Here is a 53,818-nt window from a genome sequence, read left to right on the forward strand (position 1 = left end):
CCGCTACCCTCGAACACGCGCACCCGTCCACTCGGCGATCACTTCCTTCAGCAAGAGCGATCATGCCGAATGGCGGGTGCGTCCTACTTCCCGGAATCACCGGCGCTACGCACAGTCACAACCGGCCGTCGCCGGCAGTCACCGGACAGACACGATCTCCGGCGAACTGGGAAGAGCCGGATTAGCCTGCTAACAAGCGTCTCCCCTGTTCACCGGCCAGATTCGCCGCTAACGGGGCGCTAACAGTTAGCGGGAGAGCCGCTAACTGTTAGCGCGGTTACGCAGGCCCGAGGCCGTACCTGCTGTCACGCTCAGCAACCACATTGGCCGCGTTAGTAGCATTCCGTCTGTCGTTCAACGGCGACGGCTCTGCCTGGGGAAGCTGGCGGACGGTGACGGGTGAGTGTAGGGATCGGATCTACCTGGCCACTCCGAGCTGGCGAATCGCGGTTGTTGGCCAGCGTCAGAACGCTGGATGTGGCCGAGGTTGGCCAGCGTCGTTCAGGACCTGCTGCCGCGCCGCTTCGGGAGAGGGGCGCGGCAGCAGGCCTGCGCCGGTGTCAGGTCAAGCCGGGGCGTCGGCGTCCTGCATCGAGGGCGCGAACTCCTCGGGGCCGTTCTGCGCCGCCGCCGGATCCATCCACATGACCTGCCAGCCGTGGCCGTCGAGGTCGAAGAAGCTGCGTGAGCACATGAAGCCATAGTCCTCCAGGCCATCCGCCTCGACGCCGCCCGCGGCCAGCGCGGCCTCAGCGACCGCGTCGACCTCCTCGCGGGACGACACGCTGAAGCAGTAGAGCGCCAGCGTGTGCGTGGCGGGATCGGCCATCGGCAGCTTCGCGAACTCCGCGAACTTCTTGTGGCTGAGCAGCATGACGCTGGCCTGTTCGCCGACCAGCATGCAGGCGGCGGTCTCGTCGGTGAAGTTCGGGTTGAAGCTGAACCCGAGCTTCGCGAAGAACGCCTTGCTGCGCTGGAGGTCCGCTACGGGGATGTTCACGAACAGCATGCGGCCGGGGTGCGCGGGAGTGGTCACGGCGGGTCTCCAGGTCGGTAGTGGGACGGGTACGTCCTGGTAGACCGGGCGGGCCGGCGGAACTCATCGGTAGAGCCCGGAGCGTCCGCGCGCCAGACCACCGGGCGGCCTCACCATCTCCGTCGCGCCCATGCACGAGACGTCAGGCGAGCCATCACCGGCTCGCCTGGCTGTTGCGCTCTGCGCGGATCTGCCGCCGGCAGACCGCCAAAGCCCGCCTGATACGAGCCACGCCACCCGAGGACTGGCCAACCATCGCGGCCATTGACCATCTACTGGCCAACCATCACAGCGAGTGGCCATCCGTCCCCGATCCCTACAGTGAGGCGGTGTCGGGGCCGCCGGTTCGCTGGTGCTTGCCGCAAGCGGCACAGGTGCTTGCGTAAGCACCCCTGTAAAGCGGGCAAAACCATCTCTGAGCTGCTGGTCTGCGTGTAAGCGCCTTGGTCGCCGGATCGGCGAAAACCGGCGAGAACCGACCTTACGGACGCGGCCGGAGCCGACCGGCTCGGTTGATCTAGAGGCGGCTCTCCTCCTGAGCCTCCCCGTGGGGCGGAAGTCGGGGACACCGGTCTCGACGTCGGCCCGCCCTGTCCGCCCAGTCAGAGGGGCTGAGAGCCGCGGAAAGTCAGCTTCGACGGGATCGGCCAACCGGACTCGTCAACCGGACCGACACACGAGATCCTTACCTTTCCGACGTCGGTCTTGACGATCCCGTCGCGGCCAGGCGCCACGCCGGGGATAGCTAGACCGCTGTAGGTCGCCACCGCGTCGGCCGGTACGCCCGCGGGAGAGTTCGGCGCCTGGACGGCCGCGTCGATGCACGCCTGGCTCATTTCGATGAACCGCTGGCTGGTTGGGTACCCGGACCCATAGTTCGGGATCTTCCAGGCGTCCAGGCGGTCGAGGAGTTTTCCCGCGCCGTCGAAGGCGTAGAACGCGAGGGGCTGGTCTATTGCTGGGAAGTTGGCGCCTTCGACCTTGAACCGGGCGAGGAAGCCACCGTCATCGAGGATCGGGACGACGATACTCTCTCCGGTCGGGAACACGGCCAGCACCATTGCCACGTCCGGCGAGACCCGCCCAGCACCGAACCGGGCGTACAGCCAACCTGAGCCCTGGTAGTTGAACGACTTCAGTGGACCGTTGGGCGGGAGCAGATACTCGTTATAGTAGGGTGCTCCATTTCCTTCCGAGCCTTCGACGCGGTCGACGGCGGGACCGCCGTCCTTACCGGTGGGGATATCGCAGTAGGCCATTTCGGTCTCGGACACGATTATCGCGGCGTAGCCCTGTTTGTCATGGATCGCGCCGAGGACCCGGCCGGTATCACCTGGTATGTTCACGCTCTGAGCACAGGTGCGGATCAGCGTCGCCTTCTCGCTCTCGGTCAGCGGCACGGCGCGGGGAGTGTCCACCAGACGGATCTTGATCGGCGGCTGTCCGGCCGCTCCGGGCACCTCAGGGGGCACCGGCGGTTGCGCCGGCCTCGACGTCGGCGTCGAGGCCGATGTTGGTGTCGCCCCGGCGGGTCCCGCGGCGATCGCGTGGTCAGGCTGGCCCGTGCGCGTTACCGCGAGCAGGCTCACGGGGATCGCGACGCCGACGAGGACGACGGCGAGCGCGGTGGCGAGCCGGCCTCGGGTGCGGCGGCGGCGGGCGCCGGCGCGGATGGTGCTGGGAAAGGTCGGACCGAAGGCCGGCGTGGGCTCGTCGTGAGCGAGGGCGCGCAGCTGGGTCCGCAGGTGTGCGTCGTCGAGGGTCATAGCCGGTCTCCCTCGGGCCTGGTGGTAGCCAGCCGCGGTGCGCGCTGGCGGTGGTCGCGGTCCGTCAGGATGTCGGGTCCCGCGGCGACGGCCGGTGCGCTGATCGCGCGGAGGTGTTCGCTGGCGCGCAGCCGGGCCAGGCCGCGGGAGGCGTGGGAGCGCACCGAGCCGATGGAGCAGCCGAGGGCCGCGGCTACGTCGCCCTCGGGCAGGTCCTCGACATAGCGGAGGACGACGACGGCACGCTGGCGGGGTGACAGGAGGCGCAGTGCCCGGATGAGGCTCTCGCGTTGGGTGATCCGGTCGGCGAGGTCGACGCCCACCGCGGCGACGTCGTGTGACCAGGGCCCGTGGTCGTGCAACGGGACCTCGACGACCCGGGCGCGCAGCCGCCGCCACCGGCTCGTCGCACCGTTGACGATGACCCGTCGGAGATAGGCCTCGTGCCGCCCTTCGTCGATCTTGTCCCAGCGCAGGTAGGCCCGTTCGAACCCGCCCTGGACGAGGTCCTCCGCCGCGGCCCGGTCGCCGCCGGTCAGCAGGATCGCGCTCGAGAGCAGCCGGTTGGCCACTCTGGCCACGAATTCCTCGAAGACCCGTTCGTCATCCGCGTCCACACCTCGCCTCCTCGCGATGTCACCGCTGCTGCTGATGTGACGCGCGCGGGCCGGCCAGCTATGAGGCTGGATGGGGTTCTGTCCGGCGGCCGAGGACCGCGGCGCCCCTGTCGGCCGGCCCGCCCCGGGGCGTAGGCGGTGGAGTCCACATCGCGCGGTGGATGTCACGGGGGGATCGCGTGATGATGAGTGCGTCACGCCGGTGAGCTATCTGTCGGGGGCGGGTTGAGGCGGTCCTGTGGGGCGGCTGGTCCGATCCTGAGCGATCCGTGCCGGCCTCCACGGTGGTTCGAGGGTTACCACCCTGCACGTACTAACCTGCACGTACTAACTTTTGGCCCGTCGTTCGACGGTGACCTGAGAGACCCTGCGGAAACGACTACGCGTCGGCGCTGCCACCGCCCGCCGACTGGTCGCACAGCTGTGCAGTGATGTCCATGTCGCGCTCGACGGCCAGGGCGAGTCGGCGACGTAGAACTCGATAACACCACGCCCTTCTGTGCCGGTCGGGGAGGCGTGCCCGCGGGCTTCCCCGTCATCCGGCCGGATGACGGGACGTCAGGGCTCGTGACTCGGGATTGCGCGAAGACCTCGCTATGGTCCTCGGATGCCGTTCGGAACCGGGCGGTGAGGCTGGTCACGGGTGTGGGTGTGCCTGGCCGTTGTCGGCGGTCTGTGGGCGTCTCTCGGCTGCCTCGAACGCGGGCCCGAGTGGCGCGAGCGCTGCTCGTAGCAGTTCAGGCAGCGAGCCGGACAGTAGGACGAGTCCCCCAGCTGCGGGGGAGGTCGCGGTGGTCAGCCAGCGTGTGAGCGCGATTCGCACTGCGGTGGCGACGCTCGCTGCGAGTACGTGGGCGGTGAGCTGGTCGCTGTCGCCCAGGCGCTCGGCGATCACGGCGGTGAGGGGCTGCTCGATCTCGTTGACGGTGCCGAGGAAGGCATCGCGAAGCGTGGGGCGAGTCGTGATGAGCAGTAGTGCGCTGGGATCGTGGCTGCCCGGGTCGGTGTACTGCGCCACGATCGCCTCGATGATGGCGGTGGCGAGTGGGGTGCTAGCGGCCTGGGCAGCCACTGCCGCCGCGACCCGTGCTTCCCGTTCCGCGGTGACGGCGGCGACGATCGCCTGTTCGCGGCTGGAGAAGTAGTTGTTGTAGGTCCGTGGCGAGACCCCGGCGGCCTCGGCAATGTCGTCGACCCGCACGCCGTCGGGCCCACGCTCCAGGGCCAGCCGCAGGGCGGCCTCCCGTAGAGCCTTCCGGGTGGCTTCCTTCTTCCTCTCCCGTAGGCCAGGCGGTGGCGTCGTCACCAGGCCAGCATCCCACGGCCACATGCGTACGCGCAAATTTGCGTGCGCGCATCTTTCTGCTAGCGTCGGATCGTCTCCCTCGCCAGGAAGGACCAGACGCATGCGCGCCAAGGGCATCACGTACGACACCGGCTTCGTCCACAAGGGCGAGATCTCCCGCCAGCGCTTCCACTCCGACGTGGTCAGGCGGGAGCTGGCCATCATCCGAGACGACCTGCACTGCAATGCTGTCCAGATCACCGGCGGTGACCCGGAGCGGCTGGAACTGGCCGCGAGCCACGCCGCGGAACTCGGGCTGGAGGTCTGGTTCTCGCCCTACCCGCTGGAGCTGACGAGCGACGAGATCCTGACGCTGTTCGCCGACTGCGCCCACCGCGCGGAACGCCTCCGGCAGCAAGGAGCCGCGGTCGTGTTCGTCACCGGCGTGGAGTTGACCCTCATGAACCGGGGATTCACACCCGGCGACACCCTCGCGGAGCGACTCGACCTGCTGCTGGGCGAGCCCAACGGCCGACTCGAACGGCTCGCCGAGATAAGTGCCCGTCTCAACGACTTCCTCAACGACGCAGTCGCCGTGGTCCACCAGCACTTCAACGGGAAGGTCACCTACGCTGCCATACCGTTCGAGCGGGTCGACTGGACGCCCTTCGACATCATGTCGCTCGAACTCATCCGATCCGCCGAGGTCGCCGACCGGTACCGGGAAGGCGTACGCACCCTCGTCGCGCAGGGAAAGCCAGTCGCGATCACCGGATTCGGCACGGCCACCTGGCGCGGCGCCGGCGACAGAGCGCCCCGCAGCATGGAGATCGTCGAGTCCGACCCGGAAACCGGCGCCCCCCTCCGTCTGAACGGGACCTACGTCCGCGACGAGGCCGGCCAGGCCACCTATCTGGCCGAACTACTAGAGATCTTCGACACCGAGGGGGTCGACAGCGCCTTCGTCTTCCTCTTCGCGCTCGAGAGCCATCCGCACCGTCCCGATGGTGATCCCCGCGACGACCTCGACCTGGCCAGCCCTGGCATAGTCAAGATCCTCGAGGACCACCACGGAGACACCTATCCCGACATGGCCTGGGAACCCAAGGCCGCCTTCGCGACCATCGCCGAGCACTACGCCACCTGAGCACCCCGCCACAGCGTCCTCTCAGGTCCAGTTTCCGCATAGCGCTCGATGTCCACACAGGACAAGAACACGGCGACACGGCGATGCAATCGATTGCCGGCAGGGTACTGGCCGGGTGACGCCGGCGCCTCAGATCGATCGAGCCCGAGTTTCGCGAGCCGGGATTCGATCGCGCCCCGGCCACGCTGAGGAGCGTCGATCATTTCCTGCACCGTCCAGTGCGCCTCGTGTTCCTGCCGGAGTTGGTCATCCTCGCTGGGTGACCATGGCTCCCCGTGGCGAGGGTGGTCTCGCCGTTTCCGTTCCAGCACCCGTGCGTACGACGGCGTGGGAGACCAGTCGACCGCGACGAGGTCATCGACCGCATAGGTGGCCAGGACCTCGTCGCCGCAGCGCAGGTAGACGACACCGTCCATCGCCGACAGCCCATCCGCATCGGCGACCTTCTCGACTGTTTCGCCGCCGATACGGACCTCGACCCGTGCCCGCGGCGGCGCCGTGCGCTGCCGAGGACTGTCGAGCCGCTGCTCCAGCAGGGCCGACCAGACGTCCCCCGCCGGTGTGGCGGTCACCAGTCGCCAGCCAGCCTCGCCCAGCGAGTTCAGCGTCTCCGCGAGGCGATCAACGCCCACGGTCACCATTCGGTAGCGAAACTGGCTCATTGGGCAATCGTCGTACATCGGCGCGTACAGGTCTTCAAGATAGGGATCACAGTCCGAAGAACGGGACCCACCTCGCGGCATCACGACGTACCAGATCATTCCGGCCCGGATCGCAGGCGGACGAGGCTAACCCCGTCTCGCCACTACACACCGCGCAGTCGGGCACAGAGTGGCCCCTCATCCCTTCCGCGGATGGGGGGCCGTTCACGTGTCTGGCGTTCCTCCGACCAAAATAGTCACCCAGAACAACAATTTCCGTGGTGGTTAACGGCCTCAATGCCACAGGCAGGCAGGGGCCTGATCCGACGCCGTGACGGAATGCCGGCCTGACGGATTCACCGCCGACGACACGGACCCACCTGGCACGGGGCGGCTTCAGTCGTCGCGCCCGGCACCGCGATCGGGTGCGCTCATGTCCCCCGTCCCGGGCGTGCCCTCGGCGAGCCCGTAGCGCAGGTACACGGTGCCCTTCGGACCGGCTACCGGCGGTTCGAGGAGTGTGACGTTCGTGGGCACCGCGCCCCCGTCGAACACCTTCTTCCCGACGCCGAGCACGATCGGGTGCACCCAGAGGTCGAGACGGTCGAAGAGCTTCTCGCGCAGGAGGGTCTGCACCAGGTTCAGGCTCCCGACGACCTTCACGTGCTCGTGCCGGTCACGGATCTCGCGCACCGCGCCGGCCAGATCCGGGCCGAGCTGCGTGGACCCGGCCCACGAGAGGTCGGGCCTGCCGCGGGAGGCCACGTACTTCGGGACGCTGTTGAAGAGCGTGGCGATCTCGTTGTCCTCGCCGCCCTCCTGGTACGGCCAGTAGGCGGCGAAGATGTCATACGTCCGCCGGCCGAGCAGGAGGGCGTCCGTGCCCTCGTACGCGGCACCGACCTGCGCCCCGGCGACCTCGTCCAGCAGAGGCGCCTGCCAGCCGCCGAACGGGAACCCCACCGGGTCCTCCTCGGGGCCGCCGGGCGACTGCCCGACGAGGTCGAGGGTCGCGAACAGCTCGATGTGGATGAGACCCATGCCTTACTCCCGATGAGTTGGTTGTCTCCGTCGGGAGGTAGACCTGTGGGCACCGGCAGACTCATCGCTGCGACGGCACCCAGCTTCGTACTCGTCGACCGCCTCGCCCGGCGCATCGGTCACCACCGGCGTCCTGCGGTCAGCGTCCTTGCGACGCCCGGCAGGTATGCCGTGCGCCTTGATCCAGGCCCGCGCGTCCGATTCCTCGAACAGCACATGCCGACCGATCTTGAAGCACGCGGCCCGGTGCCCTGCTTACGCCACCAGGCCGGGACGCCGCACCGGCACTCCCGCAGGCCCTGATCCGAATGTGGCCCATCCGGGGTTTCAGGGGCCGCCGGACAAGGCGTAGGAGACGAGGTGGGTGTCGTCCGGGTCAGCCACCCAGATGACGGTCGAGCACAGTGTCTCGCCAGCGACCACGGCCAAGTGCTCGGGACGGAACACGGTTGCGCCCCCGGTGTGCGGCCTACTGCCACGAGAATTCCGCCCTCCGGGTTGGCCCCCGCCCTCGTCACCGGACCGCTTCGGGTGACAGTGTCACACATTCCCTCCCGCCTGGCGGACAGTGACGGGTGAGGCGGTGTCGGGGCCGGTCTGCCGGCGCTTGCCGAAAGCGGCATAGGTACTTGCGTAAGCGCCCCCGTAAAACGGGCAATACCGGCCTTGCAGCCCCCTGTGCCGAGCGGCTGGCCGAGCCAGGGGATCAGATGGTTTCCGCGTGAGCGACCACCGAAGGTAGCAGGCGAAGTCATCACGTGATGAATGCCCACCGCGCCGGCCAAGGAGCCGATGTCCCGAGACACGCTATTCGCATGTCCTGAGCCAGGGCACTACCAGGGGCACCATACCCATGCTGACCTGCGACAGACCCGACTACCAACGATCCAGTGGATTGAGTACAGCGCTGCTGGACCCCGAACGAGGTGTGATGGTCGCACCGCCGCGATCACGGAAGGTCTGCCGGTAGGCAGTTGGTGAGACACCCGTCGCGGCTCGGAAGTGCTGACGCAGCGAGATCCCGGTCGCGAAGCCCGTGTGCCGGGCGACCTGGTCGATCGGCAGGTCGCTGCTCTCGAGCAGATACCTGGCCCGCTCGACCCGTTGCCCGGTCAGCCACTGCCCGGGTGGGAGGCCCACCTCGTCCCGGAACCTGCGGCTGAATGTCCGCACACTCATGCGCGCGTGGGCGGCGAGCTCGGAGAGGCTGGTCGGCTCGCCCAGGCGACGGAGCATCCACTCCCGGGTGCTGGCCGTGCTCGTCCCGGAGGGCGGCGGTACAGGGCGCTCGATGTACTGCGCCTGGCCGCCGTCGCGCCAGGGCGGCACGACACAGCGGCGGGCCGCGCGGTTCGCGACCTCGCTGCCATGATCGCGGCGGACGAGGTGCAGGCACAGATCAATACCGGACGCGGCGCCCGCCGAGGTCAGCACGTCCCCGTCATCGACGAACAGGACGTCGGGGTCGACCGTCACCCGGGGGAACATCCGGGCCAGGCGCTCGGCCTCGAACCAGTGGGTGGTGGCCCGGCGTCCGTCAAGCAGCCCGGTGGCTGCGAGCAGGAACGACGCCGTGCAGATCGAGACGACCCGGGTGCCCGCCGCGACCCTGGCGAGGGCCGAGGCCACCAGGGCGACTGACCGGGGGTCGACCAACCTGCTCCGTTCGTCCGGCTCGTCCGATCCGGGCCAGCGGGACGGGCCGGACGGGCCGGCCTCCTGCGGATGGCCCGGCGCGAGAACCACGGTGTTCGCCGTCCCCAGCATGTCGGCCGTGTGATCGACGGCGACGGTGAACCCGGCGGCCGTGCGTACGGGCTCGCCATCGACGGTGCAGACGACGACGTCGTAGAGCGGATCGCCGGCCGGCCCGACCGCCGCCCCGAAGACACGGGCGGGTATGCCCAGCTCGAACGGGATGACGCCGTCAAGCGCGAGGACGGCGACGCGATGCATGGCCAGATCCTATCGAACAGTGACTATCAAGCCACTCCTGTCCACGCCCCGGCCGGGGCATCCTGACCTCACGACGCGGAGCGCACCAGGAACTGATCTGGGTCTGAGGAACGATGAGGGGACGAGATCGATGAGGGCGATCGTGTACGAACGCACCGGTGATTCGGAGGTGCTCCGGCTGGTGGAGCGTCCCCGTACGGATCCCGGGCCGGGCCAGGTCCGAGTACGGGTCGCGGTGTCGGGAGTGAACCCGACGGACTGGAAGGCCCGCAGTGGCGCGCACGGACCGGTCCCACCGGGCGGGCTGGTCCCGAACCAGGACGGCGCCGGTGTCGTGGACGCCGTCGGTGCCGGAGTCGATCCCGCCCGGGTCGGGGAACGGGTGTGGATCTGGGAGGCGGCCTGGCGACGGCCCGACGGCACCGCGCAGGAGGAGATCGTGCTGCCCGCCCGCCAGGCGGTACCGCTGCCACCCGGTGCATCCTTCGATCTCGGAGCCAGCCTGGGCATCCCGGCGATGACCGCGCACCGGACCCTCACCGTCCATCCGGAGGGCCCGGCCGCGCTCGGACCGTCGGCGCTGGCCGGCCGGACCGTGCTTGTCGCGGGTGGCGCGGGCGCGGTCGGACACGCGGCGATCGAGCTTGCGCGCTGGTCCGGCGCGAACGTCGTGACCACCGTCAGCTCACCCGGGAAAGCGGCGCTGGCCGCCGCCGCAGGCGCCCACCATGTGGTCAACTACCGCGAACCCGACGCCGCGGAGGCGATCGGCAAGGCTGCGCCGGACGGCGTCCACATCGTCGTCGAGGTGAACCCAGGCGCGAACGCCGAGCTCAACCAGCAGGTCCTGGCTACCAACGGAGTAGTGGTGATCTACGCCGACGGCGGCGGGACGCATCTGCCCATCCCGATTTTGCCGTCCATGATGTCGAACACCCGGCTGCAGTTCATCCTCGTCTACACCATGCCGGACACGGCCAAACTCCAAGCTGTCAAGGACATAACAGCAGCGGCAGCAGTCGGCGCGCTGCGCGTCGGCACGGACGCCGGTCTCCCGCTACACCGGTTCCGGCTGGAACAGACCGCCGCAGCGCATGACGCAGTCGAGGCAGGCACCGTCGGAAAGGTCCTCGTCGACGTCACCCATGCCCAGGAAGATCCCGAACAAGTTCACCTTCCGGACGAGGAATAGTTTCTTCTTTTCCGACCGGTTATTCGAGATCAAAAGAGGACGACCACGACGGTCCGTGCTCTCATTCGGCCCGTTCCTGGGCCCGGTAGTCCTGGACGGAACGATCGACGTACGCCAGCAGCTCCGGAGTCAGCCGGTGCAGCGCCCGTCGGTCGTACCAGCGGACGATAAGGGTGCCCACGGCGAGCCAGCAGAGCAGGCCGATCGCGGCCGCCACGACGCCACGGGTCAGACCCGCGTCAGCCTGGGCGCCGAAGTACAGGATCGCCCGGTCGCCGGCGAGGATCTGCCGCAGCGGCTCAGCCTCGCTGAGCAGCCGGAAGAAGCCGGGTAGTGCCTCCACGGGGACGGTCCCGCCGGCCGAGGCCAGGCCGGCGTAGACGAACAGCAGGATGGCGACCAGCTGCCCGGGGGTGCCGAGCACCGCGAAGAGCACAATCGTCCCGGCGGCGACGCTCGCCGCGCACAGCCACGCGTACAGCCACAGCAGCAGCGGATGCGGCGCGTCCATGCCCACCACGCCGGCCGCGACCGCGAGCATCAGGCCGGTCACCACCGCGGTCAGCACCGCCGCCATCGCCCATTTGATCAGCAGGGTCCGCCACCGGCTGATCGCCTTGGGCTGGAGCTGGGTCCATCGGGGGCCGACCTCGGAGGTCCCGTAGCCGAGTGCCGCGTCCACCGTGGAATGCAGGATGGTCCCGGCCAGGAACCCGCACATGAGGGTCAGCAGGGCCAGGTAGAAGGCGCTGAGGCCGAGCGCGCTGCTCGCGGGCGGGGGATGGAACTGGCTGGTCGTGACTGTCACCGGGTTCGCCAGGAACGCCTTCGTCGCGGCGTCGTGGGGCCCCGCGCCGGCCACCGCCGTGAGCTGGCCGCTGACCGTCCGCGAGGCGGCGGCGACAGCGGGCTGCAGGATGCCGGTGGCCAGGCTCACCCCCAGCGTGCCGGCCCGCGGGTTGGTCAGCAGCTGGATCGCCCCGGCACCCGCTGTCCCGGCCGACGACGGACCGGCTGCCGACGAGCCGGCTGGCGGCAGACCGGCCTGTGCCAGGAGCGAGGCGGTGAAGTCGGGCGGGATCACGACGGTCGCGTACGCGCGCCCGCGGTTCATGGCTCGTTCGGCCTCGGACCGGGTCACCGGCTCCAGCCGCAGCCGGCGGGACACCGCGGGGCTCGCCCGCAGGCCGGTCTCGATCCGCCTGCCGATGTCGAGGTGTTCTGTTCCCAGCGTGGCCCCTCGGTCGCTGTTCACCACCTCGACCGGCAGGTCGCGCACATGAGCCAGCGGGTTCACCGCCGACGCGAGGTACAGCGCGGTCATCGACGCGACGACGACCGAGGCCAGGACCAGCGGCAGCACCCACACCGCGCGTTGGCGCAGCAGGTCGCGCACGCGAACCGGAAAGTCGTCCCGCGGTGTCCCGTTCTCCGGACCCAACAGACTGTCTCGTCTCACTCAGGCCCCGTGGGCACACGGTTCACGGGCCGGCCAGAAGGCCGCCGGCCCGCCACGGGACACGCGGACATCGCGTCAAGCGCTCTCGGGGAGGATCGGGCCCGGAGGGAGGCTTCCGGGGCGTGACTCGTCGTCAGGTCAGGCGGTCACCGACTTGACGGCCGTCCTGATCAGGTCCGCCACCACGGTCGGCTGGGAGAACATCACCAGGTGCGACGAGTCCACCTCGACCGTGTCGACGCCCGCGCGCTGGTAGCCGAAGCGCTCGACCTCAGGATTGATGGCGTGATCCGACGTGGCGACGATGCCCCAGGCCGGCCTGGTCCGCCACGCCGCGGCGGGTGCCTTCTCACCGAACGCCGCCGCGGACAACGGCCGCTGCGACACGGCGAGCACCGCGGTGACGGCCGGGTCGACGTCGTGGGCGAAGACCGCCCGAAACTTCTGGACGTCGACCGAGAGATCGACACCGCCCGGGAACGGTGTGGCGACCAGCGCCGCGCCCAGGTCGGAGTCGGGGAACCGCCCCTGGAGCTCGCCCAGGGCCTCGCCCTCCTCGAGGACGAAGCCGGCGAGGTAGACCAATGCCTTCACGTTCTCGGCGACACCGGCCACGGTGGCCACCGCGCAGCCGTACGAGTGGCCGACGAGGACGACGGGACCGTCGATCGCCGCGAGGACCGACCCGAGGTACTCGGCGTCGCCGACGAGCGAGCGGTTCGGGATCGCCGGTGCCACCACCGCGAGGCCGTCGGCGAGCAGCTCGGGAACCACCCTGGCGAAGCTGGACGCGTCGGCGAAGGCGCCGTGGACGAGGACGACAGTGGGCTGCGACATGCTTTTCCATCTCCCCTGGTCGAAGTTGTGCGGCCCGAGTACACCAGGGTGTACTTGACGATTTGTGTAGCGTCTCCGTACCGGGCGACCGTGCCCGTCGACCCCACGCCACGCGCCTTGCCTCCGCCGTTCTCCTGGCCGTGGTCGTGTTTCCTCTCCCCGGCTTCGCCCCGTCGGCGAAGGACTCCCGACGGCCGTGGCGCGTCGGCCGGTCCGGAGTCCTGTGGGCCGGCCGCGAGTGGCACGGACAGTGACGGGAAAGGCGGTGTCAGGACCGGTCCGCTGGTGCTTGCTGCAAGCGGCATGGGTGCTTGTGTAAGCACCTGTGCGCGCCCCTGGCCGAGCTGGAGCGGCTGCTCGACACCATCGGCGCGACGCACCGGCGGGCGAGCCGGCCGGGCCCCTCTCGGGGGCGGTCCGCGAGGGGCGGGACGTCGACGACCACGCCGGCGGGAACGCTTCCGGCGCGGTCGTCGACCTGTCAGATCGGCTCGAAACCCAGCCAAAAGCTGTAAAGGCTGGTGCCGTCGGCCGCGTCGTCGATCCGGAACCCGATCAGGTCGCTGTTGTGCGTCCAGTAGATGGCGTACCTGTCCTGTTCGTGGACGCAGATGAGGTCACCCTGGATGACATTGTTGAACACCCAGGTGGACGCCAAGTCGTCCCCGTTGGCGCACCTGCCGGCGCGGGAGAGCCCCGCTCCGCGCGCTTGGGCGTCGCGCGACCTCGCGGCCTGGTCCGGGAAGGCGAACGCCTGGACCGAATGCTCGTTGCCGGCGCTGCATACCACCGCAGCCGTCACGTCGTCGCCCTCGCCGTCCGGGTATCCCGCGCAGTCTGAGAGCGCGTTGGGGCGGAGCTTGTCGACGGGCGCCTGCTGCGCCGCGGTGAGGCCACCCACCTGGGTGGGCTCCGCCGCGCTCGCGGTCGGCTCAGGGGTCGGCTCCGGCGTAGCGGAGGCCGATGCGCAAATCGCTGGATGATCGCGATGGTGGAGCCTCCGGTCGCGGCCGACGGAAATCGTTGGCCGCCTACGATCAGACCGGGCAGTCTGTGCTCGTGGTCGTCCTCCCGTTCCCCGAGAACCGCACTGTGGGCACGATCGATTGGATTGGCTCCTCCTACGACCACCTGGGGCCGCTGCCGGCACGCGGTGACGTGGAAGTACCGGACGGCGGGGAGGTGACCCTGGAGATCCACCCCGCCGCGGAGCTGGATGGCCACGACGGCAGAACCGTCGAATCGGCCTCGGTCAGCTGGTCTCCGGTCGACGTGCGCTTTCTCGATCAGCTGCCCTCCGACAGCATCACCGGGCTGTCGATCACGTACGCGGTTCAGCCCGGGTCGCTGGCCGCGCTCGCTCACCTGGCCCCGGGCCTGCGCAGGCTGACGCTGGCCTGGACCGATCTGACCGACGAGGCGCTGCCGCACCTGGCCGTGTTGCGGCACCTGGCCTGGTGGCAGAGTTTCGGCAACCATTTCAGCGACGCCGGGGTGCAGCAACTCGTCGCGCTGGAGGAGCTCGACCACCTCTACCTCGAAGAAGCAACCCTCACCCTGGCTGGTTTCGCCTTCGCCCGGCGTCTTGAACGGCTGTGCCGCCTGGGCGTCCAGGACGCGATGCTGTCGAAACGGGACCTGAAGACCCTTCGCCGCCAACTCCCGGGCGTGGACGTCGGGTGACGAGGATCCGTAGCGGCATCACGGCGCGGGCCGTCGAACTCGAACGGCTACACGCCGACGTACACCGACTATGGGCGCGCCGGAGCCTGAGCGCGGACCAGTGGGATGCCTGGGCTCGGGAGGCGGACCGCTTCGACCTGGCGGTCCGAGACTTCTACAGCCGGTTCGACCGCGCCGCCAAAGCGCTACGGAGCGGGGAACCTGAGGAGGTCGAGACCGCCGTCCAGTTCCTCGAAGCCGATCCGTGGTGCTTTCGATCCGGCTACATGAAAGCCGAACTGATGCACCGCCTCGCCAACGGTCCCGATCTGGACGCCCATCACCATCGGCTCCACGACGTCGTGGGTAGACGGCTGACGGAACCGCAACCCCGTCTCCTGCGCCACACCGCCCGCCAGGGCGCATCAGGTTCGATTCTTCCTGCACCTCGTCGAACAGCGGCTGCGGACCGAAGGCAGAACACTCGACGGGTGCCCCGGTCGCGACAGCGGCCACCGACCGCGCTGACCTTGCGGGGTCGGGCAGATCGGCCGCGGTCGCCCCGCACTCGGGGTAGGTCAGTTCCGCCGCCTGGTAGCGAACCAACTCCCGTTCCAACCGCCCGGCGACGACCAGACGCATCCTCGTTCACGAAGGGCCGTGGGGCTGGGCGGGGATGAGTGCTCGGGCGTATGCCAGCGCGGAGGGGGCGTCGGGAAACATCCGTCGCCGGTCACCGGACTCTGCTGTGATGCCATAGGCGCCGAGTGTCTGGTGGTGTTCAGGGCGGACCCCGGACAGCAGGGGCACGACTCCGCGTGCTTCGAGGTCGGTGAGGGCGACGGACAGCGCGGCGGCTCCGGTCGCGTCGACGGCGCTGACCCGTGACATCCGGATGAGGACCACCGAGTCGTCGTGAACGTGTTCCAGCGTGGGCAGCAGACGGTGGGCGGCGGTGAACGACAGCGGCCCGTCGATCCGGAGCACGGTGACCGGAGCGGGGCCGGAGCCGGGTCCGGAGCCGGGTCCGTGGGGACGGCTGTCGTCGTCGAACGGAAGGTGTTCCACCCGCGCGGTGCCGGCGACCTGGCGAAGCGCCAGCGCCCCGGCGAGGGCCAGCCCCACGGCAACGGCCACGACGAGGTCGACCACCAGTGTCACCGCACCCGTCAGTACCATCACGGCCAGTTCACCACGTCCGGCGCGGGCCAGGGCCCGGACGGCGTCGGTCTCCACCATGCGGATCGCGGTCGCCACCAGGACACCGGCGAGTGCGGCCAGGGGGATGTACCTGACCAGTCCCGCCGCCGCGGCCACCACGGCGGCGATCACGACGGCGTGGATGACGGCGGACAGCCGGGAGGCCGCACCCGAACGCACGTTGACCGCCGTCCTGGCGATCGCCGCTGTCGCCGGCATTCCACCGAACAGCGGCACGGCGAGGTTGGCGACGCCCTGGCCGAACAGTTCGCGGTCGGGGTCGTGGCGCCGCCAGCCGCCGGCCCCGTTCGAGCCCCGGCCCGGGTCCGACGATGCGCGCATCTCGTCGGCGACCGTCGCCGACAGTAGCGATTCCAGGCCGGCGAGTGCCGCGATGGCGGCGGCGGCCGGCAGCAACTCCGGGACCATTCCCGGGTCGAGGAATCCCCACGACGGCGCCTGCAGACCCGATGGCAATGCCCCGACCCGGGCGACACCGTCGACGTGGATCAGTTCGACGGCGACCGTGGCGAGGGCAACGGCCGGCAGGGACATCGGCACCGAGGGCCGCAGCCGCGCACCCAGCAGCACCACGACGGCGACCGCGGCGCTTACCGCCACCGACGTCCAGCGCGGTTCGTCAGCGAAGCGGGCGAGGGCGCGGGCGGCCACCGTCACCACCTTCTCACCCTCGGGTGTCGGCACCCCGAGGGCCGCCGGGACCTGCTGCAGGGCGATCACGGCTGCGATTCCGACGGTGAACCCGACGACCACCGGCATCGGCACGAGGCGCGCCAGGCCGCCGACCCGCCCGAGCCCCAACCCGACCAGGATCATCCCTGCCATGAGTCCCGCCATCAGCACGCCGTCAACTCCGCGGGCGTGTACGACCGGTACCAGCACGACGGTCATCGCCCCGGTCGGCCCGGAGACCTGGAAGTCCGAACCACCGAAGACCGCGGCGAGCACGCCGGCGATGATCGCGGTCGCCAGCCCGGCCTCGGTTCCCATTCCCGAGGAGATCCCGAAGCCGAGTGCCAGTGGCAACGCGACGACGGCGACCGTCACCCCGGCCAGCAGGTCCCTGGCGGGAGCCCGGCGGACCGAGCGAACGGTGGCCGAGTCGGGCAGTACCGCCCGGAGCCGTTCCCACAGGGCCGCCGTCGCGTTCCGCGCGAACGGCCGCCGCGACGGCGGGCCCGACGGCGCTTCGCCGGCGGCGTTCACTCGGACCTCGCGTCCGCGTCGCGCAGTTCGGCCAGGAGTTCCTCCTGGCCAAGGAGGAGATCGGTGAGAATGCGCCGCGCGGTACGCATCAGGTCCGCGACGTCGGTTCCGGCAAGGGCGTAGACGACCGTCGTGCTGTCGCGGGTGGCGGTGACGATGCCTGCGCGGCGCAGTACGGCGAGCTGTTGGGACAGGTTCGAGGGCTCGACGTCAATGGCCGCGAGCAGGTCCCGGACGGGCGTGGGCCCGAGCTGGAGGAGCTCCAGTACCCGGATCCGCACCGGGTGGCCGAGCATGCGGAAGAACTCCGCCTTGGCCTGGTAGAGCGGCACCGACATCATCGTTTCCGGGAGATCCTTTTCGGGTTTGGCGTACCTGGGACGGCCGCACGGGTGCGGCGCCCACCTGTCCGCGGAAGCATAACAACTTGAAGAAGTCTTCAATTCATCATCAACCAGCAGTGCGCAGGGTCACACCGGCCTCAGTGCCAGTACGTGGTGGTCGCGGGATGCCGGACCCTCCCACCGGTGACCGTCAGTCCACCGGGATGCGCGTTTCCGCATCCGCTCGTGCGCAGGGAGACGTACCAGCCAGTGACGCCAGACAACCCCGGCCAACAACGATCCAGCAGGGTCATGCACAGCGTTCCCACACGTGCCGCTGTTCGACTGATCCGTGAACCCCGCAAATAAAAGTTCTGGCGTTTTGCCCGGCAGTGTCCGATCAACGGTGGATGCGGTCCGGCCTCGCCGTTCGCCGCGTTAAGCAAGATTCCCGCCCGTCGTGTTCGACGGCGAGTGACCTTGGATGGGTGTCGTTCCGGTCGAGGCGTTGGGTTCGTGCGGGGGCGCGCCACCGGTTCGCAGACGCTGACCGAACTCGGCGGCACGATCAACACCATCAAGCTGACCAGCAGCAACGCGCTCCCCGCGCCGGCCCCCGTCAGCTTCGCCGATGCGTTCGCCAAGACGGGCAACCTCGAGGCCCAGCCTCTTGAGCCGGGCGCGTACGTGCTCGACTGGCTGGAGGTCCACGAGGGCATGCGGGTCACCGTCGCCCAGGACACCCGCCTCATCAGCCCGGTCGACACCGAGTTCGGCGAGCTCTGGGTCACCCTGAAGCCGGCCCAGAACCCGACCCCGCGTGGCGGTTCGGCGTACGTCTCCTACGACGACCCCAACAGCGGCCGTCTGATGCTCCAGGCCCTCAACGGCGCCCCCGGAGGCAACATCCGCCAGGTGTTCCTGTTCAACCCGGCCCGGACGGCCTTCGTCGACCGTCCCGGCGGCGACGCCAACACGGCCGTGACCGTGCTCAAGGCGCGCCCGACCAGCAACCAGATCATGCTGTCGGCCTCCCCCGGCCGCATCAACCCGACCAGCTCCGTCTGGAACGCCAGCCGCAAGCCCCTGGTCGGCGAGTTCCTGTACGACGGCAACAAGCAGCTGTTCGTCATCGCCAACCACTTCAACAGCAAGGGCGGTGACTACCCCCTCACCGCCGCGGTGCAGCCGCCGAACCGGACCTCCGAGGTCCAGCGCATCGGCCAGGCGACGGAGGTGCGCGACTTCGTCGCCGACCTGGCTGCCAAGAGCGGCAACACCGCTCGCGTGGTCGTGCTGGGTGACATCAACGACTACCAGTTCAGCCCGACCCTGGCGACGCTGACCGACAACGGTGCACTACTGAAGACGCTGATCAGCGAGCTGCCCGTGAACGAGCGGTACAGCTACGTTTTCGACGGCAACTCGCAGACGCTGGACCACATCCTGATCAGCCCGACCATCAAGGGCTACTCGTACGGTGTGGTGCACATCAACGCCGAGTTCTCCGACCAGGCCAGCGACCACGACCCGCAGATTCTTCGGATTCTGACGGGGTGCGGGTCCGAGCCGCTGCCCGAGCGCTGCCGCCCTGGTAGCCCCGTGGTGGATGTCAGGTAACACCCTCTCGCGGTAAGAAAGCCCCCGTCCTCTTCCCGGGGGACGGGCGCTTTTTGTTTCACGCGGACTTGCGGCCCACACTCGGGGTAGATCAGCTCCGCCGCTCGCACGGCTCAGAAGTGGGCTCTGAAGTAGGTGGCTTCCGAGCACTTCCGCGCTCGGGCGCTCAGCGAGCTTCCGGTCCGGGGCGGCTGCCGGTCGTGGCGCCGGGCGTCCGGCCCCAGAGCACGCGGGTAGGGTCACTCGTCGACGTCGACAATGGGGTGGACGGGTGGACGAGCAGCAACCGGTAAGCGGCACCGCGCCGACGGATCGCTGGTGGGGGGCGTACGCTGCCCGCGCATCGGGGATGCTGGCGTCCGAGGTACGGGCCCTGTTCGCGGTCGCGAGCCGTCCGGAGATCGTGTCTCTGGCCGGGGGGATGCCGGCTGTGGACGCGCTGCCGTTGGAGGCGGTCGCGTCGACCATGTCGGATCTGGTGACGAAGCGCGGCGCGGTGGCGTTGCAGTACGGCTCCGCCCAGGGTGATCCGGGGCTGCGCGCGCGGATCTGCGACGTGATGGCCATGGAGGGCATCACCGACGCCCACCCGGACAGCGTGATCGTGACAGTCGGTTCCCAGCAGGCGCTCGACCTGCTCACCCGGGTGTTCATCGATCCCGGTGACGTCGTCCTCACCGAGGGGCCCACCTACGTCACGGCCATCAACACGTTCGCCGCCTACCAGGCGCGGGTCGTGCACGTGGCGGTGGACGGCGACGGCCTCTCCCCCGACGCGCTGCGCGAGACCCTGGGCCGGCTCGCGGCCGAAGGCGCCCGGGTGAAGTTGCTCTACACGGTGCCGACATTCCAGAACCCGGGCGGGATCACCCTGACCCAGCCACGGCGGGCCGAGATCCTGGAGGCGTGCCGGCGGGCGGGGGTGCTCGTGGTGGAGGACAACCCGTACGGGCTGCTGTCGTTCACCGGCGAGCCGGTGCGGGCGATGCGCGCGGACGCCCCCGACGACGTCGTCTACCTGGGATCGTTCTCGAAGACGCTGGCGCCGGGGATGCGGGTCGGGTGGGCGCTGGCGCCGCCGCCGGTGACGGCCCGGCTCGTGCTGGCCGCGGAGTCCGCGATCCTGTCGCATTCCATGCTCACGCAGCTCGCGGTGGAGCGGTATCTGGCGACCCAGCCGTGGCCGGAGCAGCTCAAGGAGTTCCGGGAGATGTACCGGGAACGCCGTGACGTCATGCTCGACACCCTCGCCGAGACGATGCCCCCGGGCACGACCTGGACCCGGCCGGATGGCGGGTTCTTCGTGTGGCTGACCGTCCCGGGCGGGGTCGACACCAAGGCGATGCTGCCCCGGGCGATCGCCGCCCGGGTCGCCTACGTTCCCGGCACCGGCTTCTACGCCGACGGGTCGGGCCGCAACGCCATGCGGCTGTCGTACTGCTACCCGCCGCCGGAGCGCATCCGTGACGGCGTCCAGCGCCTCGCCAAGGTGCTCCGCGCCGAGATCGACCTCCGGCAGACCTTCGTACCCCGCCATGGCAGCACCACGGACGAGTGAAGGACACGACGATGACCGATCTTGGCCATGTGCTCGTCCTCGCCGGTGGCCTGTCACCCGAACGTGAGGTGTCCCTGCGCTCCGGGGGCAGGCTGCGGGACGCGCTGGCCCGGATCGACGTCGACGTCGAGCTGCGGGACGTCGACGCCGGGACGCTTCCCGCGCTCGCCGCCGACCCGCCCGCGGTCGTCTTCCCCGTCCTGCACGGAATCTCGGGTGAGGACGGCACCATCCGCGAAGTCCTGGACCTGTACGGCCTGCCCTACGTCGGCGCCGTGCCCGCGGCATGCCGGGCCGCGTTCGACAAGGCGACGGCGAAGGCCACGGTCGCGGCCGCGGGCGTCGTGACGCCGGAGGCCGTGACGTTGCCCCGCGAGGTGTTCCACGACCTCGGCGCCGCCGCACTCATCGACCGGATCGCGGGCAGGCTGGGCCTGCCCGTGATCGTGAAGCCACGCGCCGGGGGCTCCGCGCTCGGTGTCGGGCGCGTCGACGACGCCGGGCAGCTCGCCGAAGCCCTGATGGCCTGCTTCGGCTACCACGACTGGGCACTGATCGAACGCGCCGTGACCGGGGTCGAGATCGCGGTCGGCGTCATCGACACCGGTCACGGCCCGATCGCCCTGCCCGCCGTCGAGGTCGAGCCGGCAGGCGGGGTGTACGACTACGCCGCCCGGTACACCGCCGGCGCGACCACCTTCCACATACCGGCCCGTCTCGACGGCGCGGTGCTGCGCGCCGGCGCGGAAACCGCGGTCACCGCGCACCGGACGCTGGGCCTACGCGACCTCTCCCGCACAGACATGATCGTGGACACGAACGGCACAGCCCAGTTCCTCGAGGTGAACGTGGCCCCGGGCATGACCGACACGAGCACCTGGCCAATGGCCCTGCACGCCGCCGGCCTCGACTTCGCGGTGGTGGCCCGCGACCTCGCCGCCCAGGCCCGGGACCGCGCGGCCCGCCGCTGACGTCCCGAGCAGGGACGGCGGTGGACCGACACGTAACCCGGATTTTCACCGACGGGCCCCGGCCCGAGAGAGTGTCCGCTCTGTCAGTGGCCGGGGTTGCGGGCGGCGATCGCGGCGTTCAGCGCGGTGGCGAAACCGGTCCAGGCGAGGTAGGGCAACAGCGCCGCCCCGGCCGGCCGATCGGCCCGCCAGGCCCTGGCCACGAGGGTCGCGTTGGCCGCGTCCAGCGCGAGGATCTCCGCGAGCGCGAGGCGCGGGCGTCGGGCCTGAAAGAACAGCGGCGTCCAGGCGGCGTTCAGGGCAAGGTTGATCCCGAACGAGCGCCGGAGCCGCTTCCGCTGGTCGTCGTCGGTGCTGCCGTCGAGCGCCCGCGCGCCGGCGAAGGCGATCAACGCGTAGATCGGTGTCCAGACCGCGGGAAACGCCGCCCGGGGCGGCTGCCACCCGGGTTTGTCCAGCGACAGGTACCAGGCCGAGTCGGGCCTGGTTGCCACCGTGCCGACGCCGGCGGCGGCCGCCGTGGCCGCACTCGTCCTCGCCAAGGTCGAAGTACTCATCCCAGCCTGGTACCCGCAGGAGCGAGGCCTGTCCCACGGACCTGCGCCACGCTGCCACGATCGAACAGTCAGCGGCCCAGCTCGGTCCCGGCCACGTTCAGGCTGGCCCTCGCCGCCGCGCGCGGACCGCGTGACCTCGCTGGTGGAACCGAATGCGGCATCGAGGCCGCCGCCCGACCCACCTGTGCCGCCGATGGCTCGCGCCTGCGTCGCATCAGTGACGACGCTCCCGGCCGAGTAACCGGGGGCGACGTACTCAGCAGTTCCGTCAAAGGGGACGATTCCCTTGACGTGCAGATTGCTCTGCGCTGTTCCGGTACCGACAGTCTGGTTGATCCCAACACCGGAGACCACGTCGTCGGTGTCACCATCGGTCCGGCAGTTCGCGTTGCTCACGCTCTCCGAATTGACCGAGCCCGACCCAGCCGTGGCACCGGGGCTACGCACCGTGATAGTGGTTGACGCGTATGCGGTTCCTGGCAGTGTGACGGCCAGCGCGACCCAGGACGAGCGCCGTGAACAAGGGGGCCGTAGGGACTTTTTCGCCATCGCCTTCTTCCTCGCCGGAGAGATGGAATTGCCTACCAACCGCGGCCTGGCGAGAGAGCGAGAGCCGGCCGCTGAATTATTCCGCGCCGAATTTCTTGCACAGCAAAAGCGCGACTTGGACCTTCTTGGAGCCGCATCCAAGCACCGGCCGACTGACCGCTCAGTCGGCTCCCCGCAGCACGAATACGCCCAGCGGCGCCGGAGTCGCACCGCTCGCGCCGTCACGGGCTGGTCGGGTCTGGAACGGAGCCGACATGCGCGATGTACGGATAGTGATTATCGAACGACTTACCGGAGTGACGGTCCGGGATGAGGAGTGACCACCGTGCGATCAGCGCGAGAGCGGTCAGGCGGTCGAGCACATCCCGCCCCTGTGCGGCCCCTCGGCAGGCTTGCCGTCCCCGACCAGCTCTCGACCGTACGCCGGACACCCTCAGCCGGCTGACGCCGAGAGATGACGCTTCCCGGACAAAGTCTTCCTATATGACCAAATCGCCCAAGGGTTAGCGGTCACTACTGTTGACGAAGTCCGCTGCGGAGAGAGTCCCGCCGACGAGTCGGCGCGGAAATCACGCGGCCGGGCCAATCGCCCTCGCGCCTCCACTCCCGCCTCGAAGGCGAGCCCGGCCCGCCCCTCGGAACGCCGAGCGGGGCCGGTCGCTACCATCCTGAGCTGCAACATCGTCTAAATGAGCTAGAGAAATGACCTCACCGACGGCAGGAGAGAAGCTGGTGCACCGCACCGGCGCCCTCCACCGTCCGCGGCTATCCATCGTGGAGGTACGGGTGCACTTAGGTAGAACGACACGGTTACTCGGTGTGGCTGCCGCGGTTCTCGTTGCGGCAGTCACGAGTTGCTCCTCGGCACCGGGGGCGGCAAGCGCCGCGGCGTGCGACAGCCCTGGCGTCACCCCCGGTGAGGTGAACCTCGGCCTGGTGTACTCCGATTCGGGCGTGGGCAGTGCCGCGTTCGCCTCGGCCCGAGCCGGCGCGGACGCCCGGTTCGGCCTGGCCAACGAGGAGGGCGGGGTACACGGCCGGAAGATCGTCTACCAGTGGCGCGACGACGCGAACGACCCCTCCCAGAACGCCCGCGTCGTCCAGGAGCTCCTCCGCGGCGACAGTGCTTTCGGCCTCGTGACGATCACCACCGCCTTCGGCAGCGCACCGGCGGACCTGGCGAAGCAGAATGTTCCCGTCGTCGGGTTCGGTCTGCCGACCTGGGCCGAGTACCAGAACATGTTCTCCACCATGTACCAGGCCTCGCCGGTCACGATCGGCCGCTACCTCCGGGACAGCGGCGGCAGCAAGGTCGGCGTCGTGATCACGGGGTCGTCGGCGTCCACTTTGGATGTCATCAAGATGTACAAGAGCGCCTTCGAGTCGGTCGGGCTCACCGTGACCGACACCATCTCCTACGCGCACAGCGTTGACAGCCCGGCCCACGTGGCCCAGCAGCTGGCGGCCTCCGGCGTCAATGCGCTGGTTGGCTTCACGACCACCGAGGATCTCGCCGAGATCATGGGCGCCGTACGTACGGCGAACCTGAACCTCGCCACCACCGTCTCGTTCACCGGGTACGACCAGGGCCTGCTGCCCACCCTGGGCCCGGCACTCGCGGGCGTCTCGATCCCCGCGTACTTCCGCCCCTTCGAGGCGGGCGGCGCGGCCATCGACCGGTACCGCGCCGCGATGGTCCGCTACGCGCCGGAAGCCACGCAGCCAGACCAGCAGTTCGCGATGAACGCGTACATCTACGCCGACATGTTCGTGCGCGGACTCGACCTCGCCGGTGACTGCCCCACCCGCGACGGATTCATCAACGCGCTGCGGTCAGTGTCCGACTACGACGCAGGCGGCCTGATCGAACCCGTCGACCTGGCCACGAACCGGACCGGGGCGCTCAACTGCTACGCCTTCGTCCAGGTCAACCCCACGGGCACCGGGTTCCAGGTCGCCCGCCCACGCCTCTGCGCCGACGGCACGACCGGCTGACGTGGGTGGACGCTCCCGCCGGGGCGCGCGCGAGACGATGGTGACGGTCGCCGGAGTTCGAGCTGATGTCACGGGTGCGCTCGGAGGACCGGCCGGTCGCCGAGGTCTCCCGCAGAAGTCCGCGCAGGTCACGCTCGAACGCCCCCCCGCCGGTCACCGAACAGGTGGGGGCCGCGCTGGACAGCGAGAACACCGAGGCGACCGTCTCGTCGGCGCTGCGTTCGACGACGAGCCCGCCGGCCACGTCCAGCCGAGTGGGTTCCTGGAACCCGGCCGCCCGAAAGATGTCGCCCTCTCCTGAAAGGGTGCCCTGGGGCAGCACACCTCGCCCCGCCCGCCGGAGCGGGCCGAGGTAGTCGCGGACGAGCGAGGCGATCGCCTCCCGGGGCGGCCGGGGATGCGGCAGCACGTCGTCACCGGGAACGCCCTCGTGAGTAGTGGCGTGGACGAACACACACATGCCGCCGTCCGGTACCAGCATCCGGCGGACCGCGGCAGCGACCCTGGGACGGTCGAGCCAGTGGAAGGACTGGGCGAAGCTGACGACCCGGAAGGCACCGAGCCCGCCTGGCAGGTCCTCGGCGCGCAGAACCTCGGCAAGCGCCAGCGGATAGGGCAGGCGCCCGGCGGCGTAGAACTCGGCGCTACCCGCATAGAGAGTCTCGTCCCACTCGGACATGCTGTCTGATACCACAGCCCGTATCTCCCTGCAGCCACTGCCAGGATGACGCCCACGAAACGGGCGACAGATCATTCGCCGAGATTCGACCCTCTCCGCAACCATCACGATCAGCAACTATGCCCCGACCTGGGCAAATAGATAAGCGTAGTTAGTTCTGACGGTTGATCGAGTGAAAAACTTCCCCGAAAGCGCGTAATTTGCCTGGAACGCGCGCACGCTTGGAACTGGCAACTCGGGGTAGAACAACGCATGTTCCGGCGGAGCGAAGGAGATCGCTGTGCTGATGAAAGCGGCCCGAATGCATGGGTACCATGAGCCGCTGCGGCTCGAGGAGATTCCGGTGCCTGCTCCTGGGGCGGGCGAGGTCCTGATAAAGGTGGCGGCGGCCGGGATCTGCCGCAGCGACCACCAGTTGCTCGAGGGTTACTTCCAGCCGGCCGCACCGATGGAGTTCCCGGCCGTACCCGGGCACGAGGTCGCGGGTCGCGTGGCCGGAATCGGCTCTGCCGTACCGCGTTCGGCGGGCCTGTCCGAAGGCGACCTGGTGGTGGTCAACCCGGGGTGGGGAGACGGAACGTGCCGCCAGTGCCATGCGGGCAATGAACAACTGTGCACCGGGACCGGTGGATGGATCGGATTCGGCCCGCCCGGTGGCTTCGCAGAATACGTGGTGGTTCCCCATCGGCACCTGGTCCGGGTGCCGGGCGGCGACCAGAAGGCGGAGAATCTCGCGCCGTTGACCGACGCCGGGCTGACTCCCTACCGCGGGGTGAAGAAACTGCGGGCGGCTGGAAAACTCGGACCGGGGCGCACCGTGGTGGTCGCCGGCATCGGCGGACTCGGCAGCTACGCCGTGCAGTACGCAAAGCTGCTCGGCGGTGGAGCCACCGTGGTTGCGTTCTCCCGCACCGACGAGAAGCTGGAGCTCGCCCGACGCAACGGTGCCGATCACACCGTGAACACCCGTGACCTGAGCTCCAGTCAGGTACAGGACGACCTGGAGAGGCTCACCGGACGGCGGACGGTCGACGCGATCCTGGACTGCGCTGGTGCCCCCGCGTCGATCGCGCTCGACTTCGGGATTCTCGCGGCCGAGGGAGCAGTTGCCTCGGTGGGACTCATGGGTACCAAGGTAGAGGTACCACTTAACGTGATCGTGGGCACCGAACTCTCCTACTTCGGATCGTTCTGGGGAAACTACAACGACCTCACCGAAGTCCTTTCCCTTGCCGCGGCGGGGCAGATCAGACACACCGTCACCACGGTCAAGTTCGAGGACATCAACGATAACCTGGGAGCACTCGCCCGCGGTGACGTCGTTGGCCGTCAGGTGATTGTCTTCGACTGATCCGGTGTCGGCGGCCCTACCGGGCGCTGCCCGGGACCGCGCCGACCACCGCTGTCAGTCCGCTTTGGACGCGATGCCCTCGTAGGCGAAGCCGAAGAACTCGGGCCCGCCCATCCGGTAGGTCTCGATGGTGTCGAGAGTGAGCCCGGCGTTCTCGATCAGTCTGTCGACCGGCCGGTTCAGATGGCAACCGCCGAAGCACCGCCCCCAGAGGGGAGTGAGGCGGTCCTGCCACCGGGCGACACCGGGTCTCGGCGAACGGCCGTGTTCGACGAAGTGCAGCGTCCCGCCGGGGCGCAGCACCCTGCGCACCTCACCGAGCGCGCGTTCGACGTCCGGGATGGTGCACAGCGTCCAGGTGACCAGTACGTGGTCGACCGACGTGTCCGGGACGGGGAGCCGCTGGCCGTCGTCACCGACGAACTCGACCGGGACGGCGGTGGCGGCGAGGCGACCGGCGGCCAGCCTGCGACCGACCACCGCGGGTTCCACGGCGAGCAGCCGGGTGACCTGCGGCGGGAGGTGGGGCAGGTTGCGCCCGGAGCCGAACCCGATCTCCAGGACCTCGCCGGTCAGCCCGGAGACCACCCGGGCCCGGGTGGTCTCCACGTGCCTGCCCAGGGCAAGGTCGATGAACCGGGGAAGCACCTGATCGTCGTAGAAGCCCATCGTCTCTCCCTGTCGCGGCATGGGTGTCCGGCCCCCTGCCCCGGCATTGGTACCCGGCCGCGGGCTGACCATCAAGGCACGTTGTTCCCGCGCCGGCGGTAACGGAGCGGGGGCGGCGCCGGGCCCAGGGTCAGCTCCCCGCCTGGTTGGGTGGGCGTCCACCGATCTCCCGGGTGATCGCCGTGGTGGCCGCGGTCAGCCGCCGGCCGTAGGGGACGACCTGCTGTGGGCTCAGGCGGTGCGGGAAGCCCGCGAGGGTGACCGCCAGGCACACCCGGCCGGCGCCGTCGAAGACCGGCGCCCCGATCAGGCTGAGCTGGTAGGACTCGATGCCGCCGAGGTCGACGAGCAGGTAGTCGTCGTCGACGCCCCGGGCCTGGATGACGCGTTCGACCGCGGCGCGGACCTCGGCGTCGCCGTCGCCCGCGGCGAAGGTTCTCAGCGCCCGGGCCAGGCTGTGGTGCCGGTCGTCGTCGAGTGCGACCGTGTACCCGCGGAGCCGGATCGTCTTGATGGCGTCGCGGTAGATGCCGAGCCGGTGGTCGTCGGGACGGGGGCTCAGCCGGCGCAGCCACCGCTCGACGGTCTCGGTGTCGGACCAGGCGATGAAGACCGTCCCGAGCGGCGGCGACAGCGGAACCCGGTTACCGGGCCTTGATCCGAACCCGACGGGCGTCGCGGCGTGCCCTTCGACGGCGAGGACGAGGATGTCCTCGCCCATGACGGAGCTCGCCACCGCCTGGACACCGAGCTCGTCGCTGAGCCGGCGCATGTGCGGTCGCGCGAGCTCGAGGGCCTGACGCCCGGATCCGGCGGCCGCGTCGCCGACGGCCACCAGGGCGGGCCCGAGGCGGTAGGTCTTGTCCTCCGGGTCGCGCAGCAGCCAGCCGGCGTCGCTGAGGGTGGCGAGCATCGCGTGGGCGGTCGCCTTGTTCATCTCCAGCCGCCGGGCCAGCTCCGACAGGCCGAAAGGCCGGCCGGGATGCTGGCTCAGGAAGGTGATGAGCGCAACGGTCCGCTCGACCCCCGGGGCGGGCCGCGGCATCAGGCGGGCCTGCGCCGCGCGGTCACGTCATGGCATCGACACGCCGCCGTTGGGCCGCAGGACCTGGCCCGTGACGAACCGGGCGGCTTCGGATGCCAGGTACAGCGCGGCGTGGCCGACGTCCTCCGTCGTCCCGATGCGCCGCAGCGGCGCCAGATCCCGGCTCCGTCCCAGGAATCTTTCGCGCTTGTCCTCATCGACGGTCCCGTCCTCGGCGGTGTAGTGGCGGCGAGTGATGTCGGTCTCGACCAGACCCGGCGCGATGGCGTTCACCCGGACCCCGTCCGGACCCAGCTCCTTCGCCAGCGTACGAGTGATCTGGACCACCCCCGCCTTCGAGATCGAGTAGGCCACCAGGCGGGCGGGGGCGGTGTCGAACGCACCCGACGCCATGTTGATGATGCTGCCCGCCCGCTGGCTCCGCATCACGGCCCCGGCCGCCTGGCACCCGAACAGCACGCCCTTGAGGTTGACGGCCAGCACCCGGTCGAGCTGTTCCTCGGACAGATCGAGCACCGGGACGTCGATGATGATCCCGGCGTTGTTGCACATCACGTCGACCCGTCCGTGTTCCGACGCCGCCGCGCGCACCAGGTCGTGGACCTGGTCTCGGCGCGACACGTCGACGGCGGCCGGCGCCGCCGACCCGCCGGCGGCGGCGATCTCCTCGCTCGTCGCCCCCGCGGCCCCGGCGTCGACGTCCGCGCACACCACCACGGCGCCGGCCGCCGCCAGCACCCGGGCTACGCCCTGGCCGATGCCGTGGCCCGCCCCGGTCACGATCGCCACCCGGCCGGTGAGGTCGAACGCGCGGCCCAGCGCCCTGACCGGCTCCGCGCGTCCGTCCTCCTCGAGGGCCGCCCCGTCCCGGGTCATGACGGCGTGGCCGTCGAGGGCGGCGCAGTCGAGGGCAGCACCGTCGACGACAGTCCGGAGCCCATGTAGGCGAAGCGGGCGGTGGCTCCGCCGTCGACCACGAGGGTCTGGCCGGTCACGTGCCGGGAGAGGTCGGAGCACAGGAACAGGGCCGCGCCGGCGATGTCGCGCGGCTCGCCCGAACGGCCCAGCGGTTCCACCGCCGGCGGCGGGGGGACGTCCCCCCGTGCCTGTAGTGCGCGCATGAGGCGCGGCGTCCGGATGGAACCGGGTGCGACGGCGTTGACCCGGATGTTCGACGGGCCGAGCTCGACGGCCGCCGTGCGCACGAGGGACAGCAGGCCGGCCTTGGCCGCTCCGTAGGCGGCGTGGTTGGGCGCGCTGGTCAGGCCGCTGACCGAGGCGGTGAACACCATCGCCCCGCCGCCGGCGGCCACCATCTGCCGGCCCACGATCTGCGTGATGAGGTGGGCGTGCCGCAGCACCAGTCCGAAGGTCGCGTCCCAGTCCTCGTCCGTCACCTCCAGCAGCGTCGACCACAGGGCCATGCCGACGATGTCGACGACGGCGTCGAGGCGCCCGTAGGCCGCGAGGGTCTCCGCGACGACACGCTCGACGTCGTCGCGCCGGCGCGCGTCGGCGACGCAGGGTAAGCCACCCACCTCGGCCGCTATCTCGCGGGCGAGATCGGGATCCACGTCGACGCACGCGACCCTGGCTCCCACCGACGCCAGCGCGTGGGCGGTGTGCCGGCCGTTGCCCTGACCGGCCCCCACGACCATCGCCACCCGTCCGTCGAGGCGCAGCAGCCCGGGGTAGTCGGGGATCGCCGATTCATCCAACCGTGTCATCGTTCCTGCCTCCGCCGCTGCCGCTGCCGATGTCTCTGCCTCTGCCTCTGCCTGCGATCGGGATCGTCGGGATCAGGTGGCGGTCACCGAGGTCGAGACCTGGACCTCGCGACGTTCGAGCTCGGGGATGACGTGGGTGCCGAGGAGCTCGATGGTGCGCATCACGGCCTCGTGGGACAGCCGGCCGAACTGCACGTAGCAGAGCAGCCGGTCGACCCCGAGCTCGGCGTAGCGGAGCATCTTGCGCAGGCACTCGTCGGGATCACCGACGATGATCATGTCGGCGTCGCTGAACTGCCTCGGATCCGGCGGCGCGTTCCGCCGCTGCTCGAGGATCGGGAACATCTTCTCCCGCTCCTGCTCGGAGGCGTGCGGGAACTCCCACTCCAGCGTGAACTCGGCCAGGTTCCTGTACCACCACCAGGTGGCGTCCCAGATCCCGTTCGCCTCGGCCTGGGCCATCGTGTCCGCGCAGTGGACCAGCGTGTAGGCCGCCACGCGGTTGTTGACCACGCGGGTGATCGGCTGCGCGGCGGCGGCGGCCCGCCGGTAGAGCTGGATGGTCTCCGCCATCTGCTCCAGCGGCCGCATGATCGACAGCGAGAGCAGGCCGAGGCCCATGGCGCCGGCGGCCTGGGCGCTGCCCGTGCTCGACGCCGCCATCCAGCAGGGTGGGTGCGGATCCTGCATCGGCTTGGGGGTGACCATGCGGACGGGGACGTTGCCCGCCGCGGGGAATCGCCAGTGTTTTCCCTCGAACGAGAAGTATTCGGATTCCCAGGCCTCGACAATGGCCTGGATCGCCTCACGTACCTGATCCTTGCTCTGCGGGATGTCGACACCGAAAGCGGTCTGTTCCATGGGGGTCGAGCGGCCCGTCCCCCATTCGACGCGCCCATTACTCAGGACGTCGGCCGTGGCGACCTTCTCGGCAACGCGCACGGGTGACGTGAACGCGGGCGGCAGCAGTGTCACCCCGAAGCCGAGCCGGATCCGTTCGGTGACCTGCGAGAGCGCCCCGATGAGGACCTCGGGCGCCGAGCAGTGGGACCGCCCCTCGCGGAAGTGGTGCTCCACGTGCCAGGAGGTGTGGAAACCCATCTCGTCGGCAAGGCGGATCTGGGCGATGGCCTCGCGGTAGGCGGCCTGCTCGGCCTCGCGCTGCCCGTGGGGATGGGGCTTCGACCACGGCTTCGGGACGTCCACCTCGTACAGCAGATCCAGTTTCACGGCGGCCTCGTTTGTTATAGCAAACGGCGTGGTTGGTACAGTGACCACCATAAGTGCCGCTCCGTCGATGTCAACGGGGTCGCAGCCAGACAGCTCGACCCGAACTCCAGCCCTAACCCAGCCCGGTTGACACCCCCACTCCCAGGTCGTTACGTTCCTGAACGCAAGATGGTTGTTCCAGATACGGAACAATGCGGCGGTCTCGAAGCGTCAGGCATCCGGGCCGCGCAACGGTGAATGCGAGGTCGTGATGCCGTTGCTTGATCCACTTATATTTCTCCGGGGTAGCCCGTTCGCTGGTACGCCGGAGATCTCCTACCCGCGCGCGGTTACCGCGGACGCGCCGCGCCTGCCGGGCGGAACCTGGCAGGCGGCCTCCATTCCGGTCGGAGTCCGGCTCGAGTTACAGGGCGACGCCGAGGCGGTGGTCGTCGCGTATCGCACCGAGTGCGACGCCCGCGGCCCACGCGGCCCCGGCGTCGGTGTCGGTGTCGGTGTCGGCCAGACCTTCGAGATGTGGGTGGGCGACTCACTGCTGGCGACCGCCCCGGCCGTCCACGGCGAGGGCACCGTGGAGCTGCCCCTGAACGCCGGCACGCGGACGACGACCGTGTACCTGCCCGAACGCATGCGCCCGACCGTGCTCTCACTCACCCCGGTCGGCGGTTCCCTCGAACCGGGACCGCCCCGTCCACGTTGGCTCGCCTACGGTGACTCCATCGTCGAGGGCTGGGTCGCCAGCTCGGCGGGCTCGTCCTGGCCCGCGCGGCTGGGCCGCCGGCTGGGCCTCGACGTCTGCAACCTCGGCTACGCCGGCGCCGCCCGCGGCGAGATCCCCTCCGCCGAACACCTGGCGAGCGTCCCGGCGGCACTGATCAGCATCAGCTACGGCACCAACTGCTGGTCGACGATCCCGCACACCGCCGAACTGCTGCGCGCCGGGCTGGACGTCTTCCTCACCGTGGTGCGGCAGGGGCACCCGGACACGCCGGTCGTGGTCACCACGCCGATCCGCCGCCCGGACGCCGAGACCACCCCCAACCGCGTCGGCGCCACGCTCGACGATCTACGGGTCGCGATGGCGTCCCTCGTCCAGGCACGCATCGACGGCGGCGACCCGTCACTCACCCTCGTTCACGGCGAGACCCTGCTGGACGAGTCACTCCTGGCCGACGGCGTCCACCCCGGCGACGACGGCCACGCGGTCATGGCCGACCGCCTGGAACCCGTCCTGCGGAAGGCGGGGCCGGGGACATGAGCGGCACACGGCCCCCGAACCACACCGACGACCACACGAACGCCTTCCGGAACGCGCTTGGAACGTTCGCGACGGGAATCGTGGTCGTCACCGCGTCGCACCCGGCGGGCGGTCCGGTGGGTCTCACGGCCAACTCGTTCAGCTCGGTGTCGCTCGCTCCTCCGCTCGTGCTGTTCTGCGTGGCGCACACCTCCACCACGTGGCCGTCGATCCGGGCCGCGGGCCGGTTCTGCGTGAACGTCCTCGCCGACGGCCAGGAGGAACTGTCACGCCGGTTCACCGTGCGGGGTGAGGATCGCTTCCGCGGCGTCCCCTGGCGGCCCGCGCCGTCCGGCGCCCCGATCCTGCCCGGCGTCGCGTCGTGGATCGACTGCCGCATCGAGACTCTCCACGAGGCCGGCGACCACACCATCGTCGTCGGGAAGGTCTGCGATCTCGCGGTCGACGACAAGGGTGCCGCTCCGCTCCTCTACTACCGAAGCAGCTACGCCAGTCTGACCGTCAGATAACCATTGATGGTCACGAATCGAACCGGAAGGAGCGTTCTGATGGACGGTGACGCCGACCGGAACGGCGAAGAGGAGAGGCCTCGGCAGTTCTTCTTCGACGTCAACGAGCTCCCGGGCCGTACCAACGTGGATATCATGGGGGATTCCGAGGAAACCCGGCAGTACTTGGACCTTTTCGGCCGCGACCTGGTTACCAGGACGATTCTCCAGTCCCCGCAACTGTGCGTCTACCATGAGACCGCCGCGCCGGGAGAGAAGGTCAAGCCCCATCGGCACGGTACCCATCAGCTGAACTACGTCCTCCGCGGCGAGCTGATCTTCGGCAGGCGGCACGTGGGGGCCGGCATGGGCTTCTTCACGCCCGACCTTCTCTATGCCTGGCGGGCCGGTGACGAGGGCGCCGAGTGGATCGAGATCCACGCCGGCCAGCCCGGCATCTTCGTCGATCAACGGTCGTCCTGACCGCTGCCCTGACCCAGCGCCCTGTGGCCATCTACCAAACGAGGGATGTCAGTCGTGACAGATTTGTTCGAGGGCAAGGTCGCCCTCATCACCGGCGCCGGATCAGGCATGGGCCGGGCGATCACCATCCGGCTGGCGAGGGAAGGCGCCGCGGTGTTGGCCCTCGACATAGACGAGGGCCGGCTGGCCGAGACGAAGGCGCTCACCGCGGGCACGGTGTCGGTCCGCCAGGCTGACGTCAGCGACCCGGCTGCGTGCGCCGAGGCGGTGGCCGCGTGCGTCGACGAGTTCGGGCAGCTGGACGTACTGGGCAACGTCGCCGGTATCTACCTGGCCGAGCACACCACGAAGGTGACTCTGGAGCAGTACCGACGGGTGATGGGCGTGAACCTCGACGCCTACTTCTTCCTGGCTCAGGCCGCCATTCCGCACCTGTTGGAGACGGGTGGCAACATCGTGAACATCGCCTCCAACGCCGGTATCCAGGGGCTCCCCTACTCCGCCGCCTACTGCATGAGCAAGGGTGGCGTCATCCAGCTCACCCGGGCGCTGGCCGTCGAGTTCCTCAAGACGCCGCTGCGCGTCAACGCCATCGCCCCGGCGGGCACCAACACGAACATCGCGTCGGCGATGACGTTCCCGGCCGGCATGGACCCCGACCTTTCCCGTCGCATGGCTGGCCTGCGCGGCCTGGCCGAGCCGGCGGAGATCGCCACGCTGTTCTCCTTCCTCGCCTCCGGCGAGGCCCGTTCGGTGACCGGTGCCGTCTACACCATGGACAACGGCCTCACCGTCAGCTGACCGCCGGCCTTCTCACCTGGTAATCGTGGCCGGAGGGTGAACACGTGGCAGTCGAGCCTTTTCGCATCCACATCAGCGAGGACCGGCTGGCGGTGCTCGGCGACCGGCTGCGCACCGCGGTCTGGGCGGAAGAGCCTGCGCGGGGTGAGCCGGGACGACTTCGCGCCGGAGGAAGTCGCCGACTTCGACAGGCAGCGCCCCGCGGCACTCAACCTCACGCACTTCCTGACGCACACGTTCGAACCCCGCACCCTGGCCTGGGCGTTGCAGGACTCTCCCGTCGGCCTGGCCGCCTGGATGGTGCAGCGGCGGCAGGCGTGGAGCGACTGCGGCGGTGACGTGGAACGCCGCTTCACCAAGGACGACCTCATCACGAGCTTCGCCCTCTACTGGCTCACCGGCACCGTCAGCGGCTCGCTGCGGTTCTACGCCGACTCGTTCCAGCGGCCGTGGACCCCCTCGCACGACCGTCGGCCCGTCCTGGAGTCACCGACGGGCATCGCCGTGTTCCCATACGAGCTGACGCACGTGCCACGCGCCCTCGCGCAGCGCGAGGCGAACCTCGTGCACTGGACCCGGATGAGCCGTGGTGGCCACTTCGCCGCGGCAGAGGAACCGCAACTACTGGTGGCGGACATCCGCGCGTTCTTCCGGCCGCTGCGCGCGACCGGACTGTCCCGCTGACGTCCGTCGAGACATCCGCTGTCGCGGCGCATCATCCACACCACACCAGGCCGGGTTGAGGATCGGGCTCAGGGGGCGTACACGAACAGCAGGGCTCCGGCGAGGAGCACCGCGGCGGACAGCAGATAGCGTGCGGCGAAAAGCCAGCACCGGACGGTTCCGGCCTCGGCGCCGGTCACGGTGCGCAGTTCGACGTACGGATGGGGCGCGCGCAGATACCACCCGGTCACCACCACCTCGTCTCCGACGAAGGACTGGGCCCGGGTCAGCGCGAACAGGATCCGCCCTCCCGGCGCCGGGTGGCGGTACACGACGGGCACCGTCCCGCTGGCGTCCGCGAGGACGAGGTCGGGCGAGGTCACGAACCCGCCCCGGCCCACGATCGTCCCGCGCAGGCTGACCGGTATCGCACCGAGTGGCCCGGCGTCGAGCCGGTCGAGCAGTTCGATGAGCCGTCCGACCGGTTCCGGAGTGCCCAGCGGCGCCCGCAGGCCCGCGCGGATCAGCAGCAGCGCACCGGCGGCCGTCACCAGTCCGGCGAGGAAGCCCAGGTCGTAGTGGTCGGGCCCGCGGCGGGCGAGGATCAGCGCGGCACCCAGGCAGATCCAGCCACCGAAGTACACGGGCAGCTCCACCAGGAACTGCCCGCGGGCCCGGACCCGCTCGCCGGCGCTCCCGCGCGCCGCGCTCCGGGCTCCCCGCCACTGCCGGGGCGCGCCGGGCAGGCCGCTCGCCTCCAGCGCGGCGATCCGGGTCGAGACGAGGGGGTGGGTGGAGAGGATCTCCAGCCAGCGTGCCCAGGGGCTGGTGACCTCCCAGCGCAACGCCCGCACGAGACGCTCGGGGGGCAGCTCCAGGGCGATCAGGCCGACGGACGGCGCCGAGCCGCTGCTGGCGATGCCGAGGGCTCCGACGGCCCGGACCCTGTTCTCCCGGCGAGCCAGCCGACGGGCCGCTCTCTTCTCGTCGTTCTCCCGAAGCACGTGGACGCGGGCGGCGAGATCCTGATCCCGCTCCCCCATCCCGTGCACAATCTTGACGAGGGCGGAGCACAGCGCGTCGCCGTCCCCGGTGAGCGCGCAGGAGGCGTGGTCGGCACCCAGCTCACGGGCACGGGAGAAGCTCAGCAGCGCCAGCTCGGAGAGCAGGTAGGCGGCGGACCCGATCAGCCTGACCGGGTCATTGTCCCCGGACTGGTCGCCGTTGCGCGTGCCGGACGCCGCGTAGTACATGAGGGTCGGCACCACGCACAGCGCCGTCATCACGGCGAAGTCCCGATTCCTGATGTGCCCGATTTCGTGCGCGACGACCGCCTCGACCTCGCGGTCGTTGAGCCGGTCGAGCAGCCCGCGGGAAATCCAGATACGTGCGTCCCGCCTGGTCCGGCCGAAGGTGAACGCGTTGGGGTCGCCGTCCTCGACGATGCCGAGCCGGACCAGCGGAATGCCGGCGTTCCGGCACTGCCGGGCGACGATCGCGGCGACCGGCTCGTCGCTGAGATATCCGTCGGCGCCACGCTCCAGCTCGCGGGCCGGGGCCAGCCACTCCACGACCCGCGGCCCCACCAGGTACTGCAGGAGGGCAAGGCCGGTCACGACGGCCACCGGCACAAGGACCGGCACCGGTGTGAAGACGGTCAGCAGCCAGCAGGCCAGGATCAGTACACCGCCCAGCGCCGACAAGGCGGCCACCGAACGCCGCCAGACGTAACCCGTCATGCCCCGCCCCCCGAATCGGCCAGACAACCAGCCGGACAACCCGGACCAAGTTATCGAAAACCGTTCCCGGCTGCCGGAGGATAGCCTCGTCGCATGCTGCGGGCGCGTTCTCGGGGAGACCTCGGTGGCTGACGCCGACGATGTGCGCCGGTTGGCGCTGGCGCTGCCGCACGTGGTGGAGATCGCGAGCGAGGGCTTTGACTTCCGGGTGGCCGGCAGGGGCTTCGTCTGGTCCTATCCCGAGCGCACGCCCGGGAAACCGCGCGTGATCCGGACCGATACCGCGGTGCTGTTCGTCGGCGACGAGGCGGAAAAGCAGGCGCTCCTGCTCGGCGAGCCTGACATCTTCTTCACCGTGCCGGGCTACAACGGCCTGCCCCTGGTGATGGTGCGCCTGGCTGAGGTGACGGTCGGCCGCCTGCGGGAGCTCGTGACCGACGCCTGGCGGATGCGCGCGCCGGACGCGCTCGGCGGCGACCTCGACCAGCACGCCGAGCAGCTCACCGACCAGCACGGCAGGCAGCACGCCGAGCAGAGCGGCGAGCAGCCAGCTCTGGGCTGAGCCCGCCCGATCACCAGGAAGCATCGCCGGCGCCGCGGGCGCGGGCGGCTGTCGCGCGCTGTCACACCCCCGACAAAGTTTGAGCGCCGCTCAAGCGAAATGCTTGACTGTCACTCAAGCGAATCGATCCGGGGAGGGCTCGACTCATGGGAACCAGGGCGGATGCGGTGGCGGCCACCAGGGAGCGGATCGCGCGGGCCGCGCTGCGACTGTTGCTCGCGCAGCCCTACGAGGACATCACCCTGGCGGACATCGCGACCGGCGCGGGCGTCTCCCACCAGACCGTCCTCAACCACTACGAGTCCAAGGAGGGCGCCGCCTCGGCGGCGATCGAACTCCTGGGGTCGGAGATCGAGGGGCTGCGGACCTCCGTGCGGCACGGCGATCCGGAGCACGCCGTCGAGGTGCTGGTCGAGCAGTACGAGCGGTCCGGTGACCTCAACGTCCGCTGGGCGATGTCCGCCGAACGGCTCGGGCGCCTGGCGGCCATCCTCGATCAGGCCCGGGCGGCGCACCGGGCCTGGCTGGAGGAGGTCTTCGCACCCCACCTGCCCACCGTGCCGGCGGACCGGCTGCGCGGCCTCAACGCGCTGCACGCGGCGACCGACGTCTACACGTGGAAGTTGCTGCGCCGCGACCTGCGCCTGAGCCGGCCGGAGACCACCCGGACGATGACCGCGCTGGTACGCGGCGTGCTGATCCGTGACGTGCCGGACAGCTGACCCGACAGGAATCCCGGCACGAATCCCGAGCGAAGGACCGAAGGAAGGTCACCGATGAGCAACACGTACCTGTTCGCCCTCACTGACGGTGGTGGTTCCGTAGCTCCGGAGCTCGGCCTCGCGCGACGGCTCGTCGAGCGCGGCCACCGGGTCACCGTCCTGGCCGAGGACTCGATGGTGCCCGCCGTCGCCGCGACCGGCGCGGCCTTCCGTCCCTGGCGGAACGGCCTCAACCGGCCCGACAACCAGCCAGAGCACGCTCCGTACCGGGAGTGGGAGCTGCGGAGCCCGCGCACGCTGCTGCGGGAGATGATCAGGCGCCTGATCGTGCGCCCCGCGCCCGGCTACGCCCGCGACGTCACCGACGCGATCGACGCGGATCGCCCCGACCTCGTGCTCGCGTCGTTCTTCGCCTTCGGCGCGATGGTGGCCGCGGAGGCCGACGGAGTGCCGTTCGACGTCCTGATGCCGAACATCTACCCGCTGCCCGCACCGGGGCTGCCGCCGTTCGGCCCCGGGCTGCGACCCGCCCGGGGACCGGCCGGCCGGCTGCGCGACCGGCTCGTCGGCGCCATGTCTCAGCGGATGTGGGACGGCGCCGCCCTGCCCGGGCTCAACGCGCTGCGAGCCGCGTACGGCCTGGAACCGATGGCGCACTACCAGGATCAGCCCCACCGGGCCCGCCGCGAGCTGGTGATGACGAGCGCGGAGTTCGACTTCCCGGCGCGGCTGCCGGCGAACGTCCGCTACGTCGGGCCGGTCCTCGACGAGCCGGTGTGGGCGGCCGAGCCGTGGCAGCCGCCGGCCGGGGACGCGCCGCTGGTCCTGGTGTCCATGTCCAGCACGTTCCAGAACCAGGCCGAATGCCTGCAGCGGGTCGCCGACGCGGTGGGATCGCTGTCGCTGCGCGGTCTGGTGACGACCGGCCCGGTGATCGATCCCGGTCAGCTCACCGCACCGCCCGGAGTCACCGTGGTCTCCGCCGTGCCCCACGGCGAGGTGCTCCGCCACGTCTCGCTCGTCGTGACCCACGGAGGCCACGGCACCCTGGCACGGGCGTTCGCCGCCGGTGTCCCGGTCGTGGTGCTGGCGCACGGCCGCGACCAGGCCGACAACGCCGCCCGGGTGGTCCACCACGGCGCCGGGCTGTCGGTCAGTCGTGCGGCGAAGCCGGCGAAGATCGCTGACGCCGTCCGGCGGGTCCTGGACGATCCCTCCTACCGGCGGTCCGCCGCGCGGCTCGGCGCGGCCCTGCGCCGCGACGCCGCCGACGGCCGTCTCATCGCCGAGGTCGAGGACCTCGACCCGGGCCAGCCGCAGGGAAGGCACGCCGCCTGACCCGATGGCCCGAACCAGAGCCCGAGCCCGAGCCCGAGCAAGGTTCATGAGCAGGTTCGCAGAGCGGGTGAGCGGCGCGGCACTCGCTCGAATGCTTCCAGCGAAAGCGGTGCGCGTTTGCTGCGGGGCGGTTCAACCGGCGTGTTCGTGTGCCGGGCGCATCAAGCGGCCTGGATCAGATAGACGGCGGCAAGTGCGCAGGCCAGGACGCCGAGGAGGAGGCGTAGGGCGGTGTTGGGCAGGTGGGGTTGGAGGCGCGCGCCGAGGTATCCGCCGGCCAGTCCGCCGAGTCCGCAGGTAAGTCCGAGTGCCCAATGGGGGGCGATGTTCCCGGCGGTGGTCAGGGCGAGCACGGCGTAGGCCGCGACGCCGACGATCGAGGTGAGGAACGTCGAGGCGAGGGTAGCGGGGGCGACTACGGCCACGGACATGCCGCGTCCGACCAGGATCGGGCCGAGGAGCGAGCCGCCCCCGATGCCGTAGATGCCCCCGACGAACCCGACGATCAGAGCCAGCACGGTGATGGTGCGCGGCCGTGGTGACGAGACGCTCGGGACGGTCTGGTGCGGCTGTCTACGCAGGGTACGAGCGCAGAGCCAGACGCCCAGGGTTAAGAGCATCGCGGCGAGGAGGAGCCGGAACAGGCGGGCGCCGGGGGCGAAGTGGACCCGGACGACGGCACCGAGCACCACCCCCGGCAGGGTGCCGAGGACCAGCAGGCGGGTCAGGGGGCCACCGGGCTGTTTCTGCTGGTGGTAGCGGCCGAGCGGCCCGGGTATGGCGATGACGTTGAACAGCAGGTTGGTTGGTGTGACCGCTGGGCTGGGAACGTGCAGCACGTCGAGCTGGACAGGAAGAAGAAACACCGCGCCGGAGACCCCGACGGGCGCGGTGATGGTCGCGATGAGCAGTCCAGAGGCGAGACCGAGCAGGATCGTGGTCACCCGGGCCGGGCCGCTTTCACACCTCCGATCCTGACGGATGCCGCTGGCGCACGGGACGACGGGCCGGCGCCTGATCGCCGTCATGGCCGGTACCGGCCGGATCGGCAGCCGCCGCGAGCGGCTCCGCACGGCCGGTCTGGCCGGGCGCACCGCCCACCGTCACCCGTGGAGCTTCAGGGCCCCTCCTGGCAGCGCCTGAGGCCTTCCGGGCTGTAGCACGGCAGAGCGCCGTGAGCCTTGATGACGGTCTGCCCGCCGCCCCTGGTCAGATAGTCGAGGAAGCTCAGGGTGAGGGAGCCGGCGGGCGGCTGCCCGTAGGTGTACGCGTATTCGACCTCCGCGAAGGGATAGGTGCTGTTGCGGATGGCCTCGATCGAGGGATCCTGCCCGTCGATGCGCACGGTGCGCAGGCCCTTGACGGTCGCGGCGGTACGCAGTTCGCTGTAGCCGATCGCGCCCGGCAGCCTGGCCACGCTTCGCAGTACCCGTTCGGTGCTGTCGAGCTCGCAGCGGATGACCTTGTCCTGCGGTGAGTTCCGGTGCTCGCAGTCCTGGGAGGTGTAGGCGGGTTCACCAATGCCGGCAAGGATGCGCCGCCGGAACAGGTCGCGGGTACCAGAGTTGGCGTCGCGGCTCACCAGCAGGATCGGGAGGTCGGGCCCGCCAACCTGGTTCCAGTTGACAACATCGCCCCGGTAGATGCGGCGTATCTGCTCGATCGTCAGGCTGCTGACCGACACCTCGTCGTTCACCACGACGGTGAAGGCGGAAACCGCTACCCGGTCCCCTTGAAGGCGCGGGTCGAGCTGCGATCCACCACCGTCACGAATGACGATCATGGCGGGGGAACCGTTCTCGGACTCGCCCGTCTCCACCAGTCTCTGCATGCCTTCGTTGCTGCCACGAGCCTCCACCGTGATGTTTGAGTCGGGGCAGTCCGACTCGTATCTCCTGGCGATTTCCTGCACCACGGGCGCGAAGGCCGTGGAACCGTTGACGGTGAGCTTCCCTGTGGCGCAGCCGATGGGCGGGGGCGCACCGCCGCCACCGACGACGATGCTCGCCAGCACCGTGACGCAGAGCGTGAGCAGGATGGTGATCAGGCGGGCGGGCCGGTTGAAAAGGGGCGGCTTGTCGTCGACCGTGGTGCTCCGGTTGGGCTGCACCGCGCCCTCCCGGATCCCACCGGTGACGCGCACGGCGCAGCCGACGCTGCCGCCGGTGAGGAGCACGAGCAGTTTGTAGTGCTGACCGCTGTCGAGCGGAACACGAGGCAGGTAGATCGTGTTGCCGCTGTGCCGCATCCCCCTCGAAGACGCGAAGTGCTCCATGAGGTGGTCGGCGTTGGGCTGGGTGACGGTCACACCCCTGACGATGCGTTCCGTGAAGACGGCGGTGAGACCGTGCAGGTCGCCGCCGGTGTAGTCGGTGCTGGCCACGCTCTGCGCACCGTCATTCTCGACCCGCAGGAGGACGAGGGTCGCGTCGGACATGTCCGGGAGATCGCTGAACAGGCCCAGCCGTATGTTTTCCTGACCCTGCCCGTCACGATTGTCACCGCCGATGGGCATGTCCATCTGGACGCGGTAGCCAATGCGCCTGCGGCGCGGCACCCGGCGCTCGTACCAGACCACCGCGAAGGACGCCACTATGCCGAGCGCCGCGGTAAGCACGGCCACGATGTTCTCGGCACTCAGCCAGCTCACGATGCAGCTCGCCCCCGCATGCCCAACCGGCCCGACGTGTTGATTCGGTTACCGTATGGGGCCCGTCGCGGACTGGAGAGCCGCGGTCTACTCGGTCGCCTGATATTCGCCGTGAATTCATCCGGTGATCCAGGAGGTTCCTGCGGAGGCGTCACACCGCCGGGCGCACCACCCGAGCCCCCCGCTGTCCCGTCGCCGCGCCGATCACAGCTTGCCGCTCTAGAGTGGCCGGGATGGGCGTGGGCCTCACTCTCCTGGACGGGGTGCGCTGGAAGGGCATCCCGGTGGTCGGCGACCGGCCGCGGGCGCTGCTGGCGGCGCTGGCGGCGGAACGCGGGCGGCCGGTGCGGGCCGAGCGGCTGGTGGAGCTGATCTGGCGCGGGGAGCCGCTGGCCAATGCGGCCAAGGGTCTTCAGGTGGTCGTCTCCCGAACGCGGGCCGCCTGCGGCGGCGCCGCGGTGGTACGCGATGGCGAGGGCTATCGGCTCGACCTGCCTCCGGCCGAGGTCGACAGTTGTCTGCTCGGCCGGCTGGTCGCCGAGGCTGACACCCTCCTCGCGGCCGATCCGGCCGCCGCCGCCGAGCGGGCCCGGGAGGCGCTGGAGCTCGGCGCGTCGCTGTCGCCGGTGCCGGCGGGCGAACAGGGCCCGCTCGCCGACGTGCGCCGGGCGGCCGGCCGCGATCTGGCGGCGGCCCGGCTGCTGCTGGCCCGGGCGGCGAGCCGGACAGACCGGCACACCGAGGCGCTGGGGCTCCTGGAGGCGGCGCACGCCGAGCGGCCCGACGACGAGGCCCTGCTGGCCGACCTGCTGCACAGCGAGGCCGCCGTCCGCGGGCCGGGGGCGGCCCTGGAGCGCTTCGAACGCCACCGTCGGGACCTGCGGGAACGGCTCGGTGTCGGCCCAGGGGAGGCACTCACCCGGCTGCAGCGCGATCTGCTCGCCGCCGACCAGCCCGTCCGCGACGGCCTCCGTTACGACGCCACTCCCCTGCTGGGCCGCCAGGGGGACGTCGAGCGGCTGCGGACGTTGCTGGACCGGTCACGGGTGGTGTCGATCGTCGGGCCGGGCGGCCTCGGCAAGACCCGGCTGGCGCACCGGCTCGCCCGGGAGAGCACGCTGCCGGTGGTGCATGTCGTCCACCTGGTCGGGGTGACGGCGCCCGAGGACCTGCTCGGCGAGGTCGGCTCGGCGCTCGGTGTCCGCGACTCGATCGGCGAGCGCCGGGTGCTGTCCCCGGGCCAGCGCGCCGACCTGCGCACGCGTATCGCCGCGCAGCTCTCGCGTGGGTCGAGCCTGCTGCTGCTGGACAACTGCGAGCACCTCGTCGAGGAGGTCGCCGAGCTGGTCGCCTTCCTCGTCACCGCCACCGCGGACGTCCGGGTGCTCACCACGACCCGGGCGCCGTTGGCGATCAGCGCCGAGCGGGTCTACCTGCTCGGGGAGCTGGGCCGCGCCGACGCGACCGAGCTGTTCCGTCAGCGCGCCGCCGCCGCCCGGCCCACCGTCCGGCTCGACCCCGAGGTGGTCGGCCGGATCGTCGACCGGCTCGACGGCCTTCCGCTGGCGATCGAGCTGGCCGCGGCGCGGGTCCGCGCGATGTCGGTGGAGGACGTCGACCGGCGGCTGGCGGACCGCTTCGCCCTGCTGCGCGGCGGCGACCGCGGCGCGCCGGACCGTCACCGCACGCTGCTCGCGGTGATCGACTGGTCGTGGAACCTGCTGGCCGAGCCGGAACGGCGGTCGCTGCGTCGGCTGGCGCTCTTTCCGGACGGGTTCACCCTCGACGCCGCGGAGGAGGTGCTCGGCGCGCCCGACCCCGCCGGGCAGGTCGCCGGCCCGGAGCCCCTGGACGCCTTCGACGCGGTGCAGAACCTCGTCGACCAGTCGCTGCTGAGCGTGCGTGAGTCGGCCGACGGGGTCCGCTACCGGATGCTGGAGACCGTCCGCGAGTTCGGCCGGCTGCGACTGACCGAGGCCGGCGAGCAGGTGTGGGCGCGGCGGGCCCAGCGGGCCTGGGCGGTCGGTTACGTCACCCGGCACGGCGCGGACCTGCTCAGTGAGCGGCAGTTCGCGGCGATCGACGCGGTCGCGGCCGAGGAGACGAACCTCGCCGACGAACTGCGGGCCGCGCTGGTCGACGGCGGTACCGAGGCGGTCGTGCGGCTGCTGGCGGTGCTCAATCCGTTCTGGGAGATCCGCGGCGATCACACGCGGATGATGGTGCTGGCCAACGCGGTCGCCGAGGCCCTGCACGACTGGGCCCCGCCGCCAGCGGCGGCCTCGGCGACCCTGGCCAGCCGGATCGCCATCCTGCGGACGAAGATGCTCATGACCGTCAGGTACCCGGAGGAGGCCTGCGAACTGCTGGTGCCGCTCGATCCGGCGGACGCGGACAACACGTGGCTGGCCGGTTCGGTGCGGGTGCAGCTTGCGCTCGATCCGACCCGGCCCGCGGACGCCGCGGCACGGCTGGAACGGCTCGTGGACGACGCCGACCGGCACACGCGCCTGATCGCGCTGATGTGGCTGACCCATCTGTGGGAGAACGACGGTGTCCCGCGGACGGCGGCGGCCTGCGCCGAACGGGCGCTGGCGCTCGCCGCGCCGCAGGACGGCCCGTGGATCGCGGCCGTGCTGCGCACCCAGCTCGCCGCGCTGTCGATGCAGCTCGGGGACGTCACCACCGCCCGGTCGTGTGCTCGCGCGGCACTGCCCGTCCTGGAACGGCTCGGCGCCCGCGACGACGTCGCGCAGCTCAGGGTGCTGCTGGCGTTCGACGCCATCAACGACGGCCGGCTCGAAGCGGCCGAGAGCCACCTCGCCCAGAGTGCCCCGGAGGACAGGACGGGGCTCGGCGGCAGAATGATGGCCACCGCCGAGGCCGAGATCATGATCGCCCGCGGCGACACGACCGGTGGTCTACGCCGGTACGTGGACGCGGCGGAGGAGATGCGGGCCCTGCGGCTGCCGGGCGTGGAACCCACCGGCCTCGAGCCCTGGGTGCTCGTGTGCGACGCGGCGACGGTGGCCGCGTTCGCCCGGCACGCGAGCACGGCCGACGACCTCGCCACCGGTCACAGCCTGTTCCGGGCCTGCCTCACCCATTGCGTCGAAGCGTTCCGACGCGGGCAGGCCGGCGCCGACTACCCGGTGTACGGGACGGTGCTGTTCGCACTGGGCGCCTGGGGTCTTCGGGAGAACCTCCCGGCGCCCGGAGACGGTCTGGCCGGGATGGCCCCGGAGGACGCGGTCCGGCTGCTGGCGCTCGCGGAACGGTTCGCCTACCCCGCGACGATCCCGTCGATGGGGTGGTCGCGGATCGAGCCGATCGCCGAACGCCGCGCGCCCGGCACGCTCGCGGCGGTCCGGGCGAGCGTCGCCGGACGGCGCCCGGCGCAGGTTCTCGACGAGGCCCGCCTCCTCGTCGAGCACCTGGCCGAACGCCTGACTGGATGGCTGGATGGCTGGCCGGGCAGTTGACCGGGCGGGACGCCGACCGGGCGTCGCCCGCCCATCGGGTGAGGGCACCGGATTCCCGGCTAGAGGTGCCGCTTGTAGCTGGCCACCGACAGCGGCATGAAGATCACGATCACGGCGAGGCCGGCGAGCAGCGTCCAGCCGACCTGCGCGGTGATCACGCCGTTGTTGGCGAGGTCGCGGGTTCCGGAGACCAGGTGTGACACCGGGTTGATCCTGGTGAAGGACTCCAGCCAGCCCGGCAGCGTGTCCGCCGGCACGAAGGCGTTGGAGAGGAAGGTGAGCGGGAAGAGGATCATCATCGAGATCCCCTGCACGCTGCGGGCGCTGCGGGCCAGCGTGCCGATCCAGGTGAACGCCCACGCGAGCGCCCAGCCGGTGAAGACCGCGAGCAGGACCGCGCCGACCACACCGAGCACCCCGCCGCCCGGCCGGTAGCCGAGAATCAGGCCCATCAGGTAGGTCAGCACGGCCGCGATCAGATAACGGATCAGGTCCGCCATCATCGGCCCGGCGAGCGGCGCGATCCGGGACATCGGCAACGACCGGAACCGGTCGAAGACGCCCTTGTCCATGTCCTCCCGCATCTGCACCCCGGTGGCCATGCAGGTGGTGAGCACGGTCTGGGCGACGATGCCGGGGATCAGCAACGGCAGGTAGCTGTCGACGTCACCGGAGATCGCGCCGCCGAACACGTAGGCGAACATCGCGGTGAACAGCAGCGGCTGCAGCGCCACGTCGAAGAACTGCTCCGGGTTGCGGCGCATCTTCTTCAGCGCCCGCCACGCCATCGCGAAGGTCTGGTTGAAAGTGTCGCCCAGCCCGGGGCGGGCGCGCGTGCGGGCTACGGCGGCGGCCGGGTCGACGGCTGGCGCCGATCGCGGGCGGGCGGCGGACGGTTCGGCTACGAGGGTGTTCATCGGGCCTTCTCCATGACGGGCTTGTCGGGGCTGTTCGTGTCCTGGCCGGGGACGGCGCCGGCCGGGCCGGCGGTGCCGGTGCCCGTGCCGTCCCCGGTGCCGGTGCCGTCTCCGGTATCCGTGCCGTGGCCGGTGAGGGCGAGGAAGACCTCGTCGAGGCTGGGCTTCGCGACACTGACCGAGGAGATCGAGACGGCGGCCTCGCGCAGCGCGATCAGCACGTCGGCGGCGCGGTCGGCGACATCGAGCGGGACGTTCATCCGGCCCGACTCGGGGGTGGTGACCGGCTCTTCGCCGAGCACCCGGAACACCACCTCGCGGGCGAGCGCCTGGTCGGCGCCGGGGGCGAGCTGAAGCTGCAGGGTCGAATCGCCGACCTGGGTCTTCAGCTCGTCCGGAGTGCCCTCGGCGACCTTGCGGCCCTGGTCGATCACGCAGACCCGGTCGGCGAGCTGGTCGGCCTCGTCCAGGTACTGGGTGGTGAGCAGGACGGTGCAGCCGTCCTCGACGAGACCGCGGATGGTGTTCCACATCTGGCCTCGGGTGCGCGGGTCGAGCCCGGTGGTCGGCTCGTCGAGGAAGATCAACGGCGGTCGGGTGATGAGGGAGGCGGCGAGGTCGAGGCGGCGGCGCATGCCGCCGGAGAACGCCGAGATCTTCCGCTCGGCGGCGTCCTCCAGGCCGAACTGCTCCAGCAGCCGGCGCGCGGTGGCGCGAGCGTCCGCGGCCTTCAGGCCCTGGAGCCGGCCGAAGAGCCACAGGTTCTCGGTGGCGGAGAGGTCCTCGTCCACCGAGGCGTACTGGCCGGTCACGCCGATGAGCTGGCGGACCCGGTGCGGCTGGGCGGCGACGTCCACACCGAAGATCTCGGCCCGGCCGCCGTCGATCGGCAGCAGCGTGGCCAGCATCTTCAGCATCGTCGTCTTGCCTGCGCCGTTCGGCCCGAGCACGCCGAAGATCTCGCCGTGTCGCACCTCGAGATCGATCCGGTCGACGGCACGGAAATCGCCGAATCTCTTGACCAGGCCATCGGCCCGGACAGCGGGTGTGGCTGTCACGCGTCGTCCTTCCATGGTGCTCAGCAGCTGGGAAGCTGGGACGACGCTAGACAGCGGCGGTATCACCGCCCCTACACCCCGGTTTCACCGACCTTCAGCCGGCCGGCGCGGGCCGGCGCGATCCAGCGACGGAGGGCACGAGACATGCATCTGCACGTGGGGTGCGCGATGTGGAGTCACAAGTCCTGGCAGGGGCGCCTGCTGGCCCATCCGCTGCCGGCCCACGAGCGCCTGCGGCACTACGCCGCCTGGTGTAACGCGGTCGAGGGGAACACCACGTTCTATGCGACCCCGGCCCGGGAGACCGTGGCCACGTGGGCGCGGCAGACCGACCCCGGCTTCCGGTTCGTGGTCAAGCTGCCGAAGGTCATCACGCACGAACGCCACCTCACCGACGTCGACGAGGTGCTTCGCTCGTTCCTGAACGCGATGGAGCCGCTCGGCCCGCGGGCGCACGCCCTCTGGATTCAGCTGCCGGGGGCGTTCGGCCCGGCCGACGTGTCGCTGCTCGCCCGCTTTCTGCGCCGGCTCGACACGTCCCACCGGTACGCGGTGGAGGTCCGCCATCCGGCCTTCTTCGCCGACCCGCGCGCGGCGCGCCTGCTCGAGGACGCACTCGCCACCGTGGGCGCCGAATGGATTCCGTTCGACACCACCGAGTTCTTCCGGAGCCCGCCGACGAGCGACGCCGAACGGGACGCCTGGGCGAAGAAGCCCCGGATGCCGCTCCGGTCACTCGCGCTGACCGACCAGCCGATCGTCCGCTACCTCGGCCGCGACGACTCCGCCCGGACGGTCGAGGGCTGGCGGCACTGGGTCGACACCACCGTCACGTGGCTGCGCGAGGGACGATCACCCACCGTCTTCATCCACACCCCGGACAACGTCGACGCTCCGCTGCTCGCCCGCCGTTTCCACGACGAGGTCCGGGCCCGCGTGCCCGGGCTCGATCCCCTGCCGCAGCCGATACCAGCCGAGCCCCTGACCCTCTTCTGACCGCACGCCAGGTACAGCACACCGAGCATCGGGGCGGGCATCCGCACTTGCCGCCGGTACCAGACCGCCCAGGATGCCGCCGGTTCGTGCGCCGCAGCGGCGGAGGGGCCCCGCTCGTAGGCCCGCAGATCCGCCGCGAATCCCGGTCGTCCCTCAAGTGGGAGCGTTGCCCTGCCGAACAGATAACGCTCGGCGACTCCCCGGTTCGGATAGTCCTCGAGCCGGGATTGGAAGGTACGCCCGAAGTCGCGCCCGACGACCCGGAGATAATCGTGCGCGGCGGCACCCTGCGCGTGGGTGACCGGGTGGAGCCCGTGCCCGGCGAGGACGACGTCCACCCGGCACCGCTGCCCGAGGCCGCCCTGGCGCGCGCCGACGATGATCGACGCGCGCCAGGTGACGGCCGTCAGGCGGTGTACGTTGTGCCGTTGTCAGGCCGTCATGACTGGATCCACAGCTTCTCCGGCAGCAGCGATCCGAGGCCGTACTGCGTGACACCGCCGACGTTCCTGGCCGAGATGGCGCCGAGCGGCCCGCGCGCGAAGAAGATCATCGGGACCACCTCCGTCAGCCGGGCCTGCACGCGGTCATAGGCCTTCTTCCGCTCCTCCACGGTGGTCGCGGTCCGTCCCGCCAGCAGGCTCTCGTTCAGCTGAGGATCGTCGAGCATGGACAGGTTCGCCGGCGAGCCCCCGAGGAGGGTCGTCGGCAGGCGGGGGTCGGGGTCCAGGAACATCGAGGACGTGAGGACCGCGTCGTAGTCGTGCGACGTGCGCAGCGCCGAGAACTCGGCGACCTCTATGACCCGGACCTGGAACTTGACGTTCTTGAACGCGCTCAGCTGGGCCTGGATGTTCTCGGCCATCTTCCGGTTCTCCGACGCCGGAGTGGTGGTGAACGAGAAGGAGACCGGCTTGCCCTCGGCGGCGAGCTCGTCGAAGAGCTTCTGGGCGGTCGCCTTGTCCGTCTTCTGCAACGGCGTGGGTGAGTAGAACGGTGATGAGTCGGTGAACAGCGTGGTGGCCATCCGCGCGCTGCCGTTCCAGACGGCGAGGTTCAGCGCGTCCATGTCCAGCGCCTTCGCGACCGCCTGACGTGCGCGCACGTCGTCGAACGGCGCCCGGCGCGTGTTCAGCGCGGCGACGATACCGCCGCTGGCCGGCAGGAAGTCGACCGGCAGCCCCGCCTCGTCGGCCTTGCCGAGGTTGATCCAGCTCGAGTCGACCGCCAGGTCGGCACCACCGGTGAGCAGCGTGTTGTAGCGCTGGTTGCTGTCCTGTGCCGGGCGCAGGACGAGGGAGTCGAGGTACGGCCTGGGCGCGTCCCAGTAGCGGGGGTTCTTGACCAGCCGCATGTTGTCCTGGCGGGCCCAGTTCTGCAGGGTGAACGGCCCGGCGCCGATCGGGTTCTTGTCGAAGGCCGGCCCGCCCTTCCGCAGGGCCGCCGGCGAGGCGATCCAGTTCAGCGTCGAGGTGACGATGGCCTCGGAGTACTTCGGAACGGGGGTGACCAGGGTGACCCGCAGCGTGACGTCGTCAACCACCTCGGACGAGGCGATCATCGCCGCATCCGCCCGGCTGGCGGAGCCGGTGGCCGGTTCCTTGGTCCGGTCCCAGTTGAACTTCACGGCATCCGCATTCAGCGGGGTACCGTCCGAGAACACCAGCCCCGGCCGCAGCTTCAGCTCGAACGTCTTGCCGTTGTCGGCGGACTCGAACGACTCGGCCATCGAGTAGTGGATCTCACCCGCCTCGTCGTCGGTCATCAGTGTTCCGTACAGGGCGTTCCCGATGAGGGCTCCGCTGGCGTAGACGTTGCCGATGACCGCCGGGTCCATCGTGCGCGGCTCGCTCAGCAGCAGGATCCGCGCTTCGCCACCCGCCACAGGCTCACCCGTGGCCCCCGACGCGGACGTACCGGTATCGCCACCTCCTCCCCCGCAGGCCCCCAGCAGCAGACCCGTACAGCAGACGAGAGCGGTGACGAGTAATCGCGCGCGGTGAATCATCTTCGACCCCTTCATCGATGTTCATGATCAACGAAATCCGGCAAGATCATGGTTGGGAATGTGCGGCTGGAGCGGCGTCTGTCCGACGACCTGGCTACCGACCTCGCCTACCGGGCCCGTCTGCCGGCCCGGTCACCGGCGCCGCACCTCGGCGCACGCGCGGTCGTGGGACGCGGTCGAGGCGGCGGCCGAGATGGCCACTCGCCGGGTCAGTCACCACGGGTTATATCTTCACCTATTTTTCGTCGGCTCCGCAGCCGCTTCGGCTCGATAGCCATGCCGCTCCCGCTCAGCGGCGGTCCCTGGCGGCACGGCTGCGTGGTAGGCCTTGACCTGTGTCTTTGTCGCGGCCGGCTGGATCCGTTCGCGGGACGGCTCCGGCGCGGACGGATCGCGCCCCTACGCCAGCCGCAGCCGCAGCCGCGCCGGACCCAGCGCCACAGATGCCCTCCGATATCGATGCTGGCACCCAGTGCCGCATCGGGCGTAGAGTGCCCAAAGCCAGCGGAACGGCGGCGAAAGGACGACATGGAGCTCAGCGGGGTCGGGATCTGGAGCCTGCACCTGCGGTTCGGGGATCCGGCCGAGGCGGCCGACGCCGCCGCGGAGCTCGACGACCTGGGATTCGCCGCGCTCTGGTTCCCCGACGCCGGCGGCCCGGCCTTCGACACCGCCGGACGGCTGCTCGCGGCGACCCGGCGCACCGTCATCGCGACCGGCGTGCTCAACCTGTGGATGCACAGCCCGGAGCAGACCGCGGCCCGGACCGCGTCGCTCACCGCGGAGCACGGCGACCGGTTCCTGCTGGGCATCGGGGTCAGTCACGCCGACGTGGTCGACGCCGGCGAACCAGGCCGCTACCAGCGGCCACTGGCCGCGATGGGTGGCTTCCTCGACGCGCTCGACGCCGCGCGGCCATCCGTGCCGTCGACCGGTCGGGTGCTGGCCGCGCTCGGCCCGAAGATGCTCGCGCTCGCCGCGAACCGGGCCCGCGGCATCCACCCGTACCTGGTCACCCCGGAGCACACCCGCCGCGCCCGTGAGGTGCTCGGCGCCGACCCGCTCGTGCTGCCGGAACAGACAGTGATCCTCTGCGGGACGAGGGAAGAGGCCCGCTCGATCGGGGCCGACTGGCTGCGCAGATACCTCACGCACCCGAACTACGCGAACAACCTGCTCCGACTGGGCTTCTCGGCCGAGGATCTGGCGTCCGTCAGCGACCGGCTGTTCGACGCGGTGGTGGCCTGGGGCGACGAGGAGGCGATCATGCGCAGGGTCAACGAGCACCGCGCCGCCGGCGCCGACCACGTCGCCCTCCAGGTGCTCACCGAAGACGCGCGGGTCCTTCCCCGCGAACAGTGGCGCCGGATCGCCGCCGCCGTGTGATCGCACCGCCGGGCGACGCCCTGGCATGCCATCATCGCGAGCGGCGGCACGAGGGAGGAGCAGCATGACCGATGACCTGGGAGCGGCGGGCCTGCGTTTCGAGCGCGACGGAGCCATCGGCTGGTGTGTGATCGACCGGCCGGCCGCCCGGAACGCCCTGACACCGGCGATGTACTTCGGCATCAAGCGGGCCGTACAGCTGGTCAACACCTCGCCCGACCTGGCCGCACTGATCATCACCGGCACCGGTGACGTGTTCGCCCCCGGCGGCGACCTCGGCAGCAGGTCCGAGCCCGGCGACAACCTGCCGCCCGACCTGCGCGGCGAGGACGTCCTGCCGTTCCTCACCATCCGGGACAGCCGGGCGCCGGTGGTGGCCGCCGTCAACGGCATCTGCCAGGCCGGTGGCCTGCTGATCGCCATGATGGCGGACATCGCGGTCGCCAGCGACCAGGCGACGTTCCGGGTCCCCGAGCTGCTGCGGGGGATCCCCGACGCCACCTATGCGGCCGTCCTGCCCGCCCACGTCGGCATCGCGGTGGCCCGTGACCTGCTGTTGTCGGCGCGCCGCTTCGACGCCGCCGAGGCCCAGCGGCTGGGTGTGATCAGCCGGGTCGTGCCGCACGACCAGCTCCGCGAGGCCGCCGTCCAGGCCGCCGGGGAGATTCTGCAGACCGCCCCGGCGGCCCGCATGCATGTCAAGCGCATGCTGAACGAGCGCTATGGGCTCATCGACTACCAGACCATGTTCTGGGCGATGCAGCAGTCGCCCGAGCCACGTGAGGGCATGCGCGCGTTCATGGAGAAGCGGGCGCCTGAATGGGTCCCCGAGCAGTTCGCCGGCGACGGCGGGCGGCGCTGACCTCACACCCGTTCCGCCAGCTGAGAGGTTTGCGGCCCGGGACTTCCAGTGCGCGATACCTGGGCTGCTCCAGATGCCGGGCAGCCCAGGATGCCGCGCGGTTCCAGATGCCGGGCAGACCCGGATAGCTGGGGATATTCGTCGACTTCTTTACAGTCCGACACAAGAATTCGACGCCCGGAACACTACCAAAAAGCATCGGTCGCACTCCACCAGACCCTTTTCCGGACGGGGCGACAGTCCGGCGTCAAGGATCACGGATATCGGTCGGGCCGTCGGCGGTGATCCCGCGCGGGCTGCCGGAGGAAATGGAGAACCTGGCGCAGCCGCGGCTTCGACGTCCCGAGAGGGGAATCAGAATCGGTGATCACCGACGACGTGGCCGCCGCGGTCCTCGACTCGTTACCGTCACGCATCGCCGTACTGGGACCAGATGGAATGGTGGTGCGTCTCAACGACGCGTGGCGGCGCAGCGCCGCGGCCGGGCTGGCGGTCGTCCCCGTCCGCCCCGGGGCGAGCTGGCTGGCCGCCTGCGAGGCAGCCGGGCGGAGCACGGAACCGCTGCGGACACTGGCCGGGCTGACCCGCCGGATGCTGGACAACCGCCGCGACCAGGTCCGCGTCGAGATCCCGCTGGCCACCCCGCGCGGCGAGCGCTGGCTGGACGTCCGGATCAGGGCGCTCAGCCGCGGCGACGGGCTGGTCGTCGTGGTGGACGACGTCACCGATCGCCATGACCGGGAGGCCGTGCTGCGCCACCGGGCGACTCACGACCCGGTCACGGGGCTCCCGAACCGCTCGGCTCTCCGTGATCTGATCGCCGAGGCGCTGGCCGCGCCGCCGACCGTCGGTTCCGGCCAGATGGCACCCCCCGGGGTAACCAGGAACAGCGGCCGGCGAACGTCATCCGAACGGGCGGGCGTCGCCGGTTTCGAGGCGTGGACGGTACCCGTTCGGACCGGTCGGCCAGACCCGGCGGAGCCGCCGACGGCCGACCGCACCGCGGGGGTCGAGGGAAATGAAGCCGAAGCGACCCTTCCCGGGGCCGGGGCCGCGGGGGTGGAG

Annotated in this window: 47 protein-coding genes; 21 read left to right on the plus strand and 26 right to left on the minus strand. The window is 70.4% G+C overall.

Going from position 1 to position 53,818, the window contains the following annotated elements; genetic code table 11:
• Positions 1 to 565: 565 nt before the first annotated feature.
• From FMEAI12_RS30060 to FMEAI12_RS30075, 4 genes are all read right to left on the minus strand, one after another.
• Positions 566 to 1,009 carry a VOC family protein gene (locus tag FMEAI12_RS30060; protein ID WP_112108720.1) on the minus strand — a complete coding sequence of 148 codons (444 nt, stop codon included), beginning with the start codon at positions 1,007 to 1,009 and terminating at the stop codon, positions 566 to 568.
• A 629-nt stretch (positions 1,010 to 1,638) separates the two neighbouring features.
• A complete protein-coding gene (locus FMEAI12_RS30065) occupies positions 1,639 to 2,802 on the minus strand; it encodes a hypothetical protein (protein ID WP_112108690.1) in 1,164 nt (387 codons plus the stop codon).
• Positions 2,799 to 3,419, minus strand: coding sequence for a SigE family RNA polymerase sigma factor (locus FMEAI12_RS30070; protein ID WP_112108691.1), 621 nt, complete (start codon positions 3,417 to 3,419; stop codon positions 2,799 to 2,801). The genes FMEAI12_RS30065 and FMEAI12_RS30070 overlap by 4 nt, the downstream gene beginning before the upstream one ends.
• A 637-nt stretch (positions 3,420 to 4,056) precedes the next feature.
• On the minus strand, positions 4,057 to 4,725 hold the full coding sequence (locus FMEAI12_RS30075) for a TetR/AcrR family transcriptional regulator (protein WP_165938537.1): 669 nt from the start codon (positions 4,723 to 4,725) through the stop codon (positions 4,057 to 4,059).
• A gap of 100 nt (positions 4,726 to 4,825) precedes the next feature.
• Between FMEAI12_RS30075 and FMEAI12_RS30080 the strand changes: the two genes are divergently transcribed.
• A complete protein-coding gene (locus tag FMEAI12_RS30080; protein WP_112108692.1) occupies positions 4,826 to 5,851 on the plus strand; it encodes a hypothetical protein in 1,026 nt (341 codons plus the stop codon).
• Here FMEAI12_RS30080 and FMEAI12_RS30085 read toward each other — a convergent pair.
• From FMEAI12_RS30085 to FMEAI12_RS30095, 3 genes are all read right to left on the minus strand, one after another.
• The gene (locus FMEAI12_RS30085; protein ID WP_146776795.1) at positions 5,839 to 6,612 is read right to left on the minus strand and encodes a hypothetical protein; all 774 of its coding nucleotides are present in this window, start codon (positions 6,610 to 6,612) and stop codon (positions 5,839 to 5,841) included. The genes FMEAI12_RS30080 and FMEAI12_RS30085 overlap by 13 nt on opposite strands.
• Before the next feature lie 276 nt (positions 6,613 to 6,888).
• On the minus strand, positions 6,889 to 7,533 hold the full coding sequence (locus FMEAI12_RS30090; RefSeq protein ID WP_112108694.1) for a dihydrofolate reductase family protein: 645 nt from the start codon (positions 7,531 to 7,533) through the stop codon (positions 6,889 to 6,891).
• An 876-nt stretch (positions 7,534 to 8,409) separates the two neighbouring features.
• Complete coding sequence (locus tag FMEAI12_RS30095) at positions 8,410 to 9,489, minus strand: GlxA family transcriptional regulator (RefSeq protein WP_235014806.1); 1,080 nt, start codon at positions 9,487 to 9,489, stop codon at positions 8,410 to 8,412.
• 130 nt (positions 9,490 to 9,619) lie between these two features.
• Here FMEAI12_RS30095 and FMEAI12_RS30100 point away from each other — a divergent pair, with 130 nt between their 5' ends.
• Entirely contained in the window at positions 9,620 to 10,681 is a 1,062-nt protein-coding gene (locus FMEAI12_RS30100; RefSeq protein ID WP_112108695.1) for an NADPH:quinone reductase, read from the plus strand.
• A 61-nt stretch (positions 10,682 to 10,742) separates the two neighbouring features.
• Here the strand turns inward: FMEAI12_RS30100 and FMEAI12_RS30105 are convergent, their stop codons facing one another.
• From FMEAI12_RS30105 to FMEAI12_RS30115, 3 genes are all read right to left on the minus strand, one after another.
• Entirely contained in the window at positions 10,743 to 12,077 is a 1,335-nt protein-coding gene (locus tag FMEAI12_RS30105) for a YhgE/Pip domain-containing protein (RefSeq protein WP_235014809.1), read from the minus strand.
• Positions 12,078 to 12,278: 201 nt separating this feature from the next.
• Positions 12,279 to 12,977: an alpha/beta fold hydrolase gene (locus FMEAI12_RS30110; protein ID WP_112108697.1), complete on the minus strand. Its 699-nt coding sequence runs from the start codon at positions 12,975 to 12,977 to the stop codon at positions 12,279 to 12,281.
• Positions 12,978 to 13,458: 481 nt separating this feature from the next.
• The gene (locus tag FMEAI12_RS30115) at positions 13,459 to 13,878 is read right to left on the minus strand and encodes a hypothetical protein (RefSeq protein ID WP_112108698.1); all 420 of its coding nucleotides are present in this window, start codon (positions 13,876 to 13,878) and stop codon (positions 13,459 to 13,461) included.
• 122 nt (positions 13,879 to 14,000) lie between these two features.
• Here FMEAI12_RS30115 and FMEAI12_RS30120 point away from each other — a divergent pair, with 122 nt between their 5' ends.
• Positions 14,001 to 14,660, plus strand: coding sequence for a hypothetical protein (locus tag FMEAI12_RS30120; protein WP_112108699.1), 660 nt, complete (start codon positions 14,001 to 14,003; stop codon positions 14,658 to 14,660).
• A gap of 185 nt (positions 14,661 to 14,845) precedes the next feature.
• Here FMEAI12_RS30120 and FMEAI12_RS36775 read toward each other — a convergent pair whose 3' ends face one another.
• From FMEAI12_RS36775 to FMEAI12_RS30135, 3 genes are all read right to left on the minus strand, one after another.
• On the minus strand, positions 14,846 to 15,046 hold the full coding sequence (locus FMEAI12_RS36775) for a hypothetical protein (protein ID WP_160144355.1): 201 nt from the start codon (positions 15,044 to 15,046) through the stop codon (positions 14,846 to 14,848).
• Between the two features lie 241 nt (positions 15,047 to 15,287).
• A complete protein-coding gene (locus FMEAI12_RS30130; RefSeq protein WP_112108700.1) occupies positions 15,288 to 17,066 on the minus strand; it encodes a SulP family inorganic anion transporter in 1,779 nt (592 codons plus the stop codon).
• On the minus strand, positions 17,063 to 17,404 hold the full coding sequence (locus FMEAI12_RS30135; RefSeq protein ID WP_071062374.1) for a metalloregulator ArsR/SmtB family transcription factor: 342 nt from the start codon (positions 17,402 to 17,404) through the stop codon (positions 17,063 to 17,065). Before FMEAI12_RS30135 ends, FMEAI12_RS30130 begins: the two co-directional genes overlap by 4 nt.
• Before the next feature lie 501 nt (positions 17,405 to 17,905).
• On the opposite strand from FMEAI12_RS30135, the gene FMEAI12_RS30140 reads away from it, so the two are divergent.
• The 3 genes from FMEAI12_RS30140 to FMEAI12_RS30150 all read left to right on the plus strand — a co-directional run bounded on the left by FMEAI12_RS30140 (position 17,906) and on the right by FMEAI12_RS30150 (position 21,538).
• Entirely contained in the window at positions 17,906 to 19,009 is a 1,104-nt protein-coding gene (locus FMEAI12_RS30140) for an endonuclease/exonuclease/phosphatase family protein (protein WP_235014811.1), read from the plus strand.
• 349 nt (positions 19,010 to 19,358) lie between these two features.
• Positions 19,359 to 20,567: a PLP-dependent aminotransferase family protein gene (locus FMEAI12_RS30145; protein WP_112108701.1), complete on the plus strand. Its 1,209-nt coding sequence runs from the start codon at positions 19,359 to 19,361 to the stop codon at positions 20,565 to 20,567.
• 11 nt (positions 20,568 to 20,578) lie between these two features.
• Positions 20,579 to 21,538 carry a D-alanine--D-alanine ligase gene (locus tag FMEAI12_RS30150; protein ID WP_112108722.1) on the plus strand — a complete coding sequence of 320 codons (960 nt, stop codon included), beginning with the start codon at positions 20,579 to 20,581 and terminating at the stop codon, positions 21,536 to 21,538.
• Between the two features lie 83 nt (positions 21,539 to 21,621).
• On the opposite strand, the gene FMEAI12_RS30155 is transcribed toward FMEAI12_RS30150, so the two are convergent.
• Positions 21,622 to 22,095 carry a TspO/MBR family protein gene (locus FMEAI12_RS30155; protein WP_112108702.1) on the minus strand — a complete coding sequence of 158 codons (474 nt, stop codon included), beginning with the start codon at positions 22,093 to 22,095 and terminating at the stop codon, positions 21,622 to 21,624.
• Positions 22,096 to 23,430: 1,335 nt separating this feature from the next.
• Between FMEAI12_RS30155 and FMEAI12_RS30160 the strand changes: the two genes are divergently transcribed.
• Positions 23,431 to 24,639, plus strand: a complete 1,209-nt coding sequence (locus tag FMEAI12_RS30160; RefSeq protein WP_112108723.1) for an ABC transporter substrate-binding protein — start codon at positions 23,431 to 23,433, stop codon at positions 24,637 to 24,639.
• On the opposite strand, the gene FMEAI12_RS30165 is transcribed toward FMEAI12_RS30160, so the two are convergent.
• Positions 24,572 to 25,333: a class I SAM-dependent methyltransferase gene (locus FMEAI12_RS30165; protein ID WP_200835463.1), complete on the minus strand. Its 762-nt coding sequence runs from the start codon at positions 25,331 to 25,333 to the stop codon at positions 24,572 to 24,574. The two genes, FMEAI12_RS30160 and FMEAI12_RS30165, sit on opposite strands and share 68 nt — an antisense overlap.
• Before the next feature lie 271 nt (positions 25,334 to 25,604).
• On the opposite strand from FMEAI12_RS30165, the gene FMEAI12_RS30170 reads away from it, so the two are divergent.
• The gene (locus FMEAI12_RS30170; RefSeq protein WP_165938540.1) at positions 25,605 to 26,669 is read left to right on the plus strand and encodes an NAD(P)-dependent alcohol dehydrogenase; all 1,065 of its coding nucleotides are present in this window, start codon (positions 25,605 to 25,607) and stop codon (positions 26,667 to 26,669) included.
• 54 nt (positions 26,670 to 26,723) lie between these two features.
• Here FMEAI12_RS30170 and FMEAI12_RS30175 read toward each other — a convergent pair whose 3' ends face one another.
• The 5 genes from FMEAI12_RS30175 to FMEAI12_RS30195 all read right to left on the minus strand — a co-directional run bounded on the left by FMEAI12_RS30175 (position 26,724) and on the right by FMEAI12_RS30195 (position 31,340).
• Positions 26,724 to 27,338 carry a class I SAM-dependent methyltransferase gene (locus FMEAI12_RS30175; protein ID WP_112108704.1) on the minus strand — a complete coding sequence of 205 codons (615 nt, stop codon included), beginning with the start codon at positions 27,336 to 27,338 and terminating at the stop codon, positions 26,724 to 26,726.
• Between the two features lie 130 nt (positions 27,339 to 27,468).
• A complete protein-coding gene (locus FMEAI12_RS30180; protein ID WP_112108705.1) occupies positions 27,469 to 28,383 on the minus strand; it encodes an IclR family transcriptional regulator in 915 nt (304 codons plus the stop codon).
• A 27-nt stretch (positions 28,384 to 28,410) separates the two neighbouring features.
• Positions 28,411 to 29,259 (minus strand): SDR family NAD(P)-dependent oxidoreductase, encoded by an 849-nt coding sequence (locus FMEAI12_RS30185; RefSeq protein ID WP_112108706.1) that lies wholly within the window; start codon positions 29,257 to 29,259, stop codon positions 28,411 to 28,413.
• Positions 29,256 to 30,110 (minus strand): SDR family NAD(P)-dependent oxidoreductase, encoded by an 855-nt coding sequence (locus FMEAI12_RS30190; protein ID WP_112108707.1) that lies wholly within the window; start codon positions 30,108 to 30,110, stop codon positions 29,256 to 29,258. The genes FMEAI12_RS30185 and FMEAI12_RS30190 overlap by 4 nt, the downstream gene beginning before the upstream one ends.
• Before the next feature lie 72 nt (positions 30,111 to 30,182).
• Positions 30,183 to 31,340: an LLM class flavin-dependent oxidoreductase gene (locus tag FMEAI12_RS30195; protein ID WP_235014818.1), complete on the minus strand. Its 1,158-nt coding sequence runs from the start codon at positions 31,338 to 31,340 to the stop codon at positions 30,183 to 30,185.
• A gap of 250 nt (positions 31,341 to 31,590) precedes the next feature.
• On the opposite strand from FMEAI12_RS30195, the gene FMEAI12_RS30200 reads away from it, so the two are divergent.
• The 5 genes from FMEAI12_RS30200 to FMEAI12_RS30220 all read left to right on the plus strand — a co-directional run bounded on the left by FMEAI12_RS30200 (position 31,591) and on the right by FMEAI12_RS30220 (position 35,054).
• Entirely contained in the window at positions 31,591 to 32,598 is a 1,008-nt protein-coding gene (locus FMEAI12_RS30200) for an SGNH/GDSL hydrolase family protein (protein WP_146776797.1), read from the plus strand.
• The gene (locus FMEAI12_RS30205) at positions 32,595 to 33,107 is read left to right on the plus strand and encodes a flavin reductase family protein (RefSeq protein WP_112108710.1); all 513 of its coding nucleotides are present in this window, start codon (positions 32,595 to 32,597) and stop codon (positions 33,105 to 33,107) included. Before FMEAI12_RS30200 ends, FMEAI12_RS30205 begins: the two co-directional genes overlap by 4 nt.
• A gap of 39 nt (positions 33,108 to 33,146) precedes the next feature.
• A complete protein-coding gene (locus FMEAI12_RS30210; protein WP_071062331.1) occupies positions 33,147 to 33,569 on the plus strand; it encodes a cupin domain-containing protein in 423 nt (140 codons plus the stop codon).
• A 54-nt stretch (positions 33,570 to 33,623) separates the two neighbouring features.
• Positions 33,624 to 34,370: an SDR family NAD(P)-dependent oxidoreductase gene (locus FMEAI12_RS30215; RefSeq protein ID WP_112108724.1), complete on the plus strand. Its 747-nt coding sequence runs from the start codon at positions 33,624 to 33,626 to the stop codon at positions 34,368 to 34,370.
• 144 nt (positions 34,371 to 34,514) lie between these two features.
• Complete coding sequence (locus FMEAI12_RS30220; RefSeq protein WP_235014821.1) at positions 34,515 to 35,054, plus strand: hypothetical protein; 540 nt, start codon at positions 34,515 to 34,517, stop codon at positions 35,052 to 35,054.
• 68 nt (positions 35,055 to 35,122) lie between these two features.
• On the opposite strand, the gene FMEAI12_RS30225 is transcribed toward FMEAI12_RS30220, so the two are convergent.
• Positions 35,123 to 36,772: a zinc metalloprotease HtpX gene (locus tag FMEAI12_RS30225; RefSeq protein ID WP_112108711.1), complete on the minus strand. Its 1,650-nt coding sequence runs from the start codon at positions 36,770 to 36,772 to the stop codon at positions 35,123 to 35,125.
• A 124-nt stretch (positions 36,773 to 36,896) separates the two neighbouring features.
• Between FMEAI12_RS30225 and FMEAI12_RS30230 the strand changes: the two genes are divergently transcribed.
• From FMEAI12_RS30230 to FMEAI12_RS30240, 3 genes are all read left to right on the plus strand, one after another.
• Positions 36,897 to 37,334: an MmcQ/YjbR family DNA-binding protein gene (locus FMEAI12_RS30230; RefSeq protein ID WP_235014822.1), complete on the plus strand. Its 438-nt coding sequence runs from the start codon at positions 36,897 to 36,899 to the stop codon at positions 37,332 to 37,334.
• A 146-nt stretch (positions 37,335 to 37,480) separates the two neighbouring features.
• Positions 37,481 to 38,056 carry a TetR/AcrR family transcriptional regulator gene (locus FMEAI12_RS30235; RefSeq protein WP_112108712.1) on the plus strand — a complete coding sequence of 192 codons (576 nt, stop codon included), beginning with the start codon at positions 37,481 to 37,483 and terminating at the stop codon, positions 38,054 to 38,056.
• Positions 38,057 to 38,110: 54 nt separating this feature from the next.
• Positions 38,111 to 39,394 carry a glycosyltransferase gene (locus FMEAI12_RS30240; RefSeq protein ID WP_112108713.1) on the plus strand — a complete coding sequence of 428 codons (1,284 nt, stop codon included), beginning with the start codon at positions 38,111 to 38,113 and terminating at the stop codon, positions 39,392 to 39,394.
• Between the two features lie 161 nt (positions 39,395 to 39,555).
• Here FMEAI12_RS30240 and FMEAI12_RS30245 read toward each other — a convergent pair whose 3' ends face one another.
• Complete coding sequence (locus FMEAI12_RS30245; RefSeq protein ID WP_200835464.1) at positions 39,556 to 40,338, minus strand: sulfite exporter TauE/SafE family protein; 783 nt, start codon at positions 40,336 to 40,338, stop codon at positions 39,556 to 39,558.
• Between the two features lie 173 nt (positions 40,339 to 40,511).
• On the minus strand, positions 40,512 to 42,044 hold the full coding sequence (locus FMEAI12_RS30250; protein ID WP_112108715.1) for a PstS family phosphate ABC transporter substrate-binding protein: 1,533 nt from the start codon (positions 42,042 to 42,044) through the stop codon (positions 40,512 to 40,514).
• Between the two features lie 233 nt (positions 42,045 to 42,277).
• Between FMEAI12_RS30250 and FMEAI12_RS30255 the strand changes: the two genes are divergently transcribed.
• Positions 42,278 to 45,526 (plus strand): BTAD domain-containing putative transcriptional regulator, encoded by a 3,249-nt coding sequence (locus FMEAI12_RS30255; RefSeq protein ID WP_112108716.1) that lies wholly within the window; start codon positions 42,278 to 42,280, stop codon positions 45,524 to 45,526.
• A 59-nt stretch (positions 45,527 to 45,585) separates the two neighbouring features.
• Here FMEAI12_RS30255 and FMEAI12_RS30260 read toward each other — a convergent pair whose 3' ends face one another.
• The gene (locus FMEAI12_RS30260) at positions 45,586 to 46,443 is read right to left on the minus strand and encodes an ABC transporter permease (protein WP_071062324.1); all 858 of its coding nucleotides are present in this window, start codon (positions 46,441 to 46,443) and stop codon (positions 45,586 to 45,588) included.
• Positions 46,440 to 47,501 (minus strand): ATP-binding cassette domain-containing protein, encoded by a 1,062-nt coding sequence (locus FMEAI12_RS30265; protein ID WP_112108717.1) that lies wholly within the window; start codon positions 47,499 to 47,501, stop codon positions 46,440 to 46,442. Before FMEAI12_RS30265 ends, FMEAI12_RS30260 begins: the two co-directional genes overlap by 4 nt.
• 144 nt (positions 47,502 to 47,645) lie before the next feature.
• Here FMEAI12_RS30265 and FMEAI12_RS30270 point away from each other — a divergent pair, with 144 nt between their 5' ends.
• Positions 47,646 to 48,497, plus strand: a complete 852-nt coding sequence (locus FMEAI12_RS30270; protein ID WP_112108718.1) for a DUF72 domain-containing protein — start codon at positions 47,646 to 47,648, stop codon at positions 48,495 to 48,497.
• Between the two features lie 439 nt (positions 48,498 to 48,936).
• Here FMEAI12_RS30270 and FMEAI12_RS30280 read toward each other — a convergent pair whose 3' ends face one another.
• A complete protein-coding gene (locus FMEAI12_RS30280) occupies positions 48,937 to 50,505 on the minus strand; it encodes an ABC transporter substrate-binding protein (protein ID WP_112108725.1) in 1,569 nt (522 codons plus the stop codon).
• A gap of 528 nt (positions 50,506 to 51,033) precedes the next feature.
• On the opposite strand from FMEAI12_RS30280, the gene FMEAI12_RS30285 reads away from it, so the two are divergent.
• The 3 genes from FMEAI12_RS30285 to FMEAI12_RS30295 all read left to right on the plus strand — a co-directional run.
• Positions 51,034 to 51,891, plus strand: a complete 858-nt coding sequence (locus FMEAI12_RS30285; RefSeq protein WP_112108719.1) for an LLM class F420-dependent oxidoreductase — start codon at positions 51,034 to 51,036, stop codon at positions 51,889 to 51,891.
• A gap of 64 nt (positions 51,892 to 51,955) precedes the next feature.
• The gene (locus tag FMEAI12_RS30290) at positions 51,956 to 52,753 is read left to right on the plus strand and encodes an enoyl-CoA hydratase/isomerase family protein (RefSeq protein WP_020463678.1); all 798 of its coding nucleotides are present in this window, start codon (positions 51,956 to 51,958) and stop codon (positions 52,751 to 52,753) included.
• Between the two features lie 363 nt (positions 52,754 to 53,116).
• Positions 53,117 to 53,818: GGDEF domain-containing protein (locus FMEAI12_RS30295; RefSeq protein WP_146776798.1), on the plus strand; the 702-nt coding region annotated here is incomplete at its 3' end.

The sequence above is a fragment of the Parafrankia sp. Ea1.12 genome, from assembly GCF_900465275.1.
Lineage (GTDB): Bacteria > Actinomycetota > Actinomycetes > Frankiales > Frankiaceae > Parafrankia > Parafrankia soli.

Coding starts and splice junctions, on each gene's coding strand:
- FMEAI12_RS30060 (WP_112108720.1), bottom strand. CDS start 1,009: ATGCTGTTCGTGAACATCCCCGTAGCGGACCTCCAGCGCAGCAAGGCG.
- FMEAI12_RS30065 (WP_112108690.1), bottom strand. CDS start 2,802: ATGACCCTCGACGACGCACACCTGCGGACCCAGCTGCGCGCCCTCGCT.
- FMEAI12_RS30080 (WP_112108692.1), top strand. CDS start 4,826: ATGCGCGCCAAGGGCATCACGTACGACACCGGCTTCGTCCACAAGGGC.
- FMEAI12_RS30085 (WP_146776795.1), bottom strand. CDS start 6,612: ATGATCTGGTACGTCGTGATGCCGCGAGGTGGGTCCCGTTCTTCGGAC.
- FMEAI12_RS30090 (WP_112108694.1), bottom strand. CDS start 7,533: ATGGGTCTCATCCACATCGAGCTGTTCGCGACCCTCGACCTCGTCGGG.
- FMEAI12_RS30095 (WP_235014806.1), bottom strand. CDS start 9,489: ATGCATCGCGTCGCCGTCCTCGCGCTTGACGGCGTCATCCCGTTCGAG.
- FMEAI12_RS30100 (WP_112108695.1), top strand. CDS start 9,620: ATGAGGGCGATCGTGTACGAACGCACCGGTGATTCGGAGGTGCTCCGG.
- FMEAI12_RS30110 (WP_112108697.1), bottom strand. CDS start 12,977: ATGTCGCAGCCCACTGTCGTCCTCGTCCACGGCGCCTTCGCCGACGCG.
- FMEAI12_RS30135 (WP_071062374.1), bottom strand. CDS start 17,404: ATGTCGGTGCCGCTCTACCAGGCCAAGGCGGAGTTCTTCCGCATGCTC.
- FMEAI12_RS30145 (WP_112108701.1), top strand. CDS start 19,359: ATGCTGGCGTCCGAGGTACGGGCCCTGTTCGCGGTCGCGAGCCGTCCG.
- FMEAI12_RS30150 (WP_112108722.1), top strand. CDS start 20,579: ATGACCGATCTTGGCCATGTGCTCGTCCTCGCCGGTGGCCTGTCACCC.
- FMEAI12_RS30155 (WP_112108702.1), bottom strand. CDS start 22,095: ATGAGTACTTCGACCTTGGCGAGGACGAGTGCGGCCACGGCGGCCGCC.
- FMEAI12_RS30170 (WP_165938540.1), top strand. CDS start 25,605: ATGAAAGCGGCCCGAATGCATGGGTACCATGAGCCGCTGCGGCTCGAG.
- FMEAI12_RS30175 (WP_112108704.1), bottom strand. CDS start 27,338: ATGGGCTTCTACGACGATCAGGTGCTTCCCCGGTTCATCGACCTTGCC.
- FMEAI12_RS30180 (WP_112108705.1), bottom strand. CDS start 28,383: ATGCCGCGGCCCGCCCCGGGGGTCGAGCGGACCGTTGCGCTCATCACC.
- FMEAI12_RS30185 (WP_112108706.1), bottom strand. CDS start 29,259: ATGACCCGGGACGGGGCGGCCCTCGAGGAGGACGGACGCGCGGAGCCG.
- FMEAI12_RS30190 (WP_112108707.1), bottom strand. CDS start 30,110: ATGACACGGTTGGATGAATCGGCGATCCCCGACTACCCCGGGCTGCTG.
- FMEAI12_RS30200 (WP_146776797.1), top strand. CDS start 31,591: ATGCCGTTGCTTGATCCACTTATATTTCTCCGGGGTAGCCCGTTCGCT.
- FMEAI12_RS30205 (WP_112108710.1), top strand. CDS start 32,595: ATGAGCGGCACACGGCCCCCGAACCACACCGACGACCACACGAACGCC.
- FMEAI12_RS30210 (WP_071062331.1), top strand. CDS start 33,147: ATGGACGGTGACGCCGACCGGAACGGCGAAGAGGAGAGGCCTCGGCAG.
- FMEAI12_RS30225 (WP_112108711.1), bottom strand. CDS start 36,772: ATGACGGGTTACGTCTGGCGGCGTTCGGTGGCCGCCTTGTCGGCGCTG.
- FMEAI12_RS30235 (WP_112108712.1), top strand. CDS start 37,481: ATGGGAACCAGGGCGGATGCGGTGGCGGCCACCAGGGAGCGGATCGCG.
- FMEAI12_RS30240 (WP_112108713.1), top strand. CDS start 38,111: ATGAGCAACACGTACCTGTTCGCCCTCACTGACGGTGGTGGTTCCGTA.
- FMEAI12_RS30255 (WP_112108716.1), top strand. CDS start 42,278: ATGGGCGTGGGCCTCACTCTCCTGGACGGGGTGCGCTGGAAGGGCATC.
- FMEAI12_RS30260 (WP_071062324.1), bottom strand. CDS start 46,443: ATGAACACCCTCGTAGCCGAACCGTCCGCCGCCCGCCCGCGATCGGCG.
- FMEAI12_RS30270 (WP_112108718.1), top strand. CDS start 47,646: ATGCATCTGCACGTGGGGTGCGCGATGTGGAGTCACAAGTCCTGGCAG.
- FMEAI12_RS30280 (WP_112108725.1), bottom strand. CDS start 50,505: ATGATTCACCGCGCGCGATTACTCGTCACCGCTCTCGTCTGCTGTACG.
- FMEAI12_RS30285 (WP_112108719.1), top strand. CDS start 51,034: ATGGAGCTCAGCGGGGTCGGGATCTGGAGCCTGCACCTGCGGTTCGGG.
- FMEAI12_RS30290 (WP_020463678.1), top strand. CDS start 51,956: ATGACCGATGACCTGGGAGCGGCGGGCCTGCGTTTCGAGCGCGACGGA.